This window comes from Mesobacillus sp. S13 (assembly GCF_020422885.1).
Taxonomy (GTDB): domain Bacteria; phylum Bacillota; class Bacilli; order Bacillales; family Cytobacillaceae; genus Mesobacillus; species Mesobacillus selenatarsenatis_A.
In genome coordinates this window covers 1,135,001-1,192,671 of record NZ_CP084622.1, presented here as the reverse complement: position 1 = coordinate 1,192,671, position 57,671 = coordinate 1,135,001, and the positions used below count along the sequence as shown (strand labels likewise).

The following is a 57,671-nucleotide window of genomic DNA, read 5'->3' as shown; positions in this document are numbered from 1 at the left end:
GAAAATTTCAAGATGGCTCTCCAGCTGATCCCGCTTCCAGGGATCCATTCCAGGAAAGCAGCTGTTCTGCATTTTGATGATTCCATCAATATCCTCTTCCCTTGTGTTGCGGATGATCATTCTTTTTTCAAATTTGGACAAATCCAATTCACTCATACAAACTGCACCCTCTCATTAAAAAATCATGTATGTAAAATTGCTCATCATATCCCTATACCCTAAATTGCCATGTTATAATACTGTTTGTTTATCTTCCCCTTTTCTATTGGGAAAAATAAATTCACAGAATGTTAATTGAAATATTTTATTACATTCCTTAAGATGTAATGAGGGAAATGTTTCTTTTATATAGAGTGTTTAAATAGAAATTACATAGCTTAGGGGAGATTAGCTTGGAAAAGACGAAAAAAGATTCGAGGGAGTCGTTTCTATTTGCGGCTTGGGCTACATCGATCATCGCGATGTTCGGCAGTTTGTATTTTTCGGAAATCCGCCAGTATGAGCCCTGCCTGTTATGCTGGTACCAGCGAATCTTGATGTATCCTTTTGCCTTGATACTCGGGATCGCTGTTGTAAAAAAAGATTATAGAATTAGCTTTTATACAATGATTATGTCAGCTGTTGGCGGATTGATATCCCTCTACCATTATTCATTGCAAAAGGTGCCCTTCATGGCTGACAATGCTGATACTTGCGGCCGAGTGCCTTGTACAGGCCAATATATCAACTGGCTTGGCTTTATCTCGATCCCGTTCCTGGCTTTAACGGCATTCATCATCATTTTTATATTGAGCCTGTTGATCTGGCAGAAATCTAAGGAGGAAGCGTAAATTGAAAAAGGTCATTATTTTTCTTTTCATCATCATTGGTTTATTTGCAGCATTATTTTTCCTGAATAAGGCACAAAACGAGGAAAAAGCGGAAGGAAATCCATACGGCAAGGACACGCTTCACCCTGAAACAGTCAAACAGCTGGATGATCCTAACTATCAAAACATCATCCTTCCTGATGAACTGGAAGAAAAAATTGAAAACGGCGAGGATGTTACTGTCTATTTCCACAGTCCGACATGCCCTCACTGCGTTCGCACCACCCCGATCGTTGCGCCTCTTGCAAAAGATATGGATGTGGATCTCGTTCAATACAACCTTCTCGAATTCGAACAAGGATGGAATGACTACGGAATCGAATCAACGCCAACCATCGTCCAATACAAGGATGGAAAAGAAGTCAATCGAATTGTCGGCTATCAGGAAGAAGCAACATTCGAGAATTGGTTCAATGAGAACACATTGAAGTAAATACAAAAACGCCTGCGTTTTCGCAGGCGTTTTCTATTTGGTTTGATATGAAATTTCACAATTGTCGATTATAATAGCAGTCTATTGGCGGCTTTTGTATAAGTACTGATATAATCAAGATGAACATGCTTCGAGTCAGAAAATTGACTGTAATTAAACGGGAAACATATTCCGTAGTCTGTCAATGTCTGGACGTTTTTACGGAACATCGACTGATATTTTTCAGGAATATGGCCAGACTCCAAAATAGAGATCAATGTCTGCATGCTTGTGATTACCTGGAATGCATCGCCAAGTGTACTGAATCTCTCGAACTGTTCGGGTCTCGTATGTAACACTTCAAGCCTTTCAAATTCATGAATATCTTCATCCGTAAAGTATAATGGAAAAATATCTGTGTAAAAATACTTTGCCAGTTCTACTACTTTCTCTTCTTGTCCGGGTGTAGACGCAAATACAATTTTCAATGATCGACCCACCTTTTTTTACCCTTTGTAATCTATTCGTAATATATATACTTAGAATAACATATTCATTCCAATTAACTGGGTGGTAATTATGCCCATGCATGCGGTAAAAGTTGACAGATTCTCCACTAAAGGAAACATGATTTTGAAGGTCTTCACCTAATCCAATCAAAATTAAATCAAGTTAGGAGACTAATATGATTCATACTAATAAAAAAGGCGAATGGTGTGAGCTCGTCATTCCCGCTGAATGGGAAAGTTACAGCCTTGAAACACTTTTCAAGGATTTTTGGAAAGCCCCCAAAAAGTTGGTTCATCTGTTAAGGACGGAAAAGAACGTCCTGATTAACGGGCATGTTCCAGACTGGACACTCCCCCTAAAAAAGAATGACCGCTTAAGCATGAAGCTTTTTACTGAAGAAGAGCAGACTTTCAGCCCTGAATACTTGAATGTGGATATCGTCTATGAAGATGAACATCTGATTGTTTTCAATAAACCAGCCGGCATGGACACCCATCCAAATGTGAGCGGTCAAGGCGGTACTCTTGCAAATGCAGCTGCTTTCCATATGTTGTCCAATGGAGAAGCTAACCGGCCGCGACATATACACAGGCTTGACCGCGAAACAACCGGTGCTGTACTTTTCGCAAAAAATCCGCTTATTACAGCCATTCTTGATAAGATGCTTGAGGAACGCAAAATTAAGAGAACCTATCTGGCTATGGCCGATGGAATGATCCATCAGAAAAAAGGGACCATCAATAAGCCAATTGGCCGTGATCGGCATCACCCAACCAGGAGACGAGTATCCGAGACAGGCCAGCAAGCCATCACCCACTTCAAAGTAATGGATAAAATAAAGCATAAAAACCTAACCCTTGTTCAATGCTCACTCGACACCGGCAGGACCCACCAGATCCGGGTGCATTTCAGTGAGATTGGTCACCCTCTTGCGGGAGATACATTATACGGTGGAAGCGATACTTTTCACAGACAAGCGCTGCACGCAGTAAAAATGGAATTCACCCACCCGTTCACACGGGAAGAAATAATATGTCACGCACCTTTTATCGACCAACCAACGATATTTATTAACATTGATCCTTATGAGATTTAAAAAAACGCCAAAAAAAATCCTTCCAGAACGGAAGGATTTTTTTATTTCTATTAGTCAGCTTTACGCATGCTCTTCATTACAAGGCTGACGATGAATACCAATGCAATTGCACCAATCAATGCCGGGACAATCGCAAAGTCAGCAACTACAGGTCCCCAGTTTCCTAAGATTGCTTGTCCAATCCAAGCACCAACGAAACCAGCGATGATGTTACCGATGATGCCGCCAGGAATATCTCTACCCAAGATCAATCCTGCTACCCAACCAATAATACCACCAATAATTAATGCCCAAAGAAAACTCATCATAATGTAATTCCTCCTTAAAATAGATGTATTTTACAAGTAGTAATAGTGCTAAGGGGTTTTACACCCTTCAAAGAGTTCAAACTGCAGCGAAATAAATTTAGCCTTTGCTGATTTGTTTGCTTCCCGGGAGCTAACCAGCTTGCTCTAACCTTATCTTACCTCGAAAACCATGGTGTTAAACCCGGTTGTTCTGCAGTCTAACAAGCAGAGTCTAAGATGTGAAATCATGTTGTTTTCTGCTTGTACACCTACATTACCACCCATAGAATATTTTAAAACCTACCAGGATTCAATTAATCCTCTAACATCTTTCAACATGCAGTTTTTCTCTTTCTCTTAATGTATCCATTTCCGCAAATAAAAAACGGACTGATTGTCATTCAGTCCGTTTTTTATAAAAATATTCATTTCTGACATTACAGCAGTATTTACAACATCAAAAATCGATATGGTCAGGATCAGCCCCAAAACGCTGATTCTTGTTAAGCCCATTGATCTCTTCCATTTCTTTTTGATCCAGCTTGAAATCAAACAGATCAACGTTTTCCTTTAACCTTGACGGTGTGACAGATTTAGGAATCGGGATGATTTGATTTTGCAGATGCCATTTCAAAATAACCTGAGCCGGAGTCTTGCCGTGCTGTTCCGCAATCTTCCCTAAAACAGGTTCATCAAGAAACCTGCCTCTGGACAATGGGGACCAAGCCTCAACTTTGATGCCATGGTCCAGGCAGAAATTTCGCAATTCGGCCTGGGACAGAAGCGGGTGCAGCTCGACTTGATTGATGACCGGATTTACTTTGCAATGGTCCAGAAGATCCTCCAGATGGTGTATGTTAAAATTGCTGACACCAATTGCCTTCACCCTGCCTTCCTGGTACAGCTGCTCGAGAGCACGCCAAGTATCCAAGTATTTCCCTTTTACAGGCCAATGAACAAGATATAGGTCCAGAACATCCAATCCTAACCTATCCATGCTTTCTTCGAAGGCTTTCAGCGTATTTTCATATCCTTGTTCAGAATTCCAGACCTTCGTAGTGATAAATAAGTCTTCCCTCGGAATACTGCTGTTGCGGATCGCTCGTCCAACACCTTCTTCATTCTGATAAAAAGAAGCTGTATCTATGAGACGATATCCGAGGTCAAGCGCTGTCTGAATTGTTTCCTCAATTTGTTGCCCATCCTCAACCTTATAGACACCGAGGCCCAACGCCGGGATTTGCACACCGTTATGTAATTCCACCTTATCAAAAATACTCACCATCATTCGCCTCCTCTTTAATCCATTTTATCCCTCAGCCAGTATGAAGACAAATCAAAACGGCTGCCATCCTGACAGCCGCTAAATCTATATAAACGGCTCATTGGCCGAAGTTTTCTTTTTGATTAGTCTTTAAGTTCCCGGCAAAAAATTGTCCTAAACAACCGGACAATCCATTTTTTCAAAATGGGCTTATCCCTTAAAAATTCGGTTGGAGATCTTGAATAACGGGAATGAAATGCTATGGATACCATTGTATTGATAAACATTCACAAAATTATTTTCATCAAACATCTTCTTATTTCGACAATTATAAGCTAAAATTAACTTCGCTTTTAAAAAATGAAAATGGTTAAATGTGGAGGTTATATTATGGTTTTCCGCAAGAAAGATAAGTTTGCAATTTTGCTGACGGACATTTCCGTAAATCTTAAAGAGAGCAGTGAGTATTTTGCTGATTACAAGCTGAACAATGCAAGCGATCTGAAAATCTTCACGGAAAAAATGAAGGATATGGAGACGAAGGGCGACAATATGATCCATGAAGTGATCATGGAACTTAATAACGCTTTTATTACCCCTATAGAAAGAGAAGACATTCTTGCCCTTTCAATGACAATGGATGATGTACTTGATGGTATGGAACATTGCGCGAATCTTTTTGACATGTATTCGATCACTAAAGCAGACAACTTCATGATGGAGTTCGTTGCAGCAATCAAAAGTGCTTCTTTCGAAATTGAACAAGCTGTCCAGTTATTGACTACTAAAAAACTGAAGCAAGTACGTGATCATGCAATCCGCATCAAAGACCTGGAGTCAAAGTGTGATGGTGTGCTGCGCCAATCCATCAAACACCTATTCTCGGTTGAAAAAGACCCGATCAGGATCATTCAGTACAAGGAGATTTATGAAGGTCTTGAAGAAATCGCAGACAGCTGCCAAGATGTTGCAAACACACTTGAGAGCATCGTCATGAAAAACGCGTAAGGAGCCTGAGAAATGGATGTAGTTTTTATCGTAACAGTATTGATTGTTATTGGGGCTCTTGCATTTGACTTCATTAATGGTTTTCATGATACAGCAAATGCGATCGCAACTTCCGTATCAACAAAAGCTCTTAAACCTCGCCACGCCATACTATTGGCTGCCATCATGAATTTTGTTGGAGCCATGACTTTTACTGGTGTAGCAAAAACCATTACGAAAGATATTGTGGATCCTTTCACCCTTGAAAATGGTTCCATCGTGATTTTAGCGGCCCTGATTGCGGCAATCTTTTGGAACTTGTTGACTTGGTATTATGGAATACCAAGCAGCTCTTCACATGCGATTATCGGTTCTATTGCCGGTGCAGCTCTAGCAGCAGCAGGATTTGAAGCTTTGAATTACAGTGGTTTCTTGAAGATTCTTCAAGCGTTGATCATTTCTCCACTTCTTGCATTTGGTCTTGGGTTTATTGTGTATAGTATTTTTAAAGTTTTATTCAGGAATAACAACCTCACAAGAACGAACCGGAATTTCCGTTATTTCCAGGTTGCTACGGCCGCATTGCAGTCTTTTACACACGGAACGAATGATGCCCAAAAAGCCATGGGGATCATAACCATGGCATTGATTGCGAATAATTATCTCACCACAAGTGATATTCCATTCTGGGTCCAGCTCTCGTGTGCGCTTGCTATGGGTCTTGGGACTTCAGTTGGCGGTTGGAAAATCATTAAAACAGTAGGCGGAAACATCATGAAAATCCGTCCAGTGAACGGAGTGGCAGCAGATCTGACAGGTGCCCTGATCATATTCGGAGCAACTTACATTCACTTGCCTGTAAGCACAACACATGTCATTTCCTCTTCCATTCTTGGAGTAGGCTCTGCGCACCGTGTTAAAGGCGTGAAATGGACAACTGCTCAGCGCATGATCATTACATGGGTGATTACACTGCCAATTTCAGCAACGGTTGCGGCTATCTCCTATTTTATATTGAATGCTATTTTTTAAATCAGGTATTTATTCATTTGTTTGTTGAATACATTTGGTAGCCTTATAAAAAGCCCAAGGAATTTTCCTTGGGCTTCCCTTTTCTATTTAATATTGTCAATTGCACCGATCAGCCTTTTTTCAATATCTGCCGCGATGGCTTGCAGTTCATCATTCCCAACAAATTTAATCAGTTCAGTTGGCTTTGGCAGGCCCACCTTTGTTGTACCATTCTCTTTGTACACGACAATTTTACAAGGAAGAAAATAGCTTACGATCGGATTCTTCTCAAGTACCCTTTTCGCTTCATGAGGATTGCATACTTCAAGGATGATATACTCACCGTCAAGCTCTACTCCCTTACCCGCTAATGTTTCCTTCATATTCAAAGACCAAAGGACACCGAATTTCTCCTCTTTCAAACTTGCTTCAAGTGCAGATACTGCTTCATTCAATGACTTATCCACTTCAATCGTATGATGGAACATATTCATCTCTCCTTCCGATTTTTAAAATACCTCTCTTTAAAAGTAAATAAACCACTATAGGTATTATAAACATTGTGCCATAGAGAAAAACCGCCGTACACTATTTTGCATTCGGCGGTTGAGATCATATCGTCTTTATCCAGGAAATATACTTACGATCTCTCTTGCAGCTCCGAGATTTCGACAGTTGTCCTTTCTTCCAGCGGTCCGCGCAAATGGACAGTGGCAGTGCGTCCATCCTCATTTAAATGATCAATCCACACAGATGCACCGTTATATATGACATCGATTTCTGCCGACGAAGACAGTATTTGCTTGATACGATTCAAATCCATTCTTGGTTCCCTCCGCAATCAGTTTTTTCTCCACTATTTTAGCTAGAAGCTTTTCTTTTTATTCGCCCCCGAAAATTAAATAGGCTATCTGCCACGAAGATGCTCATTTACGATAGAATAAAAGTAATACCATAAGTTATGGAGGTTACTATGCCTGATTGGTCCTATCACCCATTATTTAAACCTTGGCTGCCTCTTTTACCTGGAAACGGAGGCCGGGAATTCATCCACCGGGGGATGTCCTTCCTTTCACAAATCCCTGGGGGCAGGTCATTCATCGAATTTCTTGGGCATATGTCTCCCTCGGAAAAATTATCGAGGAACCTTTTTGGGCTTCAATTTGACAGTCCGGTTGGATTAAGCGGGAAGATTGATCCAAAGTTATCAGGAATCAATGTTTTCGGGAGTCTTGGTTTTGGTGCTATTGAAGTTGGTCCGGTCTCCAGTTATCCAAGAACGCCAGAAACAGCAGCATCTCTTTCAAAAACTAAAGATGCCCTGATCCTGCCAGAACATGCCGAGAGCATTGGACATTTCGCCACAAAAAACAAATTAACCAATACACGGTCAGTGCCGATCTTGATTCGGCTCGAGGAACCCTTGAAGATTGCTGAACATATAAAAGATGCCGGCGATGCTTTCATAATTGAACCTAATCAAATTCATAGCATCGAAGATCTTTCAACTATTAAATCGCTTCTTGATAACAAAGCTGTTCTTATATCGATCAGCCATTCGATGGTAGTTGACAATTTCTCGAGTCTGCACGCAGCAAGCCAGCTTGCAGATGGCTTCATGATTGAAGAAGACTCTATAGCAACTGCCGGCAAACAGGTCTTGCCCCTCCAGCAAACGGCTGGGATGGTTGATGCAGTTTTGCGGATGAAAAAAGAATTCGATATCCCTGTCATAACCTCAGGTGGAGTTGCCCAGCCTGCTGATGCACTCACCCTGTTTGAAGCCGGTGCGGAGCTAGTTTTCTTATCCGGAGGTTATGTCGCCACAGGTCCCGGACTGCCTAAAAGAATCAATGAGGCTCTCATGGACGAACTGGAAGAGGAACGTACAGAGCTTCCTGGCTGGATCTGGTATTGGCTGTTTGGATTATTCATCCTGCTTGGAGGAGCTGTTGTGTTATTTTTCAGTTTCACGAAGGTTATCCTCTTCTATGATGAAGCATTCATGCAAATGACCCGGCTTGAGTTGATGGCCTACAATCCAAATCTTTATCAATTCATGTCACATGACAGGATGACACTCGCAGGAACGATGATTTCCGGGGGCTATATCTACATGCAGCTGGCCCGCCACGGAATACGATACCGACTCCACTGGGCAAGAAAAGCATTTAATTTAGGGGCAATTACTGGCTTTCTTGGCATCTTGCTTTTTCTTGGGTTTGGATATTTTGACTGGCTTCACGGTTTATTTTGGCTTATTCTGCTTCCTTTTTACATCGTCGGGTATAGAAAGACACGGCGAGCCAATGAAGCACCTTCCTCAAAAAATCGCGTAAACAGTCCTTCCTGGAAAAAAGCAGTATATGGACAGCTTCTGTTCGTCATCCTTGGCTTCTCGTTTGTGCTTGGAGGTATTGTGATATCGACAATTGGTGCGACATCTGTTTTTGTTGAAACCGACCTGACATATATTTGCATGACACCAGACCAAATGAATGAATTGAACGAGAAACTGATCCCCGTCATTGCACATGACCGTGCCGGATTCGGCAGCGCCCTCTTCAGCGTGGGGCTGCTGGTACTCACGCTCTCGCTGTGGGGATTCCATGAAGGATCAGCCTGGATATGGAGAACATTCCTATTCGGAGGAATTCCAGCATTTGCAGCAGGGCTTCTCACACATTTCTATATTGGATATCTTGATTTCATCCACCTACTTCCAGCCTATTTCGCACTCACGCTGTACATTGGAGGCCTGGTGTTGACGAAGGATTACTTTAAACAGATATGACATTTAAGACTGCAGACGAAACCTTGAAAAGGTGTTTGTTCTGCAGTTTTTTTTGGCGCATTACGATTCAAATTTCTCAAACTGTTAATGACACCATTAAATAACTTTTCAGCTTGTTCAGCACCCTTATGGGGAAGAATATCGTTGCATAAGGATATGGTTCAACTCGAATCGTATCCTTATGAAGAGGAAAACCTTCGCATAAGGGTATGGTTCAACTCGAATCGTATCCTTATGAAGAGGAAAACCCTCACATAAGGATATGGTTCACCCCGAATCGTATCCTTATGAAGAAGTAAATCCTCACATAAGGGTATGGTTCAACTCGAATCGTACCCTTATGAAGAAGAAAACCTCACCTAAGGGTATCTTTCGGATTAATCCATACTTTTAAGGAGAAGATAAACGATGCATAGGCTTTCAATCTCACTGAACTAGAATTAAATGATTTTCTTTAAATCCCCCCTTGTAAAAGTCCTTAAAAACGAATATTATATTTATTGTGTTTAAAAATCGTTCGTATTTTTGGAGGAACTCATGTTTAAATTAAAAGAGAACAACACGAATGTAAAAACAGAAATGATGGCTGGTATAACGACTTTCTTTACGATGGTCTATATCGTGGTTGTCAACCCTATCATCCTCGCCGATGCCGGTGTTCCTTTCGAGCAGGTATTTACAGCGACAATCATTGCTGCGGTGATCGGTACGCTGTGGATGGCTTTATTTGCTAATTATCCTATCGCGATTGCTCCGGGTATGGGGCTTAACGCTTACTTTGCTTACTCTGTTGTTGGCAATCATCAAAACATTTCATATGAGACTGCATTCGCTGCAGTTTTTATCGCAGGTTTGATATTTGTCATCTTGTCTCTTACTCCTTTTCGCGAAAAATTGATTGAGGCGATTCCGGCCAACTTGAAGCATGGAATCACAGCCGGAATCGGCCTGTTCATTGCTTTTATCGGTTTGCGTCTGACAGGAATCATCACAAGCCATCCTTCGAACTTGGTTGGACTTGGTGACTTACATTCTCCATCTGCTATGCTTGCTCTAGCTGGTCTTGCAATTACGCTTATCTTAATGGTTTTAAAGGTTAATGGCGCTTTGTTCCTTGGAATGGTCGTTACGGCGATCATCGCCTTTTTTACTGGCCAACTCGAATTCAATCAAGGGTTCATGTCGATGCCATCTCTTCCAGAAGGGATGATTGTCCTAAATCCTTGGACAGCCTTGATGGATGTTATTCAGAACAGCTTATACGCTGTAGTGTTTTCTTTTATCCTTGTGACCATTTTTGATACTACCGGCACAATGATCGGAGTTGCGCACCAGGCTGGATTGATGAAAGGGAATACGATGCCCCGTGCCAGGGAAGCTCTGCTTTCTGACTCAATCGCCACTGCTGCTGGTGCCATGTTCGGTACAAGCCCTACGACAGCTTACATTGAATCATCATCAGGTGTTGCAGCAGGAGGACGCACCGGGCTAACCTCACTGACGGTAGCTGGGCTGTTCATTGTCGCTGCTTTCTTCGGGCCGCTTGTAAGTGCGGTATCTGGATTGTCAGCTATTACTGCACCTGCATTGATCATTGTCGGAAGCCTGATGATGGGAAGCATCTCTCAAATCAGCTGGGATGAACTAGATGAAGCCTTCCCTGCTTTCCTGATCATCCTGAGCATGCCGCTTACTTCAAGCATTGCAACAGGGATCGCTCTTGGCTTCATTTCTTATCCTTTACTAAAGGTTGTAAAAGGACAATGGCGTGAAGTCCACCCGCTTCTCTATGTATTCGCTGTGCTGTTCTTCTACCAGCTGGCATTCCTGCCTCACTAAAATATTTAAGCCAAACAGAACCTGCCAAATGGAAGGTTCTGTTTTTTTTCTCCCTGATGGTTCATCCCTGAATATTACGCTTATATTCGAGTTCTAACGCTTGTCTTTCCACATAAAAATAATGGGAGAAGGGACAAGGCAGGTGATCTCGGATGATGGGTAAAATTCTTGCTGTACTTGTGGGAAGCATATTGCTTGGAGTAGGAGTGAATGGATTTCTGGTCCCTCACCATCTCCTGGACGGCGGCATGATTGGAATAGGGTTGATCATTCATTACTTTTACGGATTTCCTACAGGTCTTACGATGATCTTCCTGAGTATCCCCCTTTACGTATTGGCATGGATATTGGAACGGAAATACTTTTTTCACAGCCTGAATGGTTTATTGGTCTCAAGCTTTTTCATAGATTTATTCGCACCTGTTGAAAAAGGAATCCACCTGGGCATTCTCCCAAGCTCAATCCTGGGAGGGATCTTAGTCGGCTGTGGAATCGGCTTGATGCTGCGCTATGAAACGAGTACTGGCGGGATGGATTTATTAGCCCAGCTGATTCATAAATTTTTTCCAGTGAACGTTGGAATCTTGATTTTCCTCATAGACGGAATTGTGGTTTTATCGGGATTGAAGATCATTGGAATGGAAAAATTCTTCTATTCTCTGCTTACAATCACCTGTGTGGGATTGATGACATCATTGTGTGTGATAAAAAAGGATATTGTTCATTGATTTTTTGGGAATGCAAAAGCCAGCCAAAGTTTCCTTGGCTGGCTTTTGCATTCTCTTTATCAAAATAAATTTCGGCACCGAGGTTTCTTTCGTCTGCCTTGCAGTGCTTGTGCTTTTCTAATTAAGCTTCTGCTTCGATTTTTTGATTCATATCTGTATAGACGGATGAATCAATTTCTTTTGTGATTCTGCTTGTCAGGATACCAGATGTCATCGAGCCGCTTACATTCACTGCGGTACGTCCCATATCAATCAATGGTTCGATTGAAATCAGCAAACCAGCAAGTGCTACCGGCAGATTCAATGCTGATAGAACCAGAAGAGCTGCGAATGTGGCGCCGCCACCGACTCCAGCAACTCCGAAGGAACTGATCGCTACGATTGCGATGACGGTTGCGATAAATGACGGTGTCAATGGATCTATACCAACCGACGGTGCAATCATGACTGCCAGCATGGCAGGATAAATACCCGCACAGCCGTTTTGTCCGATCGATAGTCCAAAGGAGCCTGCAAAGTTCGCAATCCCTTCAGGTACTCCCAAAGAACGTTGTGTTTTGATATTCAACGGCAATGCCCCCGCACTTGTTCTTGAAGTGAAAGCAAACGCAAGCACTGGGAATGCTTTCTTCACATAAGTGACTGGATTCAGTCCGGCAATGGTCAGTAATATCAAGTGGATGATGAACATGATTCCAAGCGCAACGTAAGAGGCGACTACGAACTTACCTAATTTCAAGATCGCATCGAAATCACTTAAAGCCACTGTCTTCGTCATGATTGCCAGAACACCGTATGGAGTCAGCCTCAAGATCAACGTAACAACCCTCATGATGATGGCATAGAAAGCATCCACAATCTTGGCGAAAAGCTCTGCCTGATCAGGTGATTTCCTTCTGACTCCCAGGAAAGCGATACCCAGGAACGCTGCAAAAATTACCACTGAAATGGTTGAAGTTGGCCTTGCCCCAGTGAAATCAAGGAATGGATTGGCTGGCAGGAGGTCCAGAATTTGCTGAGGCATTGTACGCCCTTCGATTCCTCCATACGTTTCCTCAAGCTTCGCTGCACGTGCCTGTTCTGCCTCACCCTGAGTGATTTGTACTGCTTCAAGGTCGAAACCAACAGCCGTGGCAATCCCTACAGCAGCCGCTACAGCGGTCGTGCCAACCAGCAGGCCAAGAATCAATGTAGAAATTTTCCCGATATTATTTGTCAACTTTAACTTCGTGAAAGCTGCCAAAATGGATATAAATACGAGCGGCATTACGATCATTTGCAAGAACTTTACATAACCGCTTCCGACAATCGAGAACCAATCCGTACTCTTGGCAAGGATTTCGGAACCCGCTCCATAAATGAATTGCAGTGCGAAACCGAAGATAATCCCGATTCCGAGTGCAATGAATACTCTTTTAGAAAATGATACATGTTTCTTTTGTAAGTAAAATAAAACAGCTATAATGCCCAGCATGATTGCAATATTTAGAATCACTAGTCCAGTGGTCACTGATTTTCCCCTCCTATGTTATCTTTCTGAAATAATATAATACATGTATTCTGATAAGTCAACTCGGAATTAAAATGTTAACCTCCTTCTCATAGAGTTATATATTATAATTTATGTTGCTATGATTGGTTCCATGTCATTATAATTTTTCAACCCAATATAAAAAGATGTCCCAAAATTAAATGGACACCCTCATTTGTCTATCCTCTATTTCAAATTTCCAACCAGTTTTTCAATTTCGCTCCTGTTATTTGCAAAACCGATCAAGACCTTTTTATCCTTCATGAAAAAGAGCTTCGTGCTGATGAAAATGAATGCAGGTACAATAACAGTACCCGTCACTTCTTTAAGCTTTTTCTCCTGTTCAGGTTCTCCCTGGACATTGATTTCTTCATATTCTACCTGATTCCGCGAAAGAAACTCCTTCGCTTCCTGGCAATCTGTTCACATTGGCCTTGTGAATAGGGTTAACGAGTTATTTGCCACATTGGATTCCTCCCCGCTGTATTTTTGTACAAATAGTATATCGCCTGCCGTCATCATCCATCCACTATTACGCCTACATTCTGTTAACCTGCATTCTGCAAAAGAAAAGACGGCATCTCTGCCGCCTTTTGATTTCTCTTGCTTTACGTTCACGCTAAATCAGTCTGGCAGTCTGAAACAGGCAGAGAGATGGTGAAGGTACTTCCTTTTCCAAACTGTGATTTAACCCTTATTTCTCCACCGTGGTCTTGGATGATTTCCTTAACAATAGCAAGCCCAAGGCCTGTCCCTCCAATGGCCCTGCGATCGGAATTATCCACACGATAAAACTTTTCGAAAAGTCTATCGATAGCTTCAGGAGGGATTCCAAGGCCTTCATCCTGGATTTCTATGTTCACCTGGCCGTCTTTTTCAAAAACAACCACTCCGACCTTGCCGCCTTCCGGTGAATACTTAATTGCATTATGAATCAGGTTTGTCAGTGCCTGCTCTAATTTCCCTGCATCCCCGATGACAATATCAAGGCCACCTAGGAACTCTAAGGCTAATTCATGCTTCTCCGACTGGACTTTTTGAAGCTCGATTACCTTCTTGATGATTGGCAGCACGGCCAGCTGTTTTTTCTCATATTCCTGTTTTCCTGATTCCATCCGCTGGATATCGAGAAAATCATTGATTAAATCAGTCAATCTTCCTGCTTCATCGTGAATAGTCGATAAATATTTCTTCTGGCGGTCGAGTTTTAACTCTCTGTTGAGCATCAATTCGGTAAAGCCAAGAATGCTTGCCAGCGGTGTTCGGAGTTCATGACTGACCGTACTGACAAATTCGGATTTGATCCTGTCTACTTCGAACTCTTTTGTTATATTGCGATGTACGAAAATTGTGCCTAACTTCGTACTTCCATCGAAAAGTCCTTCACAATATACCTTGAAAACCTTACCTTCTTTGTTTCTATAGATGAATTGCACCTCGTTAGATGGATATTTTTCCTGACTGGCAACTTCTGATTTCAAAAAGTGGATGAAATCATCGGCTTCTTCAATCGTATCCGCCAATAGGACAATCCATTCGGTCCACGAACAACCGGTCAAACCTTGAAGCTTCTCCTGGCATCCGAATAGCTCACAGAACTTTTTATTGACCTGGAGAATTTCGCCCTCCGTATTGACTAACTGAATACCCTCCTGGATAGTATCCAGAATTTCCTGATTCAAGCGCCTGGCTTCTTCAGATGCTTGATATATATTGATCTTTTCCATCGCAATACCGACATTCTTCGCCATCGCCTCATACTCTTCCATATCCCGGCTATCAAAAGGTGCATCATAGCGGCTGAAGGCCATAACGGCAATCAGTTTTTTCCCAGATAAAAAGATTGGGATATACAGGTCAAAAGAAAGGAGATTACCAGTATGGAAACCCTTCTCCTCCTCCATCGCTTGCCTTTTCGTGGCAAAAGGCTTGCGCTCCATCTTCAATCGGTCAATCACTCCGCTGAACAGAAGATTGTCCCTGAACTGTTTGACTCCTCCAGTTGATATTCCATATGAAGCATATGTTGAGTCTTCGATAAATGCTATGATTCCTTTTTCGGCACCGATGATGGGGCACATATTCAAGACCGCACTTTCCAGAACCTCTTGCTTATCAAGCGAATTAGCCAATTTGTTGATCAGTTCATTCCTGTTGCTAAGCTTCTGCTCATTGTTTTTTACAAACTCAAGAGCCTCCTGAAGCTCTAGCTGCTGCGCATGGAGCTCATCCTGTTGGGCCACTAGCTCTTCGTTTTGGGCAAGCAGATTTTGTTCGTTTTCCTGGATTCCCTCAAGCATTCGATTAAAGGCGATCGACAGCACCCCAAGTTCATCATTACGGTCTTTTTCGACTTCGATGACCGCCTCCCTGCCATAGGCAATCTCATTGGCAGCTAATGCAAATCCTGCAAGCGGCCTGGCAATCTCACTGAACATCAACCTTGTGATCCGCAGCAGGACAATCAGGAATACGAGGACAAAAGCAACAAAAACGATCTGTACATAGGTCTGGATTTTCTTAAGTTCATTAAAATTCGCATCAATTTGGTCATTGACTGCCTTATTATATTCATTGATTTCTGTCTTAATGGCCTCAATTTTCTTTGTTGCTCCACCATTCGCAGTCGCTTTGACAGCCTCAATATTCCCTTTTTCATATTCTTCCAGAGTGACAGGCAGAACGTCAATAAAATAATATTCTCTGAAATCGTCTACCTTATTTAGGAATGCCTGATCTTGATAATCTTCTTCCATTTCCGCAAGCTGCTTCATGGAATTCAAAATCTGCGGCTCTTGCTTAAGCGCATTTTTCTTCAAACCTTCTGTACCATATGCAAAGTAACCGCGGATATCCATGAAGGCCTGTATAAAAGCTGCCTCCATCTCCTGAACCAGCCGTTCTTTTTTCTCAAGCTGGCTGTTCTTTGATGTATATTCTTCATTCAGCTCGTTAAAAGAATACAGCAGGATACCTGCCAGCAACAAGAATGCGCCAATGAATACCCCCATCAGGAAAAGGTAACGCCGGACTATGCTATTTTTATTGAATTGTATTTTTTTCATGAAGGATGTCTCTCACTTTTCCCAGTAATTCAAGCGGGCTGAATGGCTTGGCCATAAAATAATCCGCCCCTGCCGCAATCACTTGTTCTTGTTCTGAAAGCTGGCTTTTCGCTGATAGCATCATAATCGGAACATCACGATTGATACCCCCCTGCTTGATTTTCAAGATGACCTCAAGACCTGAATATAGCGGCATCATATAATCAAGCACAATCAAATCATATTTACCATCCTGCAATAGGTCCAATGCTTCCTGGCCGTCACAAGCTTCGTCCACTTGATAATCTTCATCTTCAAGTGTATCAGTAATCAGCATTCTTAAAATTTCCTCGTCCTCAGCCAGCAAAATTCTCTTCATCAATTGTTCTCCTCGTTCCCTGCTTTTTCAAAAACTTCTTTCATAATGTAATAGGATTTTTTCAGCCGTTCATAATATTGCGGTTCTTCCCAACCCTTCCATTCGTAGAAGAACATGCTGTTTATTATGGATTGGTTTTCAGGCAGGACCGTAACATCCTCTCTTGTTGAGACCCAAGCCGCAGCCACATCGATTCCATCGATGTATTTACTTCCCTTCAGGCCTGTTTTGTAAAGATCGGCGATTATCTCTTTCGTACTTGGATCCTTAACATTCAAAAGCTGCCATGGAATCCGGATTTCCACCGTCTTTTTGTCATTGCTTATACTTATATCGGTCAGAGAATCAAAATTTTCATCAGCCGGATTGCCAGTTCCGAATTTAAGTTTCCCTGTTTCATATGATTGGAATGGTACTTTCCTGCCATCTTCAGGAAGAATCATCTCCTTGTTGAGCGCAAGTCGAATCGGATGGAACATGCCATTGTTTTTTTTATCAGCATACTTAACCTCAGGTATCATTTTCAGCGTTTTTCCGTACTGATAGTAGAACAGGTCATAATAACTGTCGACAAGAATCCTTGATTCGTCTGGCCCTTTAAGTTCTATGATAAAATCAATGCCAAATTCAGAATCTATTTCCTGTCCATCATCCAATTGGACATGGTGCTGCCCCTGGTCTGGAATGGTATCCAGGAAGAGGTAGCCGGCTTGCTCTGACCAGTCAACAGCTTTTTCCAGGTCAAGCCTGAAATAAAGAGATGATTCATCCGAGGTTGTAAACACCCGCTTGATTGATCCGGTGTTCGAATCACCAAGAGGCTCAACCCCTTTCTTTTCCCAGTCACCTTTTCTTCCATCCACAATCATAGGCAGGCTTTTTTTGCCCGGCTCGAAGCTTACTAGTCCAAAATTTTGTTCATTCGTTTGGCGATTAGCCCAAAAAGGCCGTCGGTTCGGGTTATCATAATCCATCGTGTTCCATGTACGTTTGAACCATTCGTCCTGCCATGCGAACACAAGGCCCCCGGCTGCACCCTCGTCAACCATCGAATCGAACATAAAACTGTTCATTTCACCCTGCTGCTGTTCATTCAAGAAGCCCTGATTCATTCCAGAATCATTTTTATGAGTTTGTCCTCTTGACGAAGGGACACCAAATTCTGCAATCAGGACTGGCATGTCATGGGCTTGGATGAGATCCCTTAAATAACCGGCATAATGGTTCTTTCTACCTTTCTGATCCTTATAATTCTGATAAGCTTCATCAAAGTTCAAAAAGTCCGGATAGTAAGGGTAAACATGATACGAGGCAAACATTCCAGCTTTGAACGCTTTGTTTGTTTGTATATGATTTGGATTCACAGACACCATGTCTTCCGTTTCAAGCGGTTCACTTGGGTGCTCCAGTAAATCAGTCGTCACCCAATTCGTGAAGCTGATACTATGCTGCCACTGGTAGTGCTCTGTTTCGTAGTCAGCAGTAAATTCCATCATTGATGCAAGCCAGTTTTCGAAGGGCTCTGCATTTTCCGTCCTGAAATACGTTCCAGCGAATGGCTCCATCTCATTATTGATAGTGTTCGTGCTCAGGACAGCTCCAGGATCCCACTCTATTCCGATGATGAATCCCAGAACATATGGGGAAATATCATATTCATATTTTCCGGATGAATGGCCGGGACTTGGCGCTATATCTGCATTTCCATGAACAATATCCACCATTTGCTTTAACTCGCGCTTGAAATCCTTCACTACTTCATCTGAAAAAGCATTCTGGCTTTCAACAATGATTTCTTCATTCACCCAGGCGCCATGGAACAAATATAAAGGTTCTTTTGCTAGCTGATTATATTCATAGAAAGCTTGATAGAATTCAGGAGGATGTAAAGTGTAAATCCGGATTGCATTGGCATTCATGCTGCCAATCTGCTTGAACCAGCGGAAGTATTCCTCCTTTGTGATGGCCGCTTCACCTGGGAAGGCTCCGGGCTTCCCCATACCGATATTGACGCCTTTTATCAGGATGTCCTCCCATTTTCCATCTTTTTGAATTTGGATGGAATCGGCGGAGTTGCTGCTGTTATACTGGATATCCCCAGCAACGGCAACTTCAGGGGCTTCCGTCTCTTTGGAAGCTCCATGTAAGCCATTCGAAAGGATTTCTTTCATCATCGGTACATACGCTGACCAGTAAAAAGACCGTTTTCCTTCAACGGCTTTTTTCCAGGAAGTTAAACCTTTCGTTTGATAGATATCCGGAACCTCTGCCTCATCTGCATAATCACCCGCAAAATAATAGGTTGAAAATTGGCGGTTTTGGTGATGGATGACAGCAGGAAACTTGTCGGGAATTCCATACTCCGCTAATTCAGCCTGAGCCTCATCCTTGATTGGCAAATGATAGCTTGCCAGTACCTCATTCTCATCCAATGACTCAACAATATCGAACCAGTAGATATAGCTTGTATCAAGGTCAGAGGTGAATTGGTCCTTGCCCTTTTCGGTTAGCTTGAAATCCAACCCGTTACCTGTAAGCTTTGTATGGTCAAGGACTGCTATAAAATCACCTTCATTGACAAATACAAATCCCGATCCGGTAAAATTCCATTCCTTGTTCTGGGACTCATACTGGGAGATGATCCATTGAGGGACTTCATTTCCCTCAAGCTTGGTGAAATAGCGGCCCGTCCAACCACTCCAGCGGACATTAAGCAAATTGGTCATTTCCTTCCTTACCGATTCTTCAGTCGGACTGCCGAAGGTGTTGAATTCTGAGATCAGCGTTTTATTCCCCTTTAGCAGCTCTCTTTCTAACACTTTGACATCTTCAAGCTGCAATCCGCCATACAGCTGCTCAGACCTTTTGCCGGCTTCATTTTCACCGCGAAACTCTTCTTCGTACACTCCATACAGGTCCGCTAGATAGATAACCTTATATTGGTCCAGATTTTCAGGGATTGTTTCTCCGGAAAAAGCATCTTGACCCACATGCTTGAACCCGATATAGTCTGAGGCAGCCGAATAGTGTGTGCCATCAGACTTTATATACTTTTCATTATTTAAAACCCATGTTAGTCCTTTGTGTTCACGATAATCCTTATCCGGTACAGTTTTGTCTACAATCAAAATATCCAGTGTTTCTTCCGGTTTCAATTGCCAGAGCCAAAAAGGGCTTGAAAGGGCAGATACTGTAAAAAAAACGAAGACCAGGACAAAGACATGTGAGTGCTTCTCGAATAGTGATTTCATTGTGATACACCTTTTCTCTTCATTTCGCCCCAGCCGCTTTCGCCCCTGATCATTTGCCAGATCCCCTGACAGCGCCAGAACACAGTGAGCGGACGATACCAGATGGTTTCTGTCAATGAATACAGGAATAACTTAAGCAAATCGGATATTCTGGGATATTTTCTAAGGCTCCATTCTTCCAGCAAAATCGCAAATGCTGAAAAGATCGATCCATATAAGCAAGACAACAGGAAGATTAATATCGCAAACTCAAGGTAAATTCCCCCGGCAAACAAGGAAATGACGATATAGATATAGCCGGAGAGCTCGACGATAGGCCCAAGGAATTCAACAATCCAGAAATAGGGGAAGGAAACGAACCCAATCAGTCCATATTTAGGATTGAATGTCAGCTTTCTGTGAATCCACAAGCTTTCAAAAAGCCCTCTATGCCATCTTCGCCGTTGCCGCTTCAAATATTTCGTGCTTTCCGGAACCTCCGTCCAACATACTGGGTCCGGCACATACACAATACGTTTCTTTTGCCGTGTTTCTTTCAGCAGCCGATGGATTCTGACAACAAGCTCCATATCTTCCCCGACCGTATCGGACCGGTATCCTCCAGCCTGCACCACCCAGTGCTTGGAGAAGACACCAAAGGCACCCGAGATGATCAGCAGCAAATTATGTCTGCTCAGGCCAATCCTTCCCATCAAAAACGCACGCAAGTATTCTATTACCTGCATGATGACCAGTGGATTCTTGGCTAATCCTATTTTAAGAACTTCTCCATTCCTTATTTCACAGCCATTGGCAATCCGGATGCTTCCCCCAGAGGCAATGACTTCTTCGTTTGACTCAATGATCGGCTTCATCACCTTTAAAAATGCATCTCTTTCGAGGACTGAATCACCATCCAGGGAACAAACATATGGATAATGTGAAAAATTCAATCCGGCGTTAAGTGCATCTGCTTTTCCTCCATTATCTTTATCAACCAGGTAAAGATTAGGAAGTATTTGAGACTGATAGACTTTCTTTATAGGTTTAGAGCTGACCTGCCTGCGAATCACTTTCTTGATTTCCTTCATATCATACTGTTTAATCAGCACATCCACTGTCATGTCGGATGAACCATCGTTCACTACAATGATCTCATATACCGGGTAGTTGATACTGAGCAGTGAGCGGATACTGTGGACAATCCCCGCTTCCTCGTTAAAGGCAGGCACAATGATGGAAACTGGCTTTGTATAGATATCCTCAGCATAATCGCCAAAAGATTTCTCCCGATCCAGCCTATATTCTTTTCTTAACTGGATGACGGATATTAACATGACAACAGAATAGAAGGTGATGACGATTAGCATATAAATTAAAATGAACCAAGAAAAATAAACACCGATGTCCTGCAGATTCATGACTGATAGACTCCTTTATTCATCCATTCCCATGCCATGTCTTTCGCAAAGGAATCGCTGCTTGATTCAATGACTTCCTGGAGGATCTTTTTCCCTTCCGGAAAACGGGTGATGGATTGCCCTGCCTGGGAACGTACCCACCATGATGAATCCTGAAGAAGCAACACCAGCTCTTCGATGGCTTCAACACATTTCATTTCCCCAGCCAATCTTGCAGATAGCATCCGTTCTTCCCAATTCGGTGAACTCAATAACGGGAGGAAATGATTTGCATTGCTCGTATGGCCAATTGATGCAAGAGCTTTTAAGGCCCGTACCCGTTCCTCGCCATTGCTGTTGGAAAAAATAGATTCAACAAAGTTCAGGTAGCCCAAATTCTTTTTCAATCCAACTAGATCAATTATGGCGAATTTCAATTGAAGCTGACAGGAATGATATCCAAGCATGAACTGTTCCAACCCTTTTTCATCAAGCCTGGATAGGATGTTTCTGTACTCCAGATAAGAAAGGTCTTTATATTCTTCGGTTACTAAACGGTAGATTCCCTTATGCTGAATTTGAGCCAGAAAAGACAATCCCTTTATTTTTTCCTCTTTCGTCACCCTGCTTCGCTTCAGCATGTCTTGAATGTCTTCCTTTAAACTTTCCATCTCAAAGGCTTCGATATGAAAAAGGGCATTCATCCTGGTGCTCCATCTATAACTGGACAACGCCCTTCGATAATCCCCGCTCAGCCTGCTTTCTGCCAACAGATTGAGATTCTTCTTTTCTTCCGTTCCTTCGAGGATGTCCGAATAATGGCTTAGCAATTCTTCCGTTGCCAGCTTTTTCGCTTTCGTATCCGCTTGTAATGATCTCAGGAAATCTCCAGTCAGGATGGAATGAAGGAGCTTATCATTCATCAGGATCTTATGTTCCTCGACTTTTTTTCGAAGCCGAATCTCCATTGTTTTTCTGGCAATCAGGTAGATTAGCAATAACATAAGGATGCCCATCAGCCACTCAAATACCGTCAGTAAAAACTTGATATCATCGTTTATCATCTAAAACATCCTCTTGATCAGCCTTTGAATTCTTGCTTGCAGTTCCGTTATGCTGAATGGCTTTGTCACATAATCATCTGCACCAAGCTTCAATGCTCGAGCGATATCATATTCAGACTTCCTTCCAGTAAGCATCAGGACATGGACTCCCCTAGATTGAGGGCTATTTTTAACCTTGTCCAGAACTTCGATTCCATCCATGACAGGCATGACACCATCGAGAATGAGAAAATGCTTGCCCTTCTCGGTAAGCCGCCCTGATTCAAAGAATTTCTCTCCATTTTCGAAGGATTTGATGTTCAACTCTACTTTTTCCGTATCGATTGTTTGGAGGACCCGGACCAGCAGCGTACGGATAATCGCATCATCATCGATAACTGATACATGCAGAATATTACTTGCAGACTGATCGGATACATTGGCACCCTGGACTCTTGAGCGTCCTTTTTCCTTTGCTGCATATAGTGCTTGGTCGGCCATTTTCAGGATATCCTGGCTGCCCTCGGCTGGATTATCTGCCATATAAACCCCTGCTGAAAAGCTGACATTAAATGCCCTGCCCTGTTCGTCGAACTCAATCGCCTTAAATTGCTCCAATATCCGATTGATGACCTCGATCGCTTCCTGACTTTTGGTCCTTGGGAGCAGGATGACAAATTCCTCTCCACCATATCGGAAGACAATATCGCTGCCTCTAAGGCTTTTTTTCAAAAAGTCAGCAAAATCTTCCAGCACTTTATCACCGGTTAGGTGGCCATATGTGTCATTTATCTTTTTAAAATAATCGAGGTCCAAAAGAGCGATTGAAAATACACTGTCTGTCCGTTCCAGGTCTTTTAAGTAACGCTCAAGGATATCGAATAGAAATCTTCTATTATAAACCTTCGTCAGTTCATCAATCAGGACTGATTGGTCAAAGATTTGTTTTCTCTGCAATTGTCTTTTGATCCGAACACTGAATTCTTCCATATCAACGGGCTTGCCAATAAAGTCATCAGCTCCTATTTCATATGCCCTGATTCGAGTATGGCGGGTATTTTCGGCGCTAAGAATCACTTTAGGAACAAATTGTTTATGATTGTGCTGCTGGATGCTCTCCAAAATCTGAAAACCGTCTATATCAGTAAAGTCGATATCGATGACCAGACAATCTGGTTGGAGATCATAATACAGGGAGACGGCTTTCTCTGGGTTTGAACTCGTCATCACCATCCAGCCGTTCTCCTCCAGAGTCTCCTTCAAGAGGATCAGCATCGAAACATCTTCACAAACCATTTGTACTACAGGAAGTTCATTATCCGACGGTTCAGCTTTTTTCAGGTCTGTTTCCTTGAAGTGTTCGTACTGGTAACTCAGGCTGACGAGTTCAAACAGAAATTCCCTCAGCTCGCACTTTTTCCATTGTTCCTTTGCTTTCAATTCAAGCTGATCCATTAGTTTTGAGGCTAGATGAAAAAGCCCTCCTAACTGGATTGTACCTGCCGTACCTTTCAATGAGTGCAAAAAGCTATAAACATCTTCGTTTCTGATTACTTCTGAATTGTTTAAATCAAACCATTCGGAAATCTGTGTTTTTATCTTTTCGAACAGGAGATTCTGGTATTTTTCGATCGCCAATTTCTACACCTCAATATTAAGTCGCAAACATTTGTTTATACTAACTGTAATCTAGCACATAGATGATTATAAATCATCCTTTGATTTGCTAGTAAAACTTTCTTAATTCGAATTCTTTTTTTAAAGCAAACTATATTGCTTCTTCAACCATAAGTAAACAAAGTCACCCAGTTTTTTTTAAGTATAAAAAGCAATCTTAATTAGGAGTTTTCCTGAAAACGCTTAAAGTGTTAGTCAAAAAAGAGCAAAAAATAGAAACGGAAGGCAAATTTTATGTTAAAGTAAAAGTAATATATTTGAATAATTTGTCTCTTTTCATGAAATTACTCTTTGATGGAGCAGGGTGCTCCTTGTCGACTGGAGATTAAGACTATGGACCAATTAACAGTTCTCGTATTGAATCTGATCTTCATCCTGTTTTCTACATTTGTCTTCCAATACATCATCATTAAGAAAATTCCAAGTTTATATAAGAAGTACTCCAAACTCTTCGTTATCACCCTGGGCGGATTTCAAATCCTTTTTTGTATGTCATTCACGGTGGTTGGCAGTCCTGATTTTATTTTCGACCTGCGATTGATCCCAGTTGTCCTCGGGGGGTTGTACGGGGGCCCGGTTGTCAGCACTATGCTTTTCATCATCGTTGTAGTAGCAAGAATCCCCTTCGGCGGCAACGGGATTTGGATCAACTTTTTCAACATGCTTACAATCAGCGTATTAACCGCATACCTTTCAAACAAGTTCAGATCTTTCCCGTTGACAAGAAAATTGCTTACTGTTGTGACGGTCGCACTATTCTATACAATCCTCATCTTCCTGATGAAGGCGACGGTATTTGAAGAACTGTCAAATTTTGCATTTATGCTCTTATATGCTCTTACCCTTACCGGCGGAATTTACATTGTGACTTATTATATTGAGATCATGTTGCAAAACCGCCTTTTACATAATGCTGTAATCAAGTCCGATAAGATTGAAGTCGTTTCCCAGTTGGCTGCGAGCGTCAGTCATGAAGTCCGTAATCCACTAACCGTTACACGAGGTTTTTTGCAAATGCTGAAGGATCCAACCATTGATGAGAAAAAAAGACTGTATTACTTGAATACAGCAATTGATGAACTCGACCGTGCAGAAACAATCATCAAGGATTATCTGAATTTCGCAAAGCCACAATCGAAAATGGCATCATCCATCTTTGTAAAAGAAGAAATTGAGAAAGCGCTTGAACTGATTATTCCTTACGCCAACCATTTTTCGGTAAATGTAAAAAAGGATTTAATGGCGGGAATGAAGATTTCTGGTGAAGCTGCCAAGTTCCATCAATGTATACTTAATATCATAAAGAACGGTATTGAAGCCATGCCAAACGGCGGCGACCTTGTAATCAGCTGCCGTGAGATGGCAAATAGCCATGTATCGATAACCATCGAGGATACTGGATGCGGAATGTCTCCACAGCAATTAGCCAAAATCGGCGAACCTTACTTTTCAACGAAAGCCGAAAAAGGCACAGGCCTCGGGATGATGGTCGTCAATAACATCATTCAAGAAATGGGCGGTACGATGGACGTAAAAAGCAAACTGAACGAAGGCACCAAATTTAAGATCACATTGCCGCTTTATAGTACAGAAAAACGGGAGACGTAAAATTCTCCCGTTTTTCTATTCCTCTATTAAATTCAAGACTGGAACGTCTCTTTCTACTTCCGGTTCTGATTTTGAATAAATCCTTGCCATTTTACTCTTCTCGTCAACATGCTGGATAATGATCGGCTTCCCATCATACGTTACATTGATCATTTCTGCTGACTCAACGATTTCTTTTGCCCGGCCTACATTCATTCCTGAGTTCCTCCTTCTTGGTAACAAACATAATTTATGCTTAATCATGTTCTGCTATCCAAAAAAGCATCCTAAATATTAAATCTTGAAGTTAAGGCGAATCACATTCGCTTTTCTTAAAGTGTCATAGATAATTACGATGATTGGACCGATAAAAATACCAGCAAGCCCGAACAGTTTGAGTCCGATATACATGCTGACCAGGGAAGCAAGCGGTGATATGCCAAGGTTTGTTGAATAAATTTTTGGCTCGATCACCCTGCGGACAACAGTGATAACGAGGAAGAGAATGATCAATCCTATTCCCAAAAAATGATTATCCTGCAAAATCGCAATGACAGCCCATGGCACCAATACAGACCCGGTTCCGAGAATTGGCAGGATATCCACAATGACAATCAATAATGACAGCAGTCCTGTATAGTTAACACCAAGAATGCTGAGTCCTGCCAAAGCCATCATAAAGGTGACTGCGCTCAGGATTACCTGAGCTTTTAAAAAACCTATGCCTGCCTTGTTTAACTGGCTTCCAACAAGGAAAACCTTTTGTTGGGTTTGCTCCTTTAAATGAGACTCCAGCTTCATTTTCAGATTAGGAAGTTCAAGACTGAACAAGAATAACGCTATAAGATAAACCAGAAATTCAATCATGAATCCTGGTATGGCCGTCAATAAATTGATTGTGCCGGCAATGAATTGCTGTAAGAAAGAATCAAGCGTATTAATATTCGATTCAATCGTCGTCTCGATCTGGTCACTGACTTCCACCGGGAAGTTTTTAGAATAAAATTCCCACTTGCCCATCATAGGAAGGATTGCCGTCTTGTAAATATCCCTGACGAATGTAGGAGTTCGTTCTGATAGGGAGACTGCTTGATGAGCGATCATCGAGACCAGATTATACCCGATTACACCGAGGAAGAGCACATAGCTGATAAAAACACCAATCACAGCTTGAACACGCTTAAATGAAAAACGTTTGATGATCCATTGAACCATTCCTTCGAGCATGACTGCTGTTACCATAGCAAAAATGAGCGGAAGGCTATAAGGAACAAGGAAAAAAATGATTACAGCAATCACTGCAATCGATACCCATTTTTTCCACATATCTGATACTCCCTTTATTAACACTAAATCAATATTAGCTTTAACGTTACTATAAACTATCTTGGACTTTCCCGCTATTTTTATCATCAAGTCGTCAGGACGAAATTACATGGATGCGTCAACCTCTGGCAGGGTATAAAGGTAAAAACGAATGATGAGGAGATCATATGGGCGAACAATACAATCTTTCAAGCGCGGTGAACAATGGATTTTTCGAACAGCCCACTCTTGAATTGGCTTCTTCCCTGCTGGGTTGCATATTGGTAAAAGAAACAGAAGAAGGGACAGCTGCCGGAATCATCGTCGAAACGGAAGCTTATATCGGGCCGATGGATCAGGCGGCACACAGTTATAATAATCGCCGGACAAAGAGAACGGAGGTCATGTTCCATCAGGCTGGTCTTGCTTACACCTATGTCATGCACACCCATACTCTCTTCAATGTCGTAAGTGGAGAAGAAGGCAATCCGGAAGCTGTGCTGATTCGGGCAATTGAACCACTGGAAGGCCTTGATTTAATGATCACGCGACGGGGCATGCCGGAATCTCCCAATCTGACAAATGGCCCCGGGAAGCTGACCAAAGCGATGGGCATAAAGATGTCAGATTATGGGCATCCCTTAACAGAGAAACCACTTTACCTCACCCAAGGAATTGTGCCAGACAGCATTTCAGCAGGCAAAAGGATCGGCATCGATAATTCCGGTGAAGCGAAAGACTATCCATGGCGTTTCTGGATCACTGGCAACCGCTATGTTTCCCGCCACCAGAATGCTGATAAAATCATCTTGAATAAAGGGGAATCAAAATGAAAAAAGCCATATTCCTGGACCGGGACGGGGTCCTGAATGAAGTACTGTCCCACCGGGTGAAATTCGTTAATCGACCCGAAGATCTTTATCTGCTTGAAGGAGCAGCAGAAGCAGTCGCGGAATTGAGCAAAGCTGGATATGAAATTTTTGTCGTTACAAACCAGGGAGGCGTCGGCCTAGGATTCCTGAAGGAAAAACGCCTCCAGGAAATCCATGACCATATGGTGAAGATGATCAAAGAGCATGGCGGCCATATTAAAGAGGTTGCCTACTGCCCGCATAAACCTAAGGCCGGCTGCGAATGCCGAAAACCAAATGCCGGAATGCTTCTTGATCTGGCAAACAGGCACAATATCGAATTGACAGGAAGTGTCATGGTCGGAGATCATGAGCGCGATATCGAAGCAGGCAAAAAAGCGGGCTGTAAAACAGTATTCATCGGTAACGAAGAAACAGCGGCGGATCAGCAGGCTCCTTCACTCCAGGCAGCCGTTCCGTTGATTTTAGAGCTCTTGGGATAAGGATGTCGTATTTTGAATGACCAGTTGATTTTGAGTTATACAAACTGGTATTAACACGAATTTTAGCATTTGAAAAAGCATACAAAAATTGAGCCAGCCCAGTGAATCAAGTTGTGCTGAAAAATAAGCGGAGAACTTTCTCTTATTGACGAAATAGTTTTGAAAACAGCTTAAATAGACGGATAGATTCCGACTAATTACTCAAAAAACATAAATTTAGGTGATTTTTCTTTGTTTAACCGGAAAATCTCCGCTAATCCCCCCCAATTCAGCTCTATTTTGCAGTCTAACCGGAAAATCTCCGCTTATGACACAATGAAGCAGTCCGGTTCACTTGAACTGCTTCTTTGATCGTTAAGTTATTTATTTAGATTTACCGGATGTTTTTGTTTACTTCTGCTAGTAATCTGTCCTACGTTGTAGCTATGTTGGCCATGGACCGGCCGAGTTCAAGTGCCTGCCGGTTGATTTCCAAAAGAGAGTGCTTTTCCGGTGAGAGCACTTTCTTCAATGCTTCCAAAATGGAGTCATCAGATAGTATGCCTGTTTCCTCCAGGAACGCTCCCAGTAGAATCATATTCGCGATTTTCGAATTGCCAAGTTCGTTCGCTTTGTCGGTTGCATCTATATTTAACACTCTTATATCATTTCTTTCCGATCCTTTTGAAATCAGGGAAGAGTTTACTATTAATAACCCGCCAGCCCTGACCATCGGCTCAAATTTTTCATATGAAGGGTTATTCAGCACGATCGCTGTACTCGGTCTTGAAACAAGCGGTGAACCGACCTGTTCCTCGCTGACCACGACTGCACAGTTGGCCGTACCTCCTCGCTGTTCAGGTCCGTATGAAGGCAGCCATGATACAAACTTTCCTTCCTTCATCCCGGCATAGGCAATCAACTGGCCCATCGACATGACACCCTGCCCGCCAAAGCCGGCAATCAAAATTTCCTCCATCAGCGACCATCCCCCTTCTGTGAATTCTTATACACTCCTAGAGGATAGGCAGGCACCATATTATCCTTAATCCAATCCAGCGATTCATTTGGGTCAAGGCCCCAGTTCGTCGGACAGCTGGAAAGGACCTCGACCATAGAGAAACCTAGTCCCTGCTTCTGTGTTTCAAATGCCTTGCGGATCGCTTTCTTCGCTTTGATGATATTCGGCACGTCATGCGTTGAAACTCGTTCGATATAGGCTGTTCCGTCCAGAGTTGACAGCATTTCACTCACGCGGATCGGCAATCCCTGGATGCTCCCATCCCGGCCGAATGGGGTTGTTGCTGTTTTCTGGCCAACTAATGTAGTTGGAGCCATTTGGCCCCCCGTCATGCCATAGATCGCATTATTCACAAATATGACGGTAATATTTTCACCTCTTGCAGCGGCATGGACAGCCTCAGCTATCCCAATCGATGCAAGATCGCCATCTCCCTGGTAGGTAAAAACAAAACGGTCAGGCAAAACGCGCTTGATGCCTGTTGCTACTGCAGGAGCTCTGCCATGGGCTGCCTGGGTCATATCACAATTGAAATATTCATAGGACAGCACAGAGCACCCGACAGAAGCAACTCCAACTGTATCCTCTAGAATCCCCATTTCTTCGAGCACTTCACCAACCATCCTATGGATGATTCCGTGCGTACAGCCCGGGCAGTAGTGCGTCTGGTTAGCAGTCAATCCTGTTGTTTTCTCGAACACAGTTTTCATTGTCATACCTCGACACCCCCAGCCAGCTTGACGATTTGGTCAAATATTTCTTCCTGAGTAGGAACAACCCCGCCAGTGCGCCCAAAGAATGAAACTTGGGTCCGGCCCTCAACGGCAAGCCTGACATCCTCAACCATCTGGCCAGCACTCATCTCGACTGAAAGATAACCTTTCACCCTGTCACGTGTTTCAATGAACGGCTGCTCAGGGAATGGCCACAGCGTAATCGGCCGGATCATCCCGATTTTCAGTCCATCTTTTCTCGCTTTATTGATCGCATTCAAGGCAATCCTTGCAGCTGTTCCGTAAGCAGTTACGATATACTCGGCATCATCGATTTCAAACGTTTCGTATCTTGCTTCATTTTGCTTGATCAAGGCAAACTTTTTCTGTAAAAGTTCATTCCGCTTTTCAAGCGCATCGGCATTCAATTCAAGGGAGGAGATTATTCTAGGTTTTCCATCGCCGCGGATACCGGTCGTTGCCCATTCCTTCTGTTCCGGCTCTCTTTCCTTCCATTCTTTGAATTCAACCGGCTCCATCATCTGTCCGAGCATGCCATCCCCAAGCAGGATGACAGGCGTACGGTAGCGGTCGGCAATATCAAATGCTGCTTCTGTCAGGTCAATGATTTCCTGAAGCGTTGATGGAGCAAGGACAGGTGTATGGTAATCACCATGGCCACCTCCTTTTGTCACCTGGAAATAGTCCGATTGCGCAGGCTGGATATTGCCAAGTCCAGGACCCCCACGGACAACATTCACAATCAGGGCCGGCAGTTCTGCACCGACCAGGTATGAAATCCCTTCCTGCTTCAAGCTGAAACCCGGGCTCGATGATGATGTCATCACGCGGACACCAGTTCCGGCCGCTCCATATACCATATTGATTGCTGCTACTTCACTTTCCGCCTGTAAAAATAACCCGCCAACCTCTGGCAGCCTTCTGGCCATATAGGCAACAAGTTCACTCTGCGGTGTGATCGGATAACCGAAAAAATACTTGCAACCCGCATGGACAGCAGCTTCCGCGATAACCTCGTTCCCCTTCATAAGTACTTTCCCCATTGTCAAGTCTCCTTCGCTATACAGATTTCCTTACTTTTTCAGGCCTATAGACAGTAATCACTGAATCTGGACACATTTGCGCGCACTTGCCACAGCTGATACAATTTTCCTGGTCTGTCACAACCGCCGGCCGGTAGCCTTTCTCATTCAAGTAATCCGCAAGATAAATGACATTTGTCGGACAAGCATTCACGCACAGCTTACATGATTTGCAAGTTTCCTCGTTAAATATAACTCTCTGCTCCACCGCTTTTACCTCCTTTACATTTCCCATGGCAATTTTAAATACCTTGTCATCACCTTCACTGGAGATTCCGCCTCAATTCGGGCACTTTCAGCTGATAGATGCTCTGGCACCATCGTTGTCAGCAAAGGAATCCCCAATTGATCTGACAACTCCTTACATAACGCCAGCCCCTTTTCAACATCTTGAATGGTCGTCTCCGATCCAACATTAGAGTTATTGATGATTCCTGTTATTTTCAGCCTCGAAGCTGCTTCAATTTTTTGCAATGTCTCCACCGCACCCTCCAGAGTACTGACATATGGTCGGTTGGCGTTCAAGATAAACAACACTTCAAGCTTCATATCTTTCCAATCGTTGTAAAATTGCCCTAATGCCGTAGCTCCATCCTTATCCCCGCCAGCATCGACGATCAGCTTATATTCTGGATCGTAAATCACCCTGCCCATATCTCCAGGAACAATCGGTAAATCTGCTGCTGCAAGTCTTTCAGCTGGTGCGATCAGTTCTATTCCGTTTTGATTTAAAATTTCCCTGGCGTCCCTTGCGCGATAATATGGATTCACGATGTCCAAATCTGCAACGGCCGTCCTGGCCTTTGTTTTCCTTGCCTCCAAAGCTAGATTGAGTGATATCTCGGTTTTACCGCTGCCAAAATGGCCGGTAATGATGGTGATGTCTGCTCCTTGTTTCATCGGTTACCTCCTCTCCGTTGAAAGCGTTTTCATTTTATACCAAATTCATTATATAAATTTCTTCCTATCTTCTCTTTGATAAAAGTCACGTTTTTAATAAAAGTGTTTGAAATCGACTTAAAAAAGGAGCTCCTCGAAAGAACTCCTTTTTCAAGAATTATATAGCAAAGCTTAGAACCACTTTTTGCGGCATGTCCTGCTCTTCATACACATCTTTTCTCAATCTCTCACAAGAAGGCATCTCATATGAAAAATCTTGTACTGCTTCAGGAATCAACCCATCCGCTTTTAATGCATTAAACACCTTTTGCATCGCATCATCTGTGTCCAGGCAATCTTCAGAACCTTCATATTTAAAACAATCAACGCATGTTTCCACGATATTTGCATCAATCTGTTCCTGTATAAATACTAATTTTGCGCCAGCCATCTTCTCAACTTCACGATTTTCCAATTCAATAATCGTTGTTACGTTCATTATTGGCACCTCCATTTGGATTACACTATCATTATAGTAAGTTAAGATCCAAACAGGGGGGTTTTTCCATTTAGTTCATTTTTTATTCACATATTCTCGTCAAAAATTTGTCAAAAACTCCTTAACAAAGGGATTTCGCATACCCATATAGGGGTTTTCTCCTTATCGTCTTTTTAGTCCAAAACGTCGATTTCTACCAAATCCCATGGTGTGATGATCCCGATTGGCCGCTCGGACGCTTTACCATTTTCAGTGATTAATACTGCTTCCAGCTTCTTGTTTTCAAGGTGGTATTTTTCAAAGACATCCTCTATTGAGAAAATATCCGAATTTTTTGCGGCAAACTCTACAAATCTCTTTGAATGAAGATATTCCAGGTCGCGGATTTTTACATCCTCTATCATCCTGCTCTCCTCCAGCAAATTGCCTGCTAGCCACTGGGCAATACAATTTGAAGTCAACAGCCACTTGAACCCATTTTCATCATAGACAGGAAACTGTGAATAAGCCCTCTTCTGGATAATTTTCAAGACATCAACTAAACTTGCATCTTCTTTAAAATAAAACACCGGTCTTGTTGCGATATCCAGTGCATTCTTAGGATCTGATACCTGGCTGGCAATCCTTTCGATTTTCTCCACTACTTTTTCATGTGGTTCAGCTATGTAATAATCAAGAGCAATTTTGTCATGAACAAGTGAATTACGCAGGCGCCCATACATTTTCAAATCATGATAATATTTGCGGATGATTGAGTGCCTGGAATAATTGATCCTAAGCAGCTCTGAATATTTATCTGTTGTCGCATTTCTTGTAATCCGTTGCAGCCATGCGTGGATACGGTTAAAAGCCACTTCGAATCTTTCTGAACGCTTCTCATTTTGGATAACAGCCAATTTTTTCAACTCCATTTCCAACAGTTTCATATAGGGAATTTCTCCTATTATATCGTTAAATACATTGTTACTGTAAGTGTATCCCTCAAAATTCGACTTGGATATCGCACACAGCTATACTCTTCTTTTGACAGCTTTTCTCGTTTCTCCCTCAAACCTGTCTTAAGTTGGTTTAAAATAACTTCCACCAACCTAATAATCAGAAAACAAGAAATAGATAAACTTTATGAATTGCAATTGACCTTTCCATGAGTTGCGTGATACTATCTCTAGTATTATTTAAATCTATAATTTTTCCTTGTATATGTTCGAGAATATGGCTCGGACGTTTCTACCATGCTACCGTAAAAGGCGTGACTACAAGGGACTTTGATATTTGCTATTCTTTTTGGCAACTATTTGTCCTTTGTGGTAACTCCGGCAGCATGAACTGCCGGAGTTTTTTTGTTTTCAGCATATTATCAAACAACCAGGAGGACAGCACACATGAAAAACTTTTTCCAGTTCGCTGAACGTAATACAAATTATAAACAGGAAACACTTGCCGGTATCACGACTTTCTTGTCGATGGCGTACATCCTTGTCGTCAACCCTTTAATCCTCAGCCAGGCTGGCATGGATAAGGGAGCTGTTTTTACCGCTACGGCTTTGTCTGCGATTATTGGCTCGCTGCTGATCGGCCTGCTGGCAAACTTCCCAATTGGAATTGCTCCAAGCATGGGCTTGAATTCATTTTTCACTTTCACCGTTTGTATCGGCATGGGAGTTGAGTGGCAAGTCGCCCTTACTGGTGTATTCATCGCGGGTGTCCTATTCGTCATCCTCAGTCTTTTAAAGATCCGCGAAAAAATCATTAATGTGATTCCCCAGGATCTTAAGCATGCAATCGCTGGGGGCATCGGCTTCTTCGTCGCATTCATCGGTTTGAAAAATGCAGGAATCATCATTGGCAGCGAAGCAACTTTCGTCTCAATCGGTAACCTGACATCAGGCCCTGTCCTGCTTGCACTGTTCGGCTTCATCATCAGCGTGATCATGATGGTCCGCGGAATCAGCGGCGGCATCTTTTATGGAATGGTCATTGCCACAATCATAGGAATATTTACTGGCTTGATTGAAAAGCCAACAGCAATCGTCGGGTCTGTTCCCGATATTTCACCTACATTTGGTGTCGTCTTTCATCATCTTGGGGATATTTTCTCTCCTGATGTCCTTGCCGTTATTTTCACATTCTTGTTTGTCGCGTTCTTTGATACTGCCGGAGCACTTATTGCGGTTGCCAGCCAGGCTGGTCTGATGAAGGATAATAAAATTCCAAATGCAGGCCGCGCACTTCTCGCGGACGCAGGATCTGCTGTTGCCGGTGCTGTACTCGGGACATCCACAACAGCGTCGTTCGTTGAATCTTCAGCAGGGATTGCTGTCGGCGGGCGAACAGGTTTTACATCTGTAATCATTGCGGCTTGTTTCGGGATTGCGATGCTTTTCTCTCCGATCCTGTCCGTGATTACACCAGAAGTTACCGCTCCGGCACTCATCATTGTTGGTGCGTTGATGGCAACTGAAATCAGTAAAATCAACTGGAACAATCTTGCTGTGATTATCCCATCATTCGTCACAATCATCATGATGCCGCTCACTTTTAGCGTCGCCACAGGAATCGCCCTTGGCTTCATTCTTTATCCTTTGATGATGCTTGGTATGGGGAAGTTTAAAGAAGTTCATCCCATTATGTATATACTCGGTTTCTTGTTTGTTGGTTATTTTATGTATGTATAAAACAAGCCCCGTCTCAATTATAAGAGGCGGGGCTTATTTTTTATAACTGTTCTAATTCCAGGACGATTTGTTCACAAATTTCATGTGTTTTCAAAGAACCCCTTGCGGTTAAAAGCGGTGAAGTTTTGCTGCCGACAGCCTGCAGGAAATCAAAAACAATTTGTTCAAAGCCGCGCTTATGAAGGGTTGGTTCCCAGTCACTTCCCCCTACCCTTGTTTCAGTCCTGTTTTCCTGCACGAAAAGGTCAGAAACATTTAAAGCTGTTCGTTTTTCAGCTGATTGGAATATCTCCACTTTTTCTTCTACAACACCGCTGTCACGGTTCATGATTCCAATTGCTACACCCGCTTCCGCCTGAAGCTGAATGACCACATGATGCAAAAACATACCATTTTTTTTGCCTGTCACATTGACCCGCTCAATTGGGTACGGAAATAAGAATCTAAGTGTATCGATAACATGGATGAAATCATCATAAATAAAGTTACGTATTTCCCCCGGCAGAGCCCGCCTGTTTTTCTGCATGATCACCATATTCGGTTCTTTCAGCTCAGTCAGCTTCTTATATGCCGGAGCATACCTGCGGTTAAAACCGGTCATTAAGATCAAGCCTTTTTCCTCAGCCAGCTCTGTCAATTCCCTGGCTTTTTCATAATCATAGGCAATGGGCTTGTCGACATACACATGGACACCAGCCAGGAGCAGTTGTTTGACAATTTGATGATGAGATTCTGTTGCACTATGTACAAAAGCTCCCTTCACACCACTTTCAATGAGCACATCCAGACTTGAGTGGATATGGGAAAACCTGTACTTTGCAGCAAGATTTTTCAGCTTGTCCTGATCACGCGTGAAAAGATGGAACTCAATATCTCCCTTCTCTGCAAAAACAGGCAAATAGGCTTTTTGTGCAATATCCCCTAAGCCAATGACGCCAATCTTCAACATCTGTATTCCCCCTGTAAGTTTGTTATTTCAAGTGTACACAGGAACATGGGCAATAAAAAGAAATCAGCCTTCACATAGGCTGATTCCTTGTTTGTTTACTATTCATTGATCCAGGCAAGTCCGATTGTTCCCTGCCCCGTATGTGTACCCGCAACTGGACTGAATGTAGTCGTTGTAAAAGATATTTCCGGAAAACGCTGTTGAAGTTCTTCCCGCCATTGTTCAGCCAATTCCTTTACGTTTCCATGAATGACACTAGCTTCCTTCACATTGCCTGAAGCCTCTTCGAAAATTTGATACAGGCGTTCTTTGACCTTTTTTTCAGTCCTGATTTTATCAAAAAGGACTACCTTACCATCATCGAATCTGACAATCAGCTTCAATTTGATCAAGCTTCCGATGATTACCTGTGTGGTAGATAAACGGCCGCCCTTATGCAGCTGCTCTAAACTTCCCGGAGCCATATATAAATTGGCCTTGTCAGGCAGCGTTTTTAAATAGGAAACGATTTCTGAATATGACTTGCCTTCTTTCTGCAGTTCAACTCCCTTTTCCACCATGCGTCCCAAAGGGTATGAACCTATTTTCGAATCGATGACATCGACCCTGAAATCAACCATGCTTGAAGCTGCTACGGACGATTGGAAAGTTCCCGTGAGAGCGCTGGAAGCATGAATCGCAATCGCATGCTTGTACTGCTCCTTCAGCTTCTGGTAAAGCTCTACAAACTCCCCGATCGCAGGCTGGGATGTTTTCGGAAGGACCTTTGATGCTGCCAGCTTTGGATAGAAATCCTCTGCAGTGATATCTACCCCTTCCAAATAGGATTCCTCACCAAAAATAATACTCAAAGGCACAACGTATATATGGTTATTTTTAATGAATTCTTCAGTAAGTCCAGATGTACTGTCGGTTACCCATGCAATCTCATTTAATGTCGTCATGAATTTCTCCTGTTCTTCGTCAAAAATATCGGTGTATATGCTTACATTTCTCATGATATATGAAGATGCCTTATAAGACTATTAGTAATTTTTAAGAATACGATTTATTTGTTAAAAACAATGAAAAAGTTAATAACATCGACACATGTTTCTCTTCCCTATAAAAGGGAAGAATGGTAACAAACCTGACTGGAGGTAAGTGACTCATGGATCCTTATATCTACGGATTATATTCCCTCGCCTACATGTTTTTATTCCTATGGGGACTAAAATTATCCATCAAGTATGGGTTTTTCACCTGGCTGAATGTCCTTCTGCTTGTTACATTCGGCTTAATATATGACAACCTGGTCCTTTCGCTGGGGAGCATGATTGGGGAAGGCCCCATTTTAAAAGGCTTAAATGTGATGCGCTACTGGTTTCATGCTTTCTTTACGCCATTGTTGATCTTATTTTCCTGGGCAGCAATCAGGAAGACAGGTATTCACTGGCTGAACGAACGCACAGGACTTCTCGCAGCAGGTATATTTACTGTTGCCATGATAATTGCAGAACTTATGCAAAATACCATCGGACTTAAGCTTGAATCCTCCAGGAATTACGGTGTACTAAGCTATGAAGCAGCTGGTTCACATGGGCCTCCAATCATGATTATTGGCGTTACCCTTGCTTTACTGCTTGCAGGATTTATCCTCTGGAAAAAGCTGCAGTGGAAATGGATGGCTGTTGGTGTCATTTTGATGGGAATAGGAAGCGCCGTGCCGATTCCCTTGGAGAGCGATGCCGCCACGAACGGCTTCGAATTAATTTTATTGATTTCATTATGGGCAACTAAAGCTTTCCTTGAGAAAAAATCAGAACAGGCCGCATGATAAGGCCTGTCCTGATTTAAAATAATCCCTTCACTTCCTGTGCAGACAACTGCTTCCCCGCTGAAACAACTTTCTCATCAATAACCAACGCCGGAGTACTTTTCACCTCATACTTTTCGATCTCCTTATTGTCTTCCACCATTTCCACTACCGCCGCGACACCAGCTTCCTTCACAGCAGCATTAATACTCTCTTCAAGTTTTTTGCACTTTTCGCAGCCCGGCCCCAGCACTTTAATGATCATAAGTATCGTACTCCTTTCACTTTTGAGCATTACCTACATATCCTGAATTTACCCTGAACTTAAGAATAAAAGTCCTTTTTTGACAGTTTTTCTGGTGAATAACCAAAGCTGTCATGATTCCTGCGTTTTCTTACAGCTTTTCTGCTGAATGGCCCAAACCTGTCATAATTCCGGCGTTTTCTTGACAGCTTTTCCGTTGATGAAGCTAAAGCTGGCAAGAGCTGAAGTTAGTCTAAAAAACGGACACGCTACATTGGACAATCTCACAAAAAGTCATCTTATAAAACAGTGCCTTCAGTAAAGTCCAATTACTTTTTACCAAATAAAAAATATGAGAAAATATCTTTGCAATAGAATTAATAAAGGAGGCGTAACATATGCCACAAAATCTCCAGGATACAACGACCTTACATAATGGCGTCAAAATGCCATGGTTTGGGCTTGGTGTGTTCAAGGTTCAGGAAGGTTCCGAAGTTGTAGAATCTGTTAAAGCTGCGCTTAAAAATGACTATAAGAGCATCGACACTGCGGCGGTTTACGGAAACGAGGAAGGCGTGGGACAGGCGATCAAGGAAGCTGGTGTTCCGCGTGAAGAGTTGTTTATTACGACGAAGGTCTGGAATGCTGATCAGGGTTATGAAACGACTCTTCAGGCATTTGAAACAAGCATGGACAAGCTGGGCCTGGACTACCTTGATCTTTACTTGATACACTGGCCAGTTGCAGGAAAATACAAGGAAACATGGAAGGCTCTTGAAAAACTATACAAAGATGGCCGAGTTCGCGCAATCGGCGTAAGCAACTTCCATGTCCATCATCTTAAAGACCTGATGGCTGATGCTAAAATCAAGCCAATGGTCAACCAGGTCGAGTATCATCCTCATCTTGCCCAGACAGAGCTTCTGCAATTCTGCAAAGCCGAAGGGATCCAAATGGAAGCGTGGTCTCCTTTGAAGCAAGGAGAGCTTTTATCAGAACCAACGATTGTTGAGATCGCTGAAAAACATGGAAAATCACCTGCACAAGTGATCCTCCGCTGGGATTTACAAAACGAAGTGGTCACGATTCCTAAATCAATCAAGGAACACCGAATTATCCAAAATGCAGATATCTTCGATTTTGAGCTTACTGCAGAAGATATGGGCGTTTTGAACGGCTTAAACAAGGATGAGCGAGTAGGCCCGGATCCGGATAATTTCAATTTTTAATTTCATATGGAATTTAGACGCAGAACAGTCAGTTTCTGCGTCTTTTTTCAACTTAAAAACCACCACCAAATATTTATACCTAAATATAGTACTAGGTGCTAAAAATCACATCTTTTTATTAATCCCCATGTTAAACTGCAAAAGAATAAATTCAGAAAGGGGTTTTTAGCATGGATTTCCCACAGCTTAAAATTGGCCATATGGCTCCAAGTGTACCGATTATGCAAGGTGGAATGGGGGTTGGGATCTCGCTTAGAGGATTGGCTTCAGCGGTTGCCAACGCTGGCGGAATTGGCATCATATCCGGTACAGGGATATCGGTTGAAGAGATGGTGATGCATATCCGGAAAGCCAGGGAGCTGACACAGGGTAATGGGTACATAGGTGTAAATGTATTGTTTGCGATGAATGATTTTGCAGAGAAAATGAAAGCTGCGTTAGATGAAAAAGTTGACTTCATTATTTCGGGAGCAGGAATCTCAAGGGATATGTATTCCTGGGGGAAGCAAGCGGGCATCCCGGTCATTTCTATTGTTTCTTCTGCTAAATTAGCTAAAATCTCAGAGCGCCTGGGTGCTGCTGCAGTGGTAGTGGAAGGATTTGAAGCAGGAGGCCATCTTGGGACAGACAAGCCCCTTTTTGATATTCTTCCTGAAATTGTGGAGGCTGTGTCCATCCCGGTGATTGCTGCGGGTGGTATCATGACTGGTGCTGATATCGCGAAGGCTTTGTCCCTTGGAGCTTCAGGTGTCCAAATGGGCACTAGATTTGTCGCCAGCGAGGAATGTGACGCTCCGCAAAGCTTCAAGGATAAATACGTTTCAGCCACTGAGAAAGACACACTGCTGGTAAAAACAACAGTGGGTTTGCATGGGCGTGCGATTGCCAATCATTTCACCAAGCTAATCACCACTACAGATAAACTCAGAATTAAAAAGTGTCGAGATTGCCTGAAAAATTGCTCCTATCAATTTTGCACACTTGACTCTCTGCTCACATCCGTTGCCGGCGATGTAGAAAATGGCCTGGTATTCGCTGGCGCCAGGGTAAGTGAAATAAAAGACATACTACCAGTCCGTACAATCATAGAGAACTTAAGATTGGAATATAGATCAGCTGCTCAAAACTTAGCCTGAATCAAAACGAGACAACCGCATTCGAGGTTGTCTCGTTTTTATAACGTGATTATAAATTGCTGGGTTGATCGCTGGTCTTTTGTATGAACCCGTTCATGGAAATGGATTTCCCTCTCATTCATCAAAATGACAGTCGAACTTCTCGTCCCGTACGCTTCATTTTTTATGAACATCGGGGATAACAAACGCTCCCATTCCAGCGATACCCCCGTAGATGGCAGCAGATGATCCGGTGCAGGGTCGGCATTTTCCAAATGGTCAAATAATCTGTTAACCAGATCAGGCTTTTCTTCTGAAATGATGCTGGCAAGCTTTGCTTTTCCCCGTTCTACCTTAGGCCAATCCGTATTAAGCAGGTGGTTGCTGACCCCGTGTACGCCTGGTTCCACTTTTTGCAGCGGGCCTCCACGGTTGGAATAATAATAGAGCTCTTCGATATTCCCTGCCAAAAGATTATAACCAGGATATTCCTGACTGCGATTGGCCAAATCCAGCAAATAGGATTGAGGGTGAACTGTCCCTTTCAGAAAATCAGCAACAAGCTCACCTCTAGTTCTTTTCCCGACAGTGATTTCACTCGGATCGCGATAATTGGTCAGAGCCGCAAACTTGCCTGATGATGTAACCCCCATCCAGGTCCCCATTTTTTCAAGGTCTCGTCCAGCGAGCACTTCGGGCGCATCCTCCCAAAAATCGGCCGATGCAGTTTCACGGGCATATGCTTCATCCCTATTGGCAGCAACAATCAGTTTATACTTCGGATGTGCTTTATAGGCAAATAAAATCAAACACATTCATCATCACAGCTTTCCGTTCAATTTATTCTATTATAACCCAAAGCAAAAAAAGAGAAGGACCAAGTCCCTCTCTTTTCGTCATTTTTATAGAAGCATACCTGCCATTGCGGCACTCAATAGTGATGCAAGCATACCTGCGATTACAGCTCGTACACCCATGCGAGCGATGTCTCCGCGACGATTTGGAGCAAGGCTTCCAAGTCCGCCGAGCAAGATTCCCATGGAAGATACATTTGCGAATCCACAAAGTGCAAAACTGATGATTGCCACAGTTTTTGCAGATAATTGTTCAATTTGTGGTGCAAATGAAGAGTAAGCTACAAATTCATTCAAGATCAACTTTTGGCCGATGAACCCGCCAGCTTTCACAGCCTCATCCCACGGTACGCCGATCGCGAAAGCAAGTGGAGCGAATACATAACCAAGGATTGTTTCAAGTGTTAAGCTGCCTGCTCCGAAAAATCCTCCTACGAATCCAAGGATTCCATTGATCAAGGCAATCAATGCGATGAATGCAAGCAACATTGCACCGATATTCAGTGCTAATTGAAGACCAGTGCTTGCTCCCTTAGCTGCAGCATCGATTACGTTAACTGAATCTGTGTCTTTTTCCATTTTTAGTTCATCAGATGACTCTGACTTTTCTGTTTCAGGTACCATGATTTTAGCAAGTATCAAACCTGCAGGAGCAGCCATGAAGCTTGCTGCTAACAGGTATTCCAATGGAACACCCAGTAAGGAATAACCAATCAATACAGAACCTGCTACAGAAGCCAAGCCTCCAACCATGATGGCAAAAAGCTCTGATTGAGTCATTTTAGCGATGTAAGGCTTAACTACCAGTGGCGCTTCTGTCTGACCTACGAAAATGTTAGCTGCAGCTGATAGTGATTCAGCTTTGCTCGTTCCCAGCAATTTAGAAAGCGCTCCGCCAAGGATCTTGATGATTACTTGCATGATTCCAAGGTAATATAACACTGAAATTAAAGATGAGAAGAAAATAACAACAGTTAATACTTGGAAAGCGAATACAAAGCCAATATTTTCGGCCTGGAACAATCCTCCGAAAAGGAATTGCACACCAGCGTCAGTATAGTTAACGATTTCATTGACACCAAGTGATAGTTTTTTCAGTAAGAGTTTCCCTGTCTCCCATTTCAATACTAAGAACGCGAAAATGAACTGGATTGCCAATCCGCCAAGGATTGTCCTGAAATTGATGGATTTTTTGTTGTTAGAGAAAATAAAGGCAATTCCCAAAACGACTGCAATTCCCATCAAACCCCATAAGATATTCATTGTTGACCCACCTCTTGTTGTAATATTTGTGGTAATGTTGTTACCGTTTACAAACGATATGAAAAAAATTTCAGTAAAACGTTTACATTTGTTTAACTCGAACTTTCTATAGCAAATATATCAGAGTCTAAGAACTTTTGTAAATATATTTTTGAACAAATGTAAAATGAAATTTATCCCTTTTCACCTTTTCGACAAAAATACCCGCAAGGTCTCAAACCTATCGGGTATTTGTTTGTATCTTATGGCTTTTCTTCAATTCACTAACCATTACTTATCTAACAAAAATTTAGCAGTAAATTGGTCCGTTACAAGCACATTTGTATATTTCCCTTTCAAAGCACCATAAATACCATCTATTTTATGTGCTCCGCCAGCAACTAAAATTGAATACTTCTTCTTCTTTAACTCTTCAAGTTCGATGCCCAAGGTTCTCGCATTTAGGTTCTCATTGCAAACCTTCCCCTCTTTATCAAAGAACCTTGAACAAATATCGCCGACGGCTTTTGAATAAATGACTTGCAAGTCTTCTTCTGTAAAGTATCCTAACTGAAACAACAAAGATTCGGACTTGATCGGTCCAATTGTATAGACCGCAATGTTCGACTGTTTCCCCAATTCCAGGATCTTTTTAATATGCCTGTCCGCCTCCATCGCTTGTTTGACCACTACATGGTCTACGATTGCCGGCAGCGGCAGATGATGCGGTGCGCTATTGAAGGCCTTGCCGAACAAGTACAATATTTCATTTGCGTAAGTATTCGTTTCAGAGTGGCTTACACCGCCTTTCAACTGGACGACCTTCACATTCTTGCATGGCTTCTGCTTCAGTTCCAAAGCGACATGATAGAGCGTCGTTCCCCAGGTGACACCGATAATATCATCATGGTCAACCACTTCATTCAAAAAAGCGGCAGCTTTCTCCCCAAGATACGTTTTAATCACACTGTCTTCATATTGAGGAATATGGGTCACAATAGCCTTTTTCAAACCAAACTTCTGTTCAAGCTGTGCCGACAAATTTTCTACATCCTCTGTCGGATCCATGATTTTGATATCGACGATCCCCTCCTGCTTTGCAATTTGGAGGAACCTGGATACTGTAGGCCTTGATACTCCCAGTTCCTTGGCAATATCATTCTGATTATAATCCAGTAAATAATATAGCTTCGCTGCCTCGATTACCTTCAATAATTTTTCTTTTTCCATTCGTAATCACCCTTGGTAATGACTTAAATTCATTACAATCATTTTAGCAAAAAATCCGAATGAAAACATTTACATTTTAAAAAAGAACAAAATGTTCATGAATAACCAATCCTTTACATATGTTTAGTCCATTTCGAACAATTAGAACGCGGAAGTATAAGCAAATAATAAAGAGCCACCCCATTGCATCGGGATGACTCCTTCTCACTTTATTATTAAGGCTTACGTTTAGGAATCTTTCCAATTCCCAGTTCTTTCGCTTCTCGACCCAAGGCTTTAATAAGGCTTAGTGCCATTAAGGCCATAATGATGGAGAATGGCAGTGCAGCTACGATCATTGTATTTTGCAGAGCCTGCAGCCCGCCAGAATACAGTAATACTAAAGAAATGGCTGCCAGCATGATTCCCCATGTGAATTTGATTCTATTTCCCGGTGTCAGTGATCCATTGGTCGTCATCATTCCTAAAACAAACGTCCCTGAGTCAGCTGAGGTGATAAAGAATGTGCCGATAAGAATCATTGCCAGGATGGACAATAATGAACTTAATGGATAGTTGGCAAACACGCCAAAGAGTGCTTCTTCGGTCGCAAGTTCTGAAATATTTGCAATGCCTTCGTGCTCAAGCATGATTGCTGAGCCTCCGAAAGCAGAAAACCATAGGAAGCCAATCAAAGAAGGTACCAGCAGGACACCGAATACAAATTCTCTGATTGTACGGCCTTTAGAAACTCGAGCTATAAAAATCCCTACAAATGGCGCCCATGCAATCCACCATGCCCAGTAGAAGATAGTCCAGCCATTGATCCATGAACGTACTCCTTCATTTAATGGCGCAATCCGGAAACTCATCGTCGGCAAATTTTGAAGGTATGTACCAATTGTGTTGGTAAAAAGGTTCAGAATAAACTGGGTTGGTCCCAAAAACAGCATCGCCACTAGCAATACTGCTGCAAGTATCATGTTTACATTACTTAAGATCTTGATGCCTTTTCCAAGTCCAGACCATGCAGAAATCATGAACAATACTGTTACAATCAGGACAATAAACAATTGAGTTACAAAACCAGTAGGTATTCCAAACAGGTAAGAAAGTCCCCCGTTAATTTGTACAGCTCCAAATCCTAAAGTTGTTGCCACACCGATTACAGTTGCGACAACCGAAATCACGTCAATTACCTTTCCAGTTGTTCCATTTATCTTGTCGCCTAAAATAGGTCCGAGGGTCGCACTAATCAACCCGGGCTTCCCATGTCTGAAATTGAAGTAAGCAAGAACTAATGCAACAATTCCATAAATGGCCCATGCATGAATTCCCCAGTGGAAAAACGTGAACCTCATTGAATCGCGGATAGCCTGGTCAGATCCTGCCTCCACACCAGTTGGGGTTGAGACCATATAATGGCTGATCGGTTCAGCAGTGCCCCAGAAAACCAGCCCAATTCCCATACCGGCACTAAAGAGCATCGCATACCAAGTAAGGGTAGAAAATTCAGGTCTGTCATCCTGCCTCCCAAGTCTGATCTTTCCCAGTGGACTGATCAAGAAATACAGACAAACAATGACAATTGCAGATACAAGAATTAAATAATACCAGCCAAAAGAATCGGTAATGAATGCCTGGATATTTGCTGTAACTGATTCAAGTTTATCTGGAACAAACACACCGAAAAGAACCATTAATAACAAAATTCCTGTCGATATGAAAAAAACAGATGAATCCTTTTTCATCAAAAAACTCCCTTCGTCAACATTCGCACTTTAATACCCTAACACAAATTAATGTTTTTTTGAAAGAATGTACTCATAACAGAGATAGTATTACACAATACATCGAAAAAAATGAATGTCTAATATCCAACTTTTTTAATGGCACTTTCTTGCAGAATCAACTAATAAATTCCCCAATATTTTTACCCAAAAACCAAAACTTATCGTTATTGCATTTGTAGAACTGACTGGCCGTCCACTTTTTTACCAACAGATTCCCAATATTATTCTATTAGTCTATTGAATCCTTGTCGAATTTTGATTAAACTTGTAAGTGATGCGCTATATGGGGGAGAAATGTTAGGAGAAGATATTTTGAATAAAAAATTGCTTATTAGAACACTATCCATCGCAGGCATTTTCCTGGCGACCTATTTGGGAGCCGAGAATTTACGGTCGATTGAAAATCCGACAGCAGAAACCCAAACTTCGGTTGCACCTAAAATCACCCGAACGGAAGCACATTCTGTCAAAAAAGCTTCTGCTGATAAAGATGCCTTGCAGGAATTCATCAATACTGAGGAGAAAAGAATGATTGAGGGTGTCCCGCACGTCAGTCAGCTCCCAGAATTACAGCGCGGCTGTGAAGTGACCAGCTTAACGATGCTTTTGCAGTATGAAGGAATCTCAGCTGATAAAATGACCCTGGCTAAGCAAATACATAAAATTCCTTTCCGTGACGCAAATTATGTACGCGGCAACCCATATGATGGCTTTGTCGGCAATATATATACCTTCAGCAAATCAGGATATGGCGTATACCATGGACCTGTAGCAAAGCTTGCTGAGAGTTATCTGCCTGGTAAAATCAAGGATATTACTGGACAAACCATTGATGGAGTATATGAACTGATCGACTCAGGATCTCCGGTATGGGTCATTATCAACTCCACGTTCGCTCCTCTTCCCGAATCGGAGTTTACCGTTTGGAAGACAAATAGCGGAAATGTAAAGATCACCTACAGAGAACACAGTGTCTTGATTGTCGGCTACGACGAGAAATCCATTTACGTTAATGATCCTCTTGCCAGCGGTGGGTATAAAGCCGTACCGCGCACTTCATTCGAAAAAGCATGGGTACAGATGGGCAGCCAGGCGATTGGTATTGATAAATAATAGATTGGTATTGTAGAAGTCTTTATATAAAGGAATAGGAAAATCGGCAGGAGATTCATCCTGCCGATTTTTTAAAAGATAAGAAATTAAAAGTTTCACTTTGAGAATTGTCCCAGCGCTTTTCGGGGCTGACCAAGGCACTTGCGCTTTTCTTATTAAGCATACAATTTGTTTTCTTCTTTTTTGAAAAAGCTCTTCATCGCATGGAATACATCGGCTTTCTGCTTGAGGATATAGTAACGGAAGTTTTCGTCTTTAATGTTTTTATACGCGGACATTAGGGTCGAGTGGCGGTTGTACTGATTGACTTCTCCATAGCCAAACATATTGGAGACCTTCATCAGCTCTTCTACTAATTTCACACAGCGGGCGTTGTCGGAGGTCAGGTTATCACCATCTGAAAAATGGAATGGGTAAATATTAAACTTGCTTGGGCTATATTTATCGTCAATAAGTTCTAATGCTTTTCGGTAAGCGGATGAACAAATCGTACCTCCACTTTCCCCTTTCGAGAAAAAGTCTTCCTCGGAAACTACCTTTGCTTCTGTATGGTGGGCAATGAATTCGATCTCGACTGTTTCGTACTTGGAACGAAGGAAGCGCGTCATCCAGAAGAAAAAGCTCCTCGCCATATATTTCTCCCATAGTCCCATACTTCCGCTCGTATCCATCATCGCAAGAACAACGGCCTTTGAATCAGGCTTCACGACCTCATTCCAGGTCTTGAACTTCAAGTCCTCCTTGTAAATAGGATGAAAGGACGGCTTGCCGGTCATCGCATTCCGCTTGTATGCAGACATCATGGTACGCTTCTTATCAATATTGCCCATCAATCCAGTCTTCCTGATATCGTTGAATTCAATATTTTCAACGAGATGCTCCTGTTCTTCCTTCTTCTTGAGATTAGGAAGTTCCAGCTCTTTAAATAACGCTTCTTCAATTTCCATCATCGATACTTCTGCTTCGTAATAATCTTCACCGGCCTGGTCTCCTGCGCCTTGGCCCTTCCCTGGTCCTTGCTGCTGCCCAGAGCCGTCACGGGCGACGACATCGCCTACCTTACTGTCTCCATTCCCTTGGCCGACGTGTTTGTTCTTATCATAGTTATAACGGATTTTGTATTCATCCAGTGACCTTATCGGAATCTTGACGACATCCCTGCCGTTGGACATGATAATATTCTCTTCCGTGATCAAATCAGGCAGATTGCTCTTGATTGCTTCCTGCACCTTTTCCTGATGGCGCTGTTGGTCATCATGTCCTTTGCGGTGGAGGGACCAATCTTCCTGGGAAATCACAAACTGGTGACTGCTTTCATCGGTCATTTTCAACCCCTCCTTTGAATTTTTCATTTTGACAGTAACACAATTCAGCATACATTCATACAATATCCCGATGGACTTTACCCTTGTGGGAATTGTAATTACTCTATCTTATGCAGGAAGACAAAATAATTTACAAATAATTTTGACAATTAACCTTTTCTCCTCTGGATGGACAAGCCCATTTTATCTTGTAATCCTTTAGCGCATTATTGTCCTTCTATCTAGTGCGGGTATAAGTTCTTTTGCACAGATAGCCCTGTATTGCTCAACCTGACAGCAAGCATGGATGGGCACCATCTTTCCCGCTGAACCTGTCCGAAGTTACATTGGTTACAGAAAGCTTTTCCCCATTTGAACGTCAAACCTGTCCGAAGTTCCACCGAATTCTGACTGCCTTTCTTCATTTATCTTTGTACCTGCTTGAATGCAATCTAAGTTAAATTTGACAGTTCAAATCTGTTGCAGCGTATCATCATTTCCACAAAAAAATAACCTCTGCATTTTCTGCAAAGGTCATTTCTTTTCATTCGATTTATCAAATTGGATCGGATCTGGTATTTTATCATAATCCTCTTTCAATTCTTCACCTGTTCGGCGGTGCTCCATTTGCTTGCCTAGATCTTCAATTTCTTCCTCATTGCGAGCCATCGAACTATTTTTAGGGACATAGTCTTTTGGTAATTCTTTTTTGGCCATTTCAATCACCTCTTGCCTGTACTATTCCCGCTATCACCGCATTATAAACTTAAAGGACCTGCAATCTGCAGGTCCTCTCTATGACTATCTATTTAACAGACTTCCGACATATCGCAGCAATTCATTCGCTGAGGTAGAGTTATACCCATGTTCATCGATGAGTCGAGCAACAACATTATTGATTTTCTTAAGCTGTGTCTCATCTGGAGTCTTGGTTGAAGTCGTGATTTTAACGACATCCTTCAAATCAGCAAACAGCTTCTTCTGGATTGCTTCACGCAGGCGGTCATGCGAATTGTAATCAAATCTCTTCCCTTTGCGCGCATAGGCAGAAATTCTGATTAAAATCTCTTCACGGAATGCTTTCTTCGCATTCTCGGAAATGCCAATCTGTTCCTCTATAGAGCGCATCAGCTTCTCATCCGGATTGATTTCCTCGCCGGTCAGCTGATCACGCATCTTCGCCTTATTGCAATACGCCTCGACATTATCAAGGTAGTTATCCATGAGCGTTTTGGCTGACTCTTCATACGAGTACACAAATGCCTTTTGTACTTCCTTCTTGGCGATATCATCATACTCTTTCCGCGCAAGCGAAATGTAATTCAGATAACGCTCCCTAGTCTCGGCGGTGATTGATGGATGCTGGTCAAGACCTTCCTTCAGTGATCTCAGGACGTCTAAGGCATTAATCGTTTTGACTTCCTTCCTGATGATTGTAGAAGAAATCCGGTTAATGACATAACGAGGGTCAATCCCGCTCATTCCTTCATCCTGATGCTCTTTTTTCAGTTCCTCAACATCAGCTCTGTTATAACCTTCGACACTCTCTCCATCATAAAGCCTCATCTTCTTGATCAAGTCGATGTCGCCCTTTTTCGGGTCCTTCAGACGGGTAAGAATCGTGAACATCGCAGCCACCCTTAAAGTATGTGGGGCGATATGGACATCATTTACATCGCTTTCCCTGATCATCTTGTCATAGATTTTCTCTTCTTCGGTCACTTTTAAGTTATACGGAATCGGCATGACAATAATCCGTGAATGCAGGGCTTCATTCTTCTTATTGGAGATGAATGAGCGGTATTCTGTTTCGTTCGTGTGAGCAACAATCAGTTCATCAGCACTGATCAGCGCGAAACGACCTGCTTTAAAATTGCCTTCCTGCGTCAGGCTCAGCAAATGCCAGAGGAATTTTTCATCACACTTCAGCATCTCCTGGAACTCCATCATCCCCCGGTTGGCCTTATTCAATTCGCCATCAAAACGATAGGCACGCGGATCGGATTCAGAACCATATTCAGCGATTGTGGAGAAATCGATGCTTCCAGTCAAATCAGCAATATCCTGGGATTTTGGATCTGAAGGACTGAATGTTCCAATCCCTGTCCGCTTATCTTCAGAGAAGAAGATTCTTTCCACAATGACATCTTCAATCCTGCCGCCATATTCCTGTTCAAGCCTCATCATATTAAGCGGCGATAAATTTCCTTCAATTCGGATACCATATTCATCATAAAAATCCTTGCGCAAGTGATGTGGAATCATATGCAGCGGGTCTTCATGCATTGGGCAGCCTTTGATCGCATAAATTGCTCCCCTGTCTGTATGCGAATATGCCTCAAGCCCTCGTTTCAGCATTGTCACCAGAGTTGATTTTCCGCCGCTCACAGGCCCCATCAGCAATAGAATCCGCTTTCTGACATCAAGCCTTTTCGCAGCTGGGTGAAAATATTCCTCCACGAGCCTTTCCAATGCTTCCTCAAGCCCGAATAACTGTGAATTGAAGAAGGAATAGCGCTTTTTGCCCTTATCGTTTTCAATTCCTGCATCCTTGATCATATTAAACACACGCGAATGTGCCGATTGAGCAACCCATGGCTGTTCCTTCACAATTTCAAGATACTCCCTGAACGTCCCTTCCCATTTCAGCTTTTCTTCATCCTGGCGATACATCTCAATCTTTTTTAAAATATCCATATGGACCTCCCCATCTAGCGTTATCAAGAGACGATTAATAAATTCTATGCAGCAAACAATTTGAACATGCGTAAACGTTCCGCCCGGATGGTTGTCCTTTTTTAAGTCTTCATTGAAAAAATAAGCCTATCCTTCACAGTTGCGGTATAATAGGATATAATGAATTCTATATGGACAAAACGATAAAACAGGGAGGCTTACATACATGAAACTCATTCTTATAATTGGCGTTTCAATTGCATTCTTGGCTGCAATCTTCACTTCAGGTTACGATGATAAGCCGGGAATCACGAAAAAATAAAAAGCTGCCACTCGGCAGCTTTTTACTTTTCTATCATTATTTTTTATTCAGATTCTGTTTCTCAACAAACTCCTTCATGTACATCCTCGATTTCCGACCAAGCATTTTTGCCATCTGTCCGGTCCAGGTATCCTCACGTTTTCCGCCTGTTCTTTCAAGGTAGTATTGCGAAGTAACTGCATCATAATCTTTTAGCTGCTTTTCAAATAATGTCCGGTCTTGCTGATACTCATTTTCCATATACACATGCTCAAGCGGCAGGCGCGGCTTCACGTCCGTTTCCTGCTCCGGATAGCCTACTGCCATGCCAAAAAGAGGTATCACATGGTCAGGCGTCTTCAATACTTCCTTAACAGCCTCCAGATCATTGCGTATCCCGCCGATATAGCAAATACCTAGCCCCATAGATTCGGCAGCCACAGCCGCATTCTGGGCCGCCAGAGCTGCATCGATCAGGGCAACCATGAATTTCTCTGTGCTCTCTATCGAGTCATCCAGATTTGTACCTTCCATCTCCGCTATGACCTTATGTCGATAGAGATCTGCACAGAAAACAAAGAAATGCCCATTGGCCGCAACATAAGCCTGGTTCCCAGCAATTTCAGCCAGCTTGTCCTTCTTATTTTGATCCGTAACTCCAATGATCGAATAGGCCTGGATGAAGCTTGAAGTGGATGCAGCCTGAGCGCTCTTCACAATAGCTTCGATCTGCTCATGATCCAGTGCCTGTTTTTTAAAATTTCTAACTGAACGATGATTAAGAATTGTTTCAACTACCTGGTTCATTTATTACAGCTCCTTTTCTCCCGTACTATTTTCCATACCAAAAAGGAGGCCGCAAATTGGCCTCCTAGTATTTGCGCAAATCGCGATAGTCCTGCTGTCTAAGCGCTTCATAAATCAAAATCGCAGCCGTATTAGACAGATTTAATGAACGGATATTTTCATTCATAGGCAGCCTCAAGCATGTCTCCATATTGCTCTCAATCACTTCTTTTGGCAAACCTGTTGTCTCCCGGCCAAAAATAAAGAAGAAATCCTTTTCGGTTGCACTATAATCAAAATCGGAATGCGCCTTTTTTCCAAATTTGGTCACATAGAAGAATTCTCCGCCCTCGTTCTGTTGATAAAAATCCTCAAGCGAATCATAATAGTGGATCTTCACATGCTCCCAATAATCCAAACCCGCCCTCTTCAACATCTTGTCATCCGTCGAGAACCCCAACGGCCTGATTAAGTGAAGCTCGGTATCTGTACCAGCACATGTGCGCGCAATATTGCCAGTGTTTGCTGGAATGAGCGGCTGGTATAATACAACATGCAATGCCATGACTTTCACCTCTAATAAAAACTACAGCTATTATACCACTACACTCCTGCACAACAAAGGAAATGGCGTTGCAGCATGTTCGCAAGGCCACAATCATCCGTCAGAATCATCCGTAATCGTAAAAAACTTATATTTTATATTCGGGGTGTACGCAGTTGAATCCTCATACGCCCAATATCTCATTCTGCTGTTATACGTATGGGCATTGACCAGCGGCATGCCATCAGCATCATGACCCGTAACAATGGTGGTATGGTCAAAACGGCCATCCCCCTCAAAGTCATAGCAGATGACATCCCCAAGCTTCAGCTTTTGGGCATGATCCACCTCTCTCCCCCTTAATCCAAACTTGGACCCCGGAATATGCCAGCGCATCGCATTGGCAACAGACCAGCTGAAACTCCAATTATCATTCTGCATCCACCAGCCATTGCTGCGGTTAGGATACCCTCGCATTGGCGCACCGCCCTGATGCAGACATTGAGAAATATAATTGGTACAATCAACCTCGAATTTCTTATAGGCAGGATTAAAATCATTCCACCATCTTTCAGCATATTGAACAGCCTTCAGCCTGTCATACCTGAAACCCTTCCTCTCCTGCTCATCCTCCCGCTGTGAAAAAGCAGGCAATATCCCTTCTCTGTCGTCCTGAGAGCCCTGAATCTCTGTCAGCTTTTCATCCTTCACAAGCACACCCTTGTAAAATTCAGCCTGTCTCTTCTCTACCTCTTCCTCCATATAAAATAAACCGCGGTGCTTTATTAAATATTGAAAGTGCACCTCATATAACACTGTGGCGTTTTCCTTCTCTTCAACCTTCTCTTCAACCCTGCCATTTGCCTTTGCTTTTACAATTTCAGCAGACCTTTTGGCAAAGCTTTGCTTTTTGATCTCTATAGCTGGACACTCATGCAGTTGATTTCGCGGCATGGAAACACATTGAAGGACACGCTGTTCCAGAAGTTCCTGCAGTTGTTCACGCATGTTCATCTCTCCCTTCCCCCTTCATATTTATGAAACGTTCCAGGTTTTCACGCATAAAAAAAGAATGGATTTATAAAATCCATCCCCTACACAGTAATATTCGACTCGGAGTTATCTTTGAAAAAATCCATACCTTTATTGATCTCATTTAGTACTTCCTCATCCTTTTCGTCATCAGAAGCAACCTTCAGAGCCTCCAATGCCTCAGGTCCGCCAATCTTGCCAAGCGCCCAAGCTGCCGTCCCTCTAATTACAGGTCTAGGGTCATTCTTCATCACCATGATTAATTCAGGTATGGCCGTATCATCTTTATAGTGCGCAAGAGCAATGATTGCGTTACGCTGGATAGGCTTTTTACCCCGCCATGATCCGGATACATGTCCGAACTTTTCTTTGAACTCTCGATTGCTGATGCTTAGCAGAGGTTTAAGAAGAGGCTTCGCAATTTCAGGGTCTGGCTCCATTTCTTCATGGAAGTGAAAATCCTTCCCTTTGTTCTCAGGACAAACTGTCTGGCAAGTATCACAGCCATATATGCGGTTGCCAAGCTTTTCGCGGAACTCGTCTGCCAACAAGCCCTTAGTTTGTGTCAAAAAGGCGATGCATTTTTGAGCATCCAGCTGCCCGCCCTGTACAAGTGCGCCAGTAGGACAGACATCCACACATTTATTGCAGCTGCCACAACGGTCCTCCATCGGCGTATCGGGTTCAAATGGAATACTCGTGATCATCTCACCTAAGTAAACATATGAACCGAACTCCGGTGTGATGATGGAACAGTTCTTCCCGCTCCAGCCTATTCCTGCCCTCTCGGCTACTGCCCTGTCAACAAGTTCACCCGTATCGACCATCGACTTGAACCTGGCTTCAGGAACCTTCATAGCAATGTAATCCTCCAGTTTTTTCAGCCTGTCCCTGAGGACCATATGATAGTCGGTCCCCCATGAAGCACGGCAGAAGATTCCGCGCCGTTCCCCTTTCTTGCTGACAACCTTCGTCTTCATCTTAGAAGGATAAGCGAGAGCAATTGAAATGATGGATTTAGGACGGTCAAAAATCAGGCCAGGCTCCGTTCTCTTCTCAATATCCTTTTCCTCGAATCCGGATTGATATTGAAATTCCTGCTGCCTGTATAACCTGACCTTCATCTCTTCGAAGGCAGATGGAGCTGCAAAACCAATTTTATCAATACCAATACTTTTGCTGTAAGCGATAATATCCTTCTTCAGGCTAGCTGTATCCATTAAAGTTTCCTCCTTTCTGTTTAAGGTCTCTATTTGAAATCCATAAATTTAAAAGCAAATTACTTTTATGATAAACTATTTTAAAGCAGATTTGGAGGTGGAATCAATGGAAATTCAAGTTTCCAAGGCGATATGTGATCTGATTCCCGGATTTTCAGTCGGGATTATCCAGTACAAAGACATCCAGGTTGGCGAGTCCCCGCAAATGTTAAAAGGCAGGCTCCAGCTTTTCCAGGAATCTATTTATTTCGACCTTCTGGAAAAAAACATAACCGATCTCGAGGGTATCAAAGAATGGCGTGCAATATTCAAAACAACTGGTAAGGACCCAAACCGCTATAGACATTCAGCGGAAGCCCTCTACCGACGGATTGCCAAGCAGAATTATCTCCAATCTATACATAGTGCAATAGATTTAAATAATTTCTTCTCACTTGAATATCAAATTCCAATTGGCGTTTATGACAGCGATAAGCTCGTTGGGGATGTAACGATTACAATAGGTGAAGAAAATGAAGAGTACACAGGTCTAAATGGGCGTACCAATAATCTGGCCAGCTTGCTGATTTCTGCCGATGAAAAAGGACCCTTTGGCAGCCCATTTGTCGATTCAGAACGGACGGCCGTAACAGAAAATACTACAAATGCTCTGCAGATTGTCTATTTAAAACCTTCATCTTCACCGGAAAGTAGGCAAAAAATGACTGAGTCACTCATGAACATGTTTATTCAAATCCATGGTGGATCAGGCTCATATAAAATCTTGGGATGCTAATGCATCCTTTTCTTTTTGGGGTGATGATGATTCATTGGTGACGATTATGTAGATATGAGTATTCATAAGCGGAGAGTTTCCGGCTATTACTTACTTAGAGGATGCTTTTGAAGTGGGAATAAACGGAGATATTCCGGTTATTGTATTTAGAGGACACTAATGCTGCGGGAATAAGCGGAGTTATTCCGATTAACTCTTAAAAATAAGACAAAATCCATCGATTTGGATGAAATAAGCGGAAAAACTACACTAGCTTTGCAACGAGACACCAAATTTAGTTAATTTTAGTTTATTTTCAAACTTAGTTACTTAGCTAGTTAGCGTTGGAAACAAAAAAAGGCATACCTGTTTAAAACAACAAGTTACCAAGCAAGTTAGTTAGCATCTTATTATCCGTTTATCTTTGGACAATTTGGACGGTCTTCAACTTCTTGGGATATTTTCTTGGCCGGCCGGGTTTTCCTTTCTTTCGCCTTCCTTTGGATCTTCTGCTCGGCTCCCTGAATAAGGCTTCTATAAAATAATCCCATGAGTCATACCAGTATTGACGAAGGTACTTGAGTATTTCCCAAGTGGATTTTTTAGAACAAGTCTGAATCCTGACCAATTCACAAAGCCCATAAGCGATCATGGCGAGCCATAACTGATTCCATACAGCCTCCTTTTTATGGCTGTAGAACTTCACCAACTTAAGGTGCTGTTTGATCCATTTGAAAAAGAGCTCGACTTTCCATCGTTGGCGATAAATCTCTGCGACTTCACTTGCAGTAATGTCCCGTCGGTTCGTGACTACCCTGTATTTATTGCCTTCGTCATCAAGGAATTCTACAAGACGCAATGAGATGATCTCTTCCGTCTTGGGCTTCTTAACCTGAACCTCAGCGTCTAAAACAATGTTAGGTTCACCATGAATGTCATGCTTATTCACGATTGTCAGCTTTGAATTCATTTTTACCCTGGCGACAAACTTTAGATTCTTTTGGATTAAATCTGAATAGAGAACATAACTGATGTATCCTCGATCATAGATGTAGGTGACAGCTTGGTCGACCACCAGTTCAAGCGCGACTTCCTTGTCATCTACTCCGGTAGTAGAAAAAATCGATTTGCCAGGATAATAGGTATTTTCATCCGCGACAATCAAACAGAGATGAAGCTTTACTCCATTGTTTTTCTTGGTGGAATAAGCCCATTCACCCGCCTTGGAAGGGAGCGAGAATTGAGAAGAGTCTACAGCGGCCAACTTTCCTATCTTCTCAAAGCCAGGCAGGCGTTTATGATGTTGGTCAATCTGCTTAAAGATTCGGAATGCAGTCTCCTGCAGGAGACCGGTTGGCAGCTTCATAAGCTTTCTGTTAATAGAAGATCCATGTATACTCTTAAGCTCCAGCAGTTCCTTGAACACCTTCTTGGATTTAAGGTTCTCACTCAAATCCCATAGGGATTCACGTCTCATAAGCATTCCTTCTACCGTCATGGTAATGACATGGCCAGAAAAAAGTTTGTGTGCTTTATGGTCCATAAAGGGGTCACGATAATTCTCAAGATTTAACAGTGCCAAACACTTTTGAACTACAGTTGAGTCGGGTAAAGTTTGATTGGGTATAGAACTCTTTGAGTTCATAGGAATCCTCCCCTTGTAGAATAGGTGTTTAGCAACTTGTTGTTACCATTCTACATAGGAGGATTTTTTCTGTTTAAAACCTTTTATTGGTTAAATACCATTATTTGGAACAGCTTTGCAAGACTAGTGGAAAAACTACCCTTATTCTTAAAGAATTTAAGGTCTTTTACAATTCAAGCGGAAATTTTCCGTTTCTTTTTCATTCATTTGAAATCAAGATTCGGTTATAACACAGACAAAGAAAAAACGCAGCATATCGTTTTCTGGAAACGACATACTGCGTTAGTCACGTATGTATGGAGCGGGTGAAGGGAATCGAACCCTCATCATCAGCTTGGAAGGCTGAGGTTTTACCACTAAACTACACCCGCGTACATATCTATTTGAAATAAAGAAAACAGGACATCCTGTTTATAATAAAAGTGGTACCGGTGGTCGGGGTCGAACCGACACTCCAGAAGGAACACGATTTTGAGTCGTGCGCGTCTGCCAATTCCGCCACACCGGCATATTAATATGTCTTGCTTTCTTGCTGCCACTAAATCATTAGTGGAGGCGGCAACCGGATTTGAACCGGTGAATAAAGGTTTTGCAGACCTTTGCCTTACCACTTGGCTATGCCGCCATATATTTTTGGAGCGGAAGACGGG

The 57,671-nt window shown here is 42.6% G+C and carries 54 protein-coding genes, 4 tRNA genes, 1 pseudogene and 1 riboswitch (2 of these 60 running past the window's edge); of the genes and pseudogenes, 17 read left to right on the top strand and 42 right to left on the bottom strand.

Features of this window, described 5'->3' with window-relative positions:
* Positions 1-156: the beginning of a bifunctional GNAT family N-acetyltransferase/carbon-nitrogen hydrolase family protein gene (locus tag LGO15_RS06045; protein ID WP_226087089.1), read on the bottom strand. 1,383 nt of this gene lie to the left of the window's left edge; only the first 156 of its 1,539 coding nucleotides appear in the window; its start codon is at positions 154-156; its stop codon lies beyond the left edge, outside the window.
* Between the two features lie 236 nt (positions 157-392).
* On the opposite strand from LGO15_RS06045, the gene LGO15_RS06040 reads away from it, so the two are divergent.
* Positions 393-830 carry a disulfide oxidoreductase gene (locus LGO15_RS06040; protein ID WP_167832031.1) on the top strand — a complete coding sequence of 146 codons (438 nt, stop codon included), beginning with the start codon at positions 393-395 and terminating at the stop codon, positions 828-830.
* A gap of 1 nt (position 831) precedes the next feature.
* Positions 832-1,302: a thioredoxin family protein gene (locus LGO15_RS06035; protein ID WP_167832030.1), complete on the top strand. Its 471-nt coding sequence runs from the start codon at positions 832-834 to the stop codon at positions 1,300-1,302.
* A gap of 68 nt (positions 1,303-1,370) precedes the next feature.
* Here LGO15_RS06035 and LGO15_RS06030 read toward each other — a convergent pair whose 3' ends face one another.
* A complete protein-coding gene (locus tag LGO15_RS06030; RefSeq protein ID WP_226087088.1) occupies positions 1,371-1,769 on the bottom strand; it encodes a YhcU family protein in 399 nt (132 codons plus the stop codon).
* Between the two features lie 197 nt (positions 1,770-1,966).
* Here LGO15_RS06030 and LGO15_RS06025 point away from each other — a divergent pair, with 197 nt between their 5' ends.
* Complete coding sequence (locus LGO15_RS06025; RefSeq protein WP_226087086.1) at positions 1,967-2,887, top strand: RluA family pseudouridine synthase; 921 nt, start codon at positions 1,967-1,969, stop codon at positions 2,885-2,887.
* Between the two features lie 50 nt (positions 2,888-2,937).
* Here LGO15_RS06025 and LGO15_RS06020 read toward each other — a convergent pair whose 3' ends face one another.
* Positions 2,938-3,195, bottom strand: a complete 258-nt coding sequence (locus LGO15_RS06020; RefSeq protein WP_167832027.1) for a GlsB/YeaQ/YmgE family stress response membrane protein — start codon at positions 3,193-3,195, stop codon at positions 2,938-2,940.
* A gap of 436 nt (positions 3,196-3,631) precedes the next feature.
* Positions 3,632-4,459: an aldo/keto reductase gene (locus tag LGO15_RS06015; protein ID WP_318999840.1), complete on the bottom strand. Its 828-nt coding sequence runs from the start codon at positions 4,457-4,459 to the stop codon at positions 3,632-3,634.
* 369 nt (positions 4,460-4,828) lie between these two features.
* On the opposite strand from LGO15_RS06015, the gene LGO15_RS06010 reads away from it, so the two are divergent.
* Positions 4,829-5,446: a DUF47 domain-containing protein gene (locus LGO15_RS06010; protein WP_167832026.1), complete on the top strand. Its 618-nt coding sequence runs from the start codon at positions 4,829-4,831 to the stop codon at positions 5,444-5,446.
* A 12-nt stretch (positions 5,447-5,458) separates the two neighbouring features.
* A complete protein-coding gene (locus LGO15_RS06005; RefSeq protein ID WP_226087084.1) occupies positions 5,459-6,457 on the top strand; it encodes an inorganic phosphate transporter in 999 nt (332 codons plus the stop codon).
* An 83-nt stretch (positions 6,458-6,540) separates the two neighbouring features.
* Here the strand turns inward: LGO15_RS06005 and LGO15_RS06000 are convergent, their stop codons facing one another.
* Together LGO15_RS06000 and LGO15_RS05995 are read right to left on the bottom strand one after the other, a co-directional pair.
* The gene (locus LGO15_RS06000; protein ID WP_167832024.1) at positions 6,541-6,924 is read right to left on the bottom strand and encodes a DUF302 domain-containing protein; all 384 of its coding nucleotides are present in this window, start codon (positions 6,922-6,924) and stop codon (positions 6,541-6,543) included.
* Between the two features lie 152 nt (positions 6,925-7,076).
* Positions 7,077-7,259, bottom strand: a complete 183-nt coding sequence (locus tag LGO15_RS05995) for an H-type small acid-soluble spore protein (RefSeq protein WP_167832023.1) — start codon at positions 7,257-7,259, stop codon at positions 7,077-7,079.
* Positions 7,260-7,409: 150 nt separating this feature from the next.
* On the opposite strand from LGO15_RS05995, the gene LGO15_RS05990 reads away from it, so the two are divergent.
* From LGO15_RS05990 to LGO15_RS05980, 3 genes are all read left to right on the top strand, one after another.
* On the top strand, positions 7,410-9,230 hold the full coding sequence (locus tag LGO15_RS05990) for a dihydroorotate dehydrogenase (protein ID WP_226087083.1): 1,821 nt from the start codon (positions 7,410-7,412) through the stop codon (positions 9,228-9,230).
* A gap of 537 nt (positions 9,231-9,767) precedes the next feature.
* Positions 9,768-11,069 carry an NCS2 family permease gene (locus LGO15_RS05985; protein WP_167832021.1) on the top strand — a complete coding sequence of 434 codons (1,302 nt, stop codon included), beginning with the start codon at positions 9,768-9,770 and terminating at the stop codon, positions 11,067-11,069.
* A gap of 152 nt (positions 11,070-11,221) precedes the next feature.
* Positions 11,222-11,797 carry a YitT family protein gene (locus LGO15_RS05980; RefSeq protein ID WP_167832020.1) on the top strand — a complete coding sequence of 192 codons (576 nt, stop codon included), beginning with the start codon at positions 11,222-11,224 and terminating at the stop codon, positions 11,795-11,797.
* A 121-nt stretch (positions 11,798-11,918) separates the two neighbouring features.
* On the opposite strand, the gene LGO15_RS05975 is transcribed toward LGO15_RS05980, so the two are convergent.
* The 8 genes and pseudogenes from LGO15_RS05975 to LGO15_RS05940 all read right to left on the bottom strand — a co-directional run bounded on the left by LGO15_RS05975 (position 11,919) and on the right by LGO15_RS05940 (position 24,062).
* Entirely contained in the window at positions 11,919-13,271 is a 1,353-nt protein-coding gene (locus LGO15_RS05975; protein ID WP_413231394.1) for an L-cystine transporter, read from the bottom strand.
* 243 nt (positions 13,272-13,514) lie between these two features.
* Positions 13,515-13,736, bottom strand: a pseudogene (locus tag LGO15_RS24330) (glutaredoxin family protein); the annotation flags it as partial.
* 206 nt (positions 13,737-13,942) lie between these two features.
* Positions 13,943-16,393, bottom strand: coding sequence for an ATP-binding protein (locus tag LGO15_RS05965; RefSeq protein WP_226087081.1), 2,451 nt, complete (start codon positions 16,391-16,393; stop codon positions 13,943-13,945).
* A complete protein-coding gene (locus LGO15_RS05960; RefSeq protein WP_167832017.1) occupies positions 16,371-16,751 on the bottom strand; it encodes a response regulator transcription factor in 381 nt (126 codons plus the stop codon). The genes LGO15_RS05965 and LGO15_RS05960 overlap by 23 nt, the downstream gene beginning before the upstream one ends.
* On the bottom strand, positions 16,751-20,002 hold the full coding sequence (locus LGO15_RS05955) for a hypothetical protein (RefSeq protein ID WP_226087080.1): 3,252 nt from the start codon (positions 20,000-20,002) through the stop codon (positions 16,751-16,753). Before LGO15_RS05955 ends, LGO15_RS05960 begins: the two co-directional genes overlap by 1 nt.
* Positions 19,999-21,402 carry a glycosyltransferase family 2 protein gene (locus tag LGO15_RS05950; protein ID WP_226087079.1) on the bottom strand — a complete coding sequence of 468 codons (1,404 nt, stop codon included), beginning with the start codon at positions 21,400-21,402 and terminating at the stop codon, positions 19,999-20,001. Before LGO15_RS05950 ends, LGO15_RS05955 begins: the two co-directional genes overlap by 4 nt.
* Complete coding sequence (locus LGO15_RS05945) at positions 21,399-22,445, bottom strand: HEAT repeat domain-containing protein (RefSeq protein ID WP_167832015.1); 1,047 nt, start codon at positions 22,443-22,445, stop codon at positions 21,399-21,401. Before LGO15_RS05945 ends, LGO15_RS05950 begins: the two co-directional genes overlap by 4 nt.
* On the bottom strand, positions 22,446-24,062 hold the full coding sequence (locus LGO15_RS05940; RefSeq protein ID WP_226087078.1) for a diguanylate cyclase: 1,617 nt from the start codon (positions 24,060-24,062) through the stop codon (positions 22,446-22,448). It abuts the gene before it with no gap.
* 372 nt (positions 24,063-24,434) lie between these two features.
* On the opposite strand from LGO15_RS05940, the gene LGO15_RS05935 reads away from it, so the two are divergent.
* Positions 24,435-25,709: a sensor histidine kinase gene (locus LGO15_RS05935; protein WP_226087077.1), complete on the top strand. Its 1,275-nt coding sequence runs from the start codon at positions 24,435-24,437 to the stop codon at positions 25,707-25,709.
* A 15-nt stretch (positions 25,710-25,724) separates the two neighbouring features.
* Here the strand turns inward: LGO15_RS05935 and LGO15_RS05930 are convergent, their stop codons facing one another.
* Both LGO15_RS05930 and ytvI read right to left on the bottom strand, forming a co-directional pair.
* Positions 25,725-25,904 carry an H-type small acid-soluble spore protein gene (locus LGO15_RS05930; protein ID WP_226087076.1) on the bottom strand — a complete coding sequence of 60 codons (180 nt, stop codon included), beginning with the start codon at positions 25,902-25,904 and terminating at the stop codon, positions 25,725-25,727.
* 78 nt (positions 25,905-25,982) lie between these two features.
* Positions 25,983-27,014 (bottom strand): sporulation integral membrane protein YtvI, encoded by a 1,032-nt coding sequence (gene ytvI / locus LGO15_RS05925; protein WP_167832012.1) that lies wholly within the window; start codon positions 27,012-27,014, stop codon positions 25,983-25,985.
* A gap of 167 nt (positions 27,015-27,181) precedes the next feature.
* Between ytvI and LGO15_RS05920 the strand changes: the two genes are divergently transcribed.
* Both LGO15_RS05920 and LGO15_RS05915 read left to right on the top strand, forming a co-directional pair.
* Entirely contained in the window at positions 27,182-27,826 is a 645-nt protein-coding gene (locus LGO15_RS05920) for a DNA-3-methyladenine glycosylase (RefSeq protein ID WP_226087075.1), read from the top strand.
* The gene (locus LGO15_RS05915; RefSeq protein WP_167832010.1) at positions 27,823-28,347 is read left to right on the top strand and encodes a D-glycero-alpha-D-manno-heptose-1,7-bisphosphate 7-phosphatase; all 525 of its coding nucleotides are present in this window, start codon (positions 27,823-27,825) and stop codon (positions 28,345-28,347) included. The genes LGO15_RS05920 and LGO15_RS05915 overlap by 4 nt, the downstream gene beginning before the upstream one ends.
* Positions 28,348-28,759: 412 nt before the next feature.
* Here the strand turns inward: LGO15_RS05915 and LGO15_RS05910 are convergent, their stop codons facing one another.
* The 7 genes from LGO15_RS05910 to LGO15_RS05880 all read right to left on the bottom strand — a co-directional run bounded on the left by LGO15_RS05910 (position 28,760) and on the right by LGO15_RS05880 (position 33,467).
* Entirely contained in the window at positions 28,760-29,305 is a 546-nt protein-coding gene (locus tag LGO15_RS05910; RefSeq protein ID WP_226087074.1) for a 2-oxoacid:ferredoxin oxidoreductase subunit gamma family protein, read from the bottom strand.
* Positions 29,305-30,063: a thiamine pyrophosphate-dependent enzyme gene (locus LGO15_RS05905; RefSeq protein ID WP_226087073.1), complete on the bottom strand. Its 759-nt coding sequence runs from the start codon at positions 30,061-30,063 to the stop codon at positions 29,305-29,307. The genes LGO15_RS05910 and LGO15_RS05905 overlap by 1 nt, the downstream gene beginning before the upstream one ends.
* On the bottom strand, positions 30,060-31,124 hold the full coding sequence (locus LGO15_RS05900) for a 3-methyl-2-oxobutanoate dehydrogenase subunit VorB (protein ID WP_226087072.1): 1,065 nt from the start codon (positions 31,122-31,124) through the stop codon (positions 30,060-30,062). The genes LGO15_RS05905 and LGO15_RS05900 overlap by 4 nt, the downstream gene beginning before the upstream one ends.
* A 16-nt stretch (positions 31,125-31,140) precedes the next feature.
* Positions 31,141-31,371 carry a 4Fe-4S binding protein gene (locus tag LGO15_RS05895; protein ID WP_226087071.1) on the bottom strand — a complete coding sequence of 77 codons (231 nt, stop codon included), beginning with the start codon at positions 31,369-31,371 and terminating at the stop codon, positions 31,141-31,143.
* 14 nt (positions 31,372-31,385) lie between these two features.
* Positions 31,386-32,063 carry a nucleotide-binding protein gene (locus tag LGO15_RS05890; protein ID WP_226087070.1) on the bottom strand — a complete coding sequence of 226 codons (678 nt, stop codon included), beginning with the start codon at positions 32,061-32,063 and terminating at the stop codon, positions 31,386-31,388.
* 157 nt (positions 32,064-32,220) lie between these two features.
* Entirely contained in the window at positions 32,221-32,541 is a 321-nt protein-coding gene (locus tag LGO15_RS05885; protein ID WP_226087069.1) for a hypothetical protein, read from the bottom strand.
* Positions 32,542-32,714: 173 nt separating this feature from the next.
* Positions 32,715-33,467 (bottom strand): CBS domain-containing protein, encoded by a 753-nt coding sequence (locus LGO15_RS05880; protein ID WP_226087068.1) that lies wholly within the window; start codon positions 33,465-33,467, stop codon positions 32,715-32,717.
* 248 nt (positions 33,468-33,715) lie between these two features.
* A riboswitch (purine riboswitch) is annotated at positions 33,716-33,817 on the top strand.
* 106 nt (positions 33,818-33,923) lie between these two features.
* On the opposite strand from LGO15_RS05880, the gene LGO15_RS05875 reads away from it, so the two are divergent.
* Complete coding sequence (locus LGO15_RS05875; protein ID WP_167832004.1) at positions 33,924-35,216, top strand: NCS2 family permease; 1,293 nt, start codon at positions 33,924-33,926, stop codon at positions 35,214-35,216.
* Positions 35,217-35,256: 40 nt separating this feature from the next.
* Here LGO15_RS05875 and LGO15_RS05870 read toward each other — a convergent pair whose 3' ends face one another.
* On the bottom strand, positions 35,257-36,165 hold the full coding sequence (locus LGO15_RS05870; RefSeq protein ID WP_226087067.1) for a Gfo/Idh/MocA family protein: 909 nt from the start codon (positions 36,163-36,165) through the stop codon (positions 35,257-35,259).
* 98 nt (positions 36,166-36,263) lie between these two features.
* Positions 36,264-37,109 carry a DegV family protein gene (locus tag LGO15_RS05865; protein ID WP_226087066.1) on the bottom strand — a complete coding sequence of 282 codons (846 nt, stop codon included), beginning with the start codon at positions 37,107-37,109 and terminating at the stop codon, positions 36,264-36,266.
* 206 nt (positions 37,110-37,315) lie between these two features.
* Between LGO15_RS05865 and LGO15_RS05860 the strand changes: the two genes are divergently transcribed.
* Complete coding sequence (locus tag LGO15_RS05860; RefSeq protein ID WP_226087065.1) at positions 37,316-37,981, top strand: hypothetical protein; 666 nt, start codon at positions 37,316-37,318, stop codon at positions 37,979-37,981.
* A 16-nt stretch (positions 37,982-37,997) separates the two neighbouring features.
* Here the strand turns inward: LGO15_RS05860 and LGO15_RS05855 are convergent, their stop codons facing one another.
* Positions 37,998-38,225: a thioredoxin family protein gene (locus LGO15_RS05855; RefSeq protein ID WP_167832001.1), complete on the bottom strand. Its 228-nt coding sequence runs from the start codon at positions 38,223-38,225 to the stop codon at positions 37,998-38,000.
* 377 nt (positions 38,226-38,602) lie between these two features.
* On the opposite strand from LGO15_RS05855, the gene LGO15_RS05850 reads away from it, so the two are divergent.
* Positions 38,603-39,433: an aldo/keto reductase gene (locus tag LGO15_RS05850; protein WP_226087064.1), complete on the top strand. Its 831-nt coding sequence runs from the start codon at positions 38,603-38,605 to the stop codon at positions 39,431-39,433.
* A gap of 170 nt (positions 39,434-39,603) precedes the next feature.
* Positions 39,604-40,569, top strand: coding sequence for an NAD(P)H-dependent flavin oxidoreductase (locus LGO15_RS05845; protein WP_226087063.1), 966 nt, complete (start codon positions 39,604-39,606; stop codon positions 40,567-40,569).
* Between the two features lie 38 nt (positions 40,570-40,607).
* Here LGO15_RS05845 and LGO15_RS05840 read toward each other — a convergent pair whose 3' ends face one another.
* The 4 genes from LGO15_RS05840 to LGO15_RS05825 all read right to left on the bottom strand — a co-directional run bounded on the left by LGO15_RS05840 (position 40,608) and on the right by LGO15_RS05825 (position 45,604).
* Entirely contained in the window at positions 40,608-41,363 is a 756-nt protein-coding gene (locus tag LGO15_RS05840; protein ID WP_226087062.1) for an NRDE family protein, read from the bottom strand.
* A gap of 87 nt (positions 41,364-41,450) precedes the next feature.
* Positions 41,451-42,665, bottom strand: a complete 1,215-nt coding sequence (locus LGO15_RS05835) for a NupC/NupG family nucleoside CNT transporter (protein ID WP_226087061.1) — start codon at positions 42,663-42,665, stop codon at positions 41,451-41,453.
* A 270-nt stretch (positions 42,666-42,935) separates the two neighbouring features.
* Positions 42,936-43,874, bottom strand: coding sequence for a DNA-binding transcriptional repressor DeoR (locus LGO15_RS05830; protein WP_226087060.1), 939 nt, complete (start codon positions 43,872-43,874; stop codon positions 42,936-42,938).
* Between the two features lie 215 nt (positions 43,875-44,089).
* Positions 44,090-45,604 carry a glycine betaine uptake BCCT transporter gene (locus LGO15_RS05825; protein WP_167831995.1) on the bottom strand — a complete coding sequence of 505 codons (1,515 nt, stop codon included), beginning with the start codon at positions 45,602-45,604 and terminating at the stop codon, positions 44,090-44,092.
* 483 nt (positions 45,605-46,087) lie between these two features.
* On the opposite strand from LGO15_RS05825, the gene LGO15_RS05820 reads away from it, so the two are divergent.
* Positions 46,088-46,759 carry a C39 family peptidase gene (locus LGO15_RS05820; RefSeq protein WP_413231393.1) on the top strand — a complete coding sequence of 224 codons (672 nt, stop codon included), beginning with the start codon at positions 46,088-46,090 and terminating at the stop codon, positions 46,757-46,759.
* 155 nt (positions 46,760-46,914) lie between these two features.
* Here the strand turns inward: LGO15_RS05820 and yhbH are convergent, their stop codons facing one another.
* The 7 genes from yhbH to queG form a co-directional block, all read right to left on the bottom strand.
* A complete protein-coding gene (yhbH, locus tag LGO15_RS05815) occupies positions 46,915-48,084 on the bottom strand; it encodes a sporulation protein YhbH (RefSeq protein ID WP_167831992.1) in 1,170 nt (389 codons plus the stop codon).
* Positions 48,085-48,597: 513 nt separating this feature from the next.
* Positions 48,598-48,780: a hypothetical protein gene (locus LGO15_RS05810; protein WP_226087058.1), complete on the bottom strand. Its 183-nt coding sequence runs from the start codon at positions 48,778-48,780 to the stop codon at positions 48,598-48,600.
* Positions 48,781-48,864: 84 nt separating this feature from the next.
* Positions 48,865-50,760, bottom strand: coding sequence for a PrkA family serine protein kinase (locus LGO15_RS05805; protein WP_167831990.1), 1,896 nt, complete (start codon positions 50,758-50,760; stop codon positions 48,865-48,867).
* A gap of 337 nt (positions 50,761-51,097) precedes the next feature.
* The gene (gene nfsA, locus LGO15_RS05800; RefSeq protein WP_226087057.1) at positions 51,098-51,847 is read right to left on the bottom strand and encodes an oxygen-insensitive NADPH nitroreductase; all 750 of its coding nucleotides are present in this window, start codon (positions 51,845-51,847) and stop codon (positions 51,098-51,100) included.
* A gap of 64 nt (positions 51,848-51,911) precedes the next feature.
* Positions 51,912-52,391 carry a tRNA (uridine(34)/cytosine(34)/5-carboxymethylaminomethyluridine(34)-2'-O)-methyltransferase TrmL gene (trmL, locus tag LGO15_RS05795; RefSeq protein ID WP_167831988.1) on the bottom strand — a complete coding sequence of 160 codons (480 nt, stop codon included), beginning with the start codon at positions 52,389-52,391 and terminating at the stop codon, positions 51,912-51,914.
* 93 nt (positions 52,392-52,484) lie between these two features.
* A complete protein-coding gene (locus LGO15_RS05790) occupies positions 52,485-53,378 on the bottom strand; it encodes an amidase domain-containing protein (RefSeq protein WP_167832194.1) in 894 nt (297 codons plus the stop codon).
* A gap of 86 nt (positions 53,379-53,464) precedes the next feature.
* Entirely contained in the window at positions 53,465-54,622 is a 1,158-nt protein-coding gene (queG, locus tag LGO15_RS05785; protein WP_226087056.1) for a tRNA epoxyqueuosine(34) reductase QueG, read from the bottom strand.
* Between the two features lie 106 nt (positions 54,623-54,728).
* Here queG and LGO15_RS05780 point away from each other — a divergent pair, with 106 nt between their 5' ends.
* On the top strand, positions 54,729-55,397 hold the full coding sequence (locus tag LGO15_RS05780) for a B3/B4 domain-containing protein (RefSeq protein WP_167831986.1): 669 nt from the start codon (positions 54,729-54,731) through the stop codon (positions 55,395-55,397).
* A gap of 397 nt (positions 55,398-55,794) precedes the next feature.
* Here the strand turns inward: LGO15_RS05780 and LGO15_RS05775 are convergent, their stop codons facing one another.
* From LGO15_RS05775 to LGO15_RS05755, 5 genes are all read right to left on the bottom strand, one after another.
* A complete protein-coding gene (locus tag LGO15_RS05775) occupies positions 55,795-57,021 on the bottom strand; it encodes an IS4 family transposase (protein ID WP_226086611.1) in 1,227 nt (408 codons plus the stop codon).
* Between the two features lie 297 nt (positions 57,022-57,318).
* Positions 57,319-57,392: transfer RNA gene (locus LGO15_RS05770), tRNA-Gly, on the bottom strand.
* Positions 57,393-57,444: 52 nt separating this feature from the next.
* A tRNA-Leu gene (locus LGO15_RS05765) sits at positions 57,445-57,529 on the bottom strand.
* Positions 57,530-57,571: 42 nt separating this feature from the next.
* Positions 57,572-57,646: transfer RNA gene (locus LGO15_RS05760), tRNA-Cys, on the bottom strand.
* A gap of 9 nt (positions 57,647-57,655) precedes the next feature.
* Positions 57,656-57,671 (bottom strand) — tRNA-Gly (locus tag LGO15_RS05755) (it continues 59 nt past the right edge of the window).

Excerpts from the sequence above, each read along its gene's own strand:
- LGO15_RS05775 (WP_226086611.1), bottom strand. The coding sequence starts at position 57,021 with ATGAACTCAAAGAGTTCTATACCCAATCAAACTTTACCCGACTCAACT.
- LGO15_RS05945 (WP_167832015.1), bottom strand. The coding sequence starts at position 22,445 with ATGATAAACGATGATATCAAGTTTTTACTGACGGTATTTGAGTGGCTG.
- LGO15_RS05845 (WP_226087063.1), top strand. The coding sequence starts at position 39,604 with ATGGATTTCCCACAGCTTAAAATTGGCCATATGGCTCCAAGTGTACCG.
- LGO15_RS05880 (WP_226087068.1), bottom strand. The coding sequence starts at position 33,467 with ATGAAACTGTTGGAAATGGAGTTGAAAAAATTGGCTGTTATCCAAAAT.
- LGO15_RS05965 (WP_226087081.1), bottom strand. The coding sequence starts at position 16,393 with ATGAAAAAAATACAATTCAATAAAAATAGCATAGTCCGGCGTTACCTT.
- LGO15_RS05920 (WP_226087075.1), top strand. The coding sequence starts at position 27,182 with ATGGGCGAACAATACAATCTTTCAAGCGCGGTGAACAATGGATTTTTC.
- LGO15_RS05985 (WP_167832021.1), top strand. The coding sequence starts at position 9,768 with ATGTTTAAATTAAAAGAGAACAACACGAATGTAAAAACAGAAATGATG.
- LGO15_RS05865 (WP_226087066.1), bottom strand. The coding sequence starts at position 37,109 with ATGACGACATTAAATGAGATTGCATGGGTAACCGACAGTACATCTGGA.
- LGO15_RS05935 (WP_226087077.1), top strand. The coding sequence starts at position 24,435 with ATGGACCAATTAACAGTTCTCGTATTGAATCTGATCTTCATCCTGTTT.
- LGO15_RS05980 (WP_167832020.1), top strand. The coding sequence starts at position 11,222 with ATGATGGGTAAAATTCTTGCTGTACTTGTGGGAAGCATATTGCTTGGA.
- queG (WP_226087056.1), bottom strand. The coding sequence starts at position 54,622 with ATGGATACAGCTAGCCTGAAGAAGGATATTATCGCTTACAGCAAAAGT.
- LGO15_RS05780 (WP_167831986.1), top strand. The coding sequence starts at position 54,729 with ATGGAAATTCAAGTTTCCAAGGCGATATGTGATCTGATTCCCGGATTT.
- yhbH (WP_167831992.1), bottom strand. The coding sequence starts at position 48,084 with ATGACCGATGAAAGCAGTCACCAGTTTGTGATTTCCCAGGAAGATTGG.
- LGO15_RS06005 (WP_226087084.1), top strand. The coding sequence starts at position 5,459 with ATGGATGTAGTTTTTATCGTAACAGTATTGATTGTTATTGGGGCTCTT.
- LGO15_RS05840 (WP_226087062.1), bottom strand. The coding sequence starts at position 41,363 with ATGTGTTTGATTTTATTTGCCTATAAAGCACATCCGAAGTATAAACTG.
- LGO15_RS05960 (WP_167832017.1), bottom strand. The coding sequence starts at position 16,751 with ATGAAGAGAATTTTGCTGGCTGAGGACGAGGAAATTTTAAGAATGCTG.
- LGO15_RS05805 (WP_167831990.1), bottom strand. The coding sequence starts at position 50,760 with ATGGATATTTTAAAAAAGATTGAGATGTATCGCCAGGATGAAGAAAAG.
- LGO15_RS05835 (WP_226087061.1), bottom strand. The coding sequence starts at position 42,665 with ATGAATATCTTATGGGGTTTGATGGGAATTGCAGTCGTTTTGGGAATT.
- LGO15_RS05930 (WP_226087076.1), bottom strand. The coding sequence starts at position 25,904 with ATGAATGTAGGCCGGGCAAAAGAAATCGTTGAGTCAGCAGAAATGATC.
- LGO15_RS06020 (WP_167832027.1), bottom strand. The coding sequence starts at position 3,195 with ATGATGAGTTTTCTTTGGGCATTAATTATTGGTGGTATTATTGGTTGG.
- LGO15_RS05825 (WP_167831995.1), bottom strand. The coding sequence starts at position 45,604 with ATGAAAAAGGATTCATCTGTTTTTTTCATATCGACAGGAATTTTGTTA.
- LGO15_RS06010 (WP_167832026.1), top strand. The coding sequence starts at position 4,829 with ATGGTTTTCCGCAAGAAAGATAAGTTTGCAATTTTGCTGACGGACATT.
- LGO15_RS05885 (WP_226087069.1), bottom strand. The coding sequence starts at position 32,541 with ATGAACGTAACAACGATTATTGAATTGGAAAATCGTGAAGTTGAGAAG.
- LGO15_RS05870 (WP_226087067.1), bottom strand. The coding sequence starts at position 36,165 with ATGTTGAAGATTGGCGTCATTGGCTTAGGGGATATTGCACAAAAAGCC.
- LGO15_RS05990 (WP_226087083.1), top strand. The coding sequence starts at position 7,410 with ATGCCTGATTGGTCCTATCACCCATTATTTAAACCTTGGCTGCCTCTT.
- LGO15_RS05910 (WP_226087074.1), bottom strand. The coding sequence starts at position 29,305 with ATGGAGGAAATTTTGATTGCCGGCTTTGGCGGGCAGGGTGTCATGTCG.
- LGO15_RS05855 (WP_167832001.1), bottom strand. The coding sequence starts at position 38,225 with ATGATCATTAAAGTGCTGGGGCCGGGCTGCGAAAAGTGCAAAAAACTT.
- LGO15_RS05810 (WP_226087058.1), bottom strand. The coding sequence starts at position 48,780 with ATGGCCAAAAAAGAATTACCAAAAGACTATGTCCCTAAAAATAGTTCG.
- LGO15_RS05955 (WP_226087080.1), bottom strand. The coding sequence starts at position 20,002 with ATGAAATCACTATTCGAGAAGCACTCACATGTCTTTGTCCTGGTCTTC.
- LGO15_RS05905 (WP_226087073.1), bottom strand. The coding sequence starts at position 30,063 with ATGACAATGAAAACTGTGTTCGAGAAAACAACAGGATTGACTGCTAAC.
- LGO15_RS05790 (WP_167832194.1), bottom strand. The coding sequence starts at position 53,378 with ATGCGTGAACAACTGCAGGAACTTCTGGAACAGCGTGTCCTTCAATGT.
- LGO15_RS06025 (WP_226087086.1), top strand. The coding sequence starts at position 1,967 with ATGATTCATACTAATAAAAAAGGCGAATGGTGTGAGCTCGTCATTCCC.
- LGO15_RS05875 (WP_167832004.1), top strand. The coding sequence starts at position 33,924 with ATGAAAAACTTTTTCCAGTTCGCTGAACGTAATACAAATTATAAACAG.
- trmL (WP_167831988.1), bottom strand. The coding sequence starts at position 52,391 with ATGGCATTGCATGTTGTATTATACCAGCCGCTCATTCCAGCAAACACT.
- LGO15_RS06015 (WP_318999840.1), bottom strand. The coding sequence starts at position 4,459 with ATGGTGAGTATTTTTGATAAGGTGGAATTACATAACGGTGTGCAAATC.
- LGO15_RS05915 (WP_167832010.1), top strand. The coding sequence starts at position 27,823 with ATGAAAAAAGCCATATTCCTGGACCGGGACGGGGTCCTGAATGAAGTA.
- ytvI (WP_167832012.1), bottom strand. The coding sequence starts at position 27,014 with ATGTGGAAAAAATGGGTATCGATTGCAGTGATTGCTGTAATCATTTTT.
- LGO15_RS05995 (WP_167832023.1), bottom strand. The coding sequence starts at position 7,259 with ATGGATTTGAATCGTATCAAGCAAATACTGTCTTCGTCGGCAGAAATC.
- nfsA (WP_226087057.1), bottom strand. The coding sequence starts at position 51,847 with ATGAACCAGGTAGTTGAAACAATTCTTAATCATCGTTCAGTTAGAAAT.
- LGO15_RS05950 (WP_226087079.1), bottom strand. The coding sequence starts at position 21,402 with ATGAATCTGCAGGACATCGGTGTTTATTTTTCTTGGTTCATTTTAATT.
- LGO15_RS05850 (WP_226087064.1), top strand. The coding sequence starts at position 38,603 with ATGCCACAAAATCTCCAGGATACAACGACCTTACATAATGGCGTCAAA.
- LGO15_RS05890 (WP_226087070.1), bottom strand. The coding sequence starts at position 32,063 with ATGAAACAAGGAGCAGACATCACCATCATTACCGGCCATTTTGGCAGC.
- LGO15_RS05900 (WP_226087072.1), bottom strand. The coding sequence starts at position 31,124 with ATGGGGAAAGTACTTATGAAGGGGAACGAGGTTATCGCGGAAGCTGCT.
- LGO15_RS05975 (WP_413231394.1), bottom strand. The coding sequence starts at position 13,271 with ATGCTGGGCATTATAGCTGTTTTATTTTACTTACAAAAGAAACATGTA.
- LGO15_RS05860 (WP_226087065.1), top strand. The coding sequence starts at position 37,316 with ATGGATCCTTATATCTACGGATTATATTCCCTCGCCTACATGTTTTTA.
- LGO15_RS06000 (WP_167832024.1), bottom strand. The coding sequence starts at position 6,924 with ATGTTCCATCATACGATTGAAGTGGATAAGTCATTGAATGAAGCAGTA.
- LGO15_RS05830 (WP_226087060.1), bottom strand. The coding sequence starts at position 43,874 with ATGGAAAAAGAAAAATTATTGAAGGTAATCGAGGCAGCGAAGCTATAT.